At 41.8% G+C, this 57286-nt stretch carries 49 protein-coding genes, 3 tRNA genes and 1 pseudogene; 19 read left to right on the top strand and 34 right to left on the bottom strand.

The window, feature by feature from the left end; genetic code table 11:
- Positions 1-6: 6 nt before the first annotated feature.
- The 9 genes from ENH88_RS10815 to xerD all read right to left on the bottom strand — a co-directional run bounded on the left by ENH88_RS10815 (position 7) and on the right by xerD (position 7284).
- Positions 7-83, bottom strand: a tRNA-Arg gene (locus ENH88_RS10815).
- A gap of 152 nt (positions 84-235) precedes the next feature.
- Positions 236-312, bottom strand: a tRNA-Arg gene (locus ENH88_RS10810).
- A gap of 37 nt (positions 313-349) precedes the next feature.
- Positions 350-442: transfer RNA gene (locus tag ENH88_RS10805), tRNA-Ser, on the bottom strand.
- A gap of 129 nt (positions 443-571) precedes the next feature.
- Positions 572-754 carry a hypothetical protein gene (locus ENH88_RS10800; protein WP_304182250.1) on the bottom strand — a complete coding sequence of 61 codons (183 nt, stop codon included), beginning with the start codon at positions 752-754 and terminating at the stop codon, positions 572-574.
- A 264-nt stretch (positions 755-1018) separates the two neighbouring features.
- On the bottom strand, positions 1019-2554 hold the full coding sequence (gene lysS / locus ENH88_RS10795) for a lysine--tRNA ligase (RefSeq protein ID WP_304182249.1): 1536 nt from the start codon (positions 2552-2554) through the stop codon (positions 1019-1021).
- A 26-nt stretch (positions 2555-2580) separates the two neighbouring features.
- A protein-coding gene (prfB, locus tag ENH88_RS10790) for a peptide chain release factor 2 (RefSeq protein ID WP_283711068.1) occupies positions 2581-3679 on the bottom strand; the annotation gives its coding sequence in 2 pieces (ribosomal slippage) (positions 2581-3603 and positions 3605-3679; 1098 coding nt in all).
- 131 nt (positions 3680-3810) lie between these two features.
- Positions 3811-5532, bottom strand: a complete 1722-nt coding sequence (gene recJ, locus ENH88_RS10785; RefSeq protein WP_304182248.1) for a single-stranded-DNA-specific exonuclease RecJ — start codon at positions 5530-5532, stop codon at positions 3811-3813.
- Positions 5533-5606: 74 nt separating this feature from the next.
- Entirely contained in the window at positions 5607-6335 is a 729-nt protein-coding gene (gene dsbC / locus ENH88_RS10780; protein WP_304182247.1) for a bifunctional protein-disulfide isomerase/oxidoreductase DsbC, read from the bottom strand.
- A 64-nt stretch (positions 6336-6399) separates the two neighbouring features.
- A complete protein-coding gene (gene xerD, locus ENH88_RS10775) occupies positions 6400-7284 on the bottom strand; it encodes a site-specific tyrosine recombinase XerD (protein ID WP_304182254.1) in 885 nt (294 codons plus the stop codon).
- Between the two features lie 149 nt (positions 7285-7433).
- Here xerD and fldB point away from each other — a divergent pair, with 149 nt between their 5' ends.
- Both fldB and ENH88_RS10765 read left to right on the top strand, forming a co-directional pair.
- Complete coding sequence (gene fldB, locus ENH88_RS10770; RefSeq protein ID WP_304182253.1) at positions 7434-7955, top strand: flavodoxin FldB; 522 nt, start codon at positions 7434-7436, stop codon at positions 7953-7955.
- A gap of 26 nt (positions 7956-7981) precedes the next feature.
- Positions 7982-8392: a hypothetical protein gene (locus ENH88_RS10765; protein WP_304182246.1), complete on the top strand. Its 411-nt coding sequence runs from the start codon at positions 7982-7984 to the stop codon at positions 8390-8392.
- A 60-nt stretch (positions 8393-8452) separates the two neighbouring features.
- Here ENH88_RS10765 and ENH88_RS10760 read toward each other — a convergent pair whose 3' ends face one another.
- From ENH88_RS10760 to ENH88_RS10750, 3 genes are read right to left on the bottom strand one after another with little or no spacing between them, the layout of a single operon-like run.
- A complete protein-coding gene (locus ENH88_RS10760) occupies positions 8453-9592 on the bottom strand; it encodes an ABC transporter permease (protein WP_304182245.1) in 1140 nt (379 codons plus the stop codon).
- The gene (locus tag ENH88_RS10755) at positions 9589-10323 is read right to left on the bottom strand and encodes an ATP-binding cassette domain-containing protein (RefSeq protein WP_304182244.1); all 735 of its coding nucleotides are present in this window, start codon (positions 10321-10323) and stop codon (positions 9589-9591) included. The genes ENH88_RS10760 and ENH88_RS10755 overlap by 4 nt, the downstream gene beginning before the upstream one ends.
- A gap of 3 nt (positions 10324-10326) precedes the next feature.
- Positions 10327-11847, bottom strand: a complete 1521-nt coding sequence (locus tag ENH88_RS10750; protein ID WP_304182243.1) for an alpha/beta fold hydrolase — start codon at positions 11845-11847, stop codon at positions 10327-10329.
- 94 nt (positions 11848-11941) lie between these two features.
- Here ENH88_RS10750 and ENH88_RS10745 point away from each other — a divergent pair, with 94 nt between their 5' ends.
- From ENH88_RS10745 to ENH88_RS10730, 4 genes are all read left to right on the top strand, one after another.
- On the top strand, positions 11942-12316 hold the full coding sequence (locus ENH88_RS10745; protein WP_304182242.1) for a GntR family transcriptional regulator: 375 nt from the start codon (positions 11942-11944) through the stop codon (positions 12314-12316).
- Between the two features lie 2 nt (positions 12317-12318).
- Positions 12319-13155 carry an ABC transporter ATP-binding protein gene (locus tag ENH88_RS10740; RefSeq protein WP_304182241.1) on the top strand — a complete coding sequence of 279 codons (837 nt, stop codon included), beginning with the start codon at positions 12319-12321 and terminating at the stop codon, positions 13153-13155.
- Entirely contained in the window at positions 13152-14396 is a 1245-nt protein-coding gene (locus ENH88_RS10735; protein ID WP_304182240.1) for a hypothetical protein, read from the top strand. Before ENH88_RS10740 ends, ENH88_RS10735 begins: the two co-directional genes overlap by 4 nt.
- Positions 14397-14551: 155 nt before the next feature.
- Positions 14552-15367 (top strand): substrate-binding periplasmic protein, encoded by an 816-nt coding sequence (locus tag ENH88_RS10730; RefSeq protein ID WP_304182239.1) that lies wholly within the window; start codon positions 14552-14554, stop codon positions 15365-15367.
- 61 nt (positions 15368-15428) lie between these two features.
- Here the strand turns inward: ENH88_RS10730 and ENH88_RS10725 are convergent, their stop codons facing one another.
- The 5 genes from ENH88_RS10725 to betI form a co-directional block, all read right to left on the bottom strand.
- On the bottom strand, positions 15429-16136 hold the full coding sequence (locus ENH88_RS10725) for a TorF family putative porin (protein WP_304182238.1): 708 nt from the start codon (positions 16134-16136) through the stop codon (positions 15429-15431).
- A 9-nt stretch (positions 16137-16145) separates the two neighbouring features.
- Positions 16146-17363 carry a BCCT family transporter gene (locus ENH88_RS10720; protein WP_304182237.1) on the bottom strand — a complete coding sequence of 406 codons (1218 nt, stop codon included), beginning with the start codon at positions 17361-17363 and terminating at the stop codon, positions 16146-16148.
- 135 nt (positions 17364-17498) lie between these two features.
- A complete protein-coding gene (betA, locus tag ENH88_RS10715; RefSeq protein WP_304182236.1) occupies positions 17499-19169 on the bottom strand; it encodes a choline dehydrogenase in 1671 nt (556 codons plus the stop codon).
- Complete coding sequence (gene betB, locus ENH88_RS10710) at positions 19169-20632, bottom strand: betaine-aldehyde dehydrogenase (protein ID WP_304182235.1); 1464 nt, start codon at positions 20630-20632, stop codon at positions 19169-19171. Before betB ends, betA begins: the two co-directional genes overlap by 1 nt.
- 1 nt (position 20633) lies before the next feature.
- A complete protein-coding gene (gene betI / locus ENH88_RS10705; protein ID WP_304182234.1) occupies positions 20634-21224 on the bottom strand; it encodes a transcriptional regulator BetI in 591 nt (196 codons plus the stop codon).
- A 525-nt stretch (positions 21225-21749) separates the two neighbouring features.
- Between betI and ENH88_RS10700 the strand changes: the two genes are divergently transcribed.
- On the top strand, positions 21750-24113 hold the full coding sequence (locus ENH88_RS10700) for a heavy metal translocating P-type ATPase (RefSeq protein ID WP_304182233.1): 2364 nt from the start codon (positions 21750-21752) through the stop codon (positions 24111-24113).
- A gap of 5 nt (positions 24114-24118) precedes the next feature.
- A complete protein-coding gene (locus ENH88_RS10695) occupies positions 24119-24550 on the top strand; it encodes a MerR family DNA-binding protein (protein WP_304182232.1) in 432 nt (143 codons plus the stop codon).
- 241 nt (positions 24551-24791) lie between these two features.
- On the opposite strand, the gene ENH88_RS10690 is transcribed toward ENH88_RS10695, so the two are convergent.
- Together ENH88_RS10690 and ENH88_RS10685 are read right to left on the bottom strand one after the other, a co-directional pair.
- Complete coding sequence (locus ENH88_RS10690; RefSeq protein ID WP_304182231.1) at positions 24792-25025, bottom strand: hypothetical protein; 234 nt, start codon at positions 25023-25025, stop codon at positions 24792-24794.
- Between the two features lie 37 nt (positions 25026-25062).
- A complete protein-coding gene (locus ENH88_RS10685; RefSeq protein ID WP_304182230.1) occupies positions 25063-25674 on the bottom strand; it encodes a MarC family protein in 612 nt (203 codons plus the stop codon).
- Positions 25675-25978: 304 nt separating this feature from the next.
- Between ENH88_RS10685 and ENH88_RS10680 the strand changes: the two genes are divergently transcribed.
- Positions 25979-26758: a DUF2189 domain-containing protein gene (locus tag ENH88_RS10680; RefSeq protein WP_304182229.1), complete on the top strand. Its 780-nt coding sequence runs from the start codon at positions 25979-25981 to the stop codon at positions 26756-26758.
- 63 nt (positions 26759-26821) lie between these two features.
- Here ENH88_RS10680 and ENH88_RS10675 read toward each other — a convergent pair whose 3' ends face one another.
- The 3 genes from ENH88_RS10675 to ENH88_RS10665 all read right to left on the bottom strand — a co-directional run bounded on the left by ENH88_RS10675 (position 26822) and on the right by ENH88_RS10665 (position 29564).
- Positions 26822-27358 (bottom strand): cytochrome b, encoded by a 537-nt coding sequence (locus ENH88_RS10675; protein ID WP_304182228.1) that lies wholly within the window; start codon positions 27356-27358, stop codon positions 26822-26824.
- A 10-nt stretch (positions 27359-27368) separates the two neighbouring features.
- Positions 27369-28430: a catalase family peroxidase gene (locus ENH88_RS10670; RefSeq protein WP_304182227.1), complete on the bottom strand. Its 1062-nt coding sequence runs from the start codon at positions 28428-28430 to the stop codon at positions 27369-27371.
- Positions 28431-28589: 159 nt separating this feature from the next.
- On the bottom strand, positions 28590-29564 hold the full coding sequence (locus ENH88_RS10665) for a GNAT family N-acetyltransferase (RefSeq protein WP_304182226.1): 975 nt from the start codon (positions 29562-29564) through the stop codon (positions 28590-28592).
- 231 nt (positions 29565-29795) lie between these two features.
- Between ENH88_RS10665 and gss the strand changes: the two genes are divergently transcribed.
- Positions 29796-31679: a bifunctional glutathionylspermidine amidase/synthase gene (gene gss / locus ENH88_RS10660; RefSeq protein WP_304182252.1), complete on the top strand. Its 1884-nt coding sequence runs from the start codon at positions 29796-29798 to the stop codon at positions 31677-31679.
- A 109-nt stretch (positions 31680-31788) separates the two neighbouring features.
- On the opposite strand, the gene ENH88_RS10655 is transcribed toward gss, so the two are convergent.
- Complete coding sequence (locus ENH88_RS10655) at positions 31789-32238, bottom strand: Lrp/AsnC family transcriptional regulator (protein WP_304182225.1); 450 nt, start codon at positions 32236-32238, stop codon at positions 31789-31791.
- A gap of 100 nt (positions 32239-32338) precedes the next feature.
- Between ENH88_RS10655 and ENH88_RS10650 the strand changes: the two genes are divergently transcribed.
- The 3 genes from ENH88_RS10650 (at position 32339) to ENH88_RS10640 (ending at position 35792) form a co-directional block, all read left to right on the top strand.
- Positions 32339-32932, top strand: a complete 594-nt coding sequence (locus ENH88_RS10650) for a LysE family translocator (RefSeq protein ID WP_304182224.1) — start codon at positions 32339-32341, stop codon at positions 32930-32932.
- 221 nt (positions 32933-33153) lie between these two features.
- The gene (locus ENH88_RS10645) at positions 33154-35142 is read left to right on the top strand and encodes an oleate hydratase (RefSeq protein ID WP_304182223.1); all 1989 of its coding nucleotides are present in this window, start codon (positions 33154-33156) and stop codon (positions 35140-35142) included.
- Between the two features lie 230 nt (positions 35143-35372).
- Complete coding sequence (locus tag ENH88_RS10640; RefSeq protein WP_304182222.1) at positions 35373-35792, top strand: HPP family protein; 420 nt, start codon at positions 35373-35375, stop codon at positions 35790-35792.
- A 77-nt stretch (positions 35793-35869) separates the two neighbouring features.
- Here the strand turns inward: ENH88_RS10640 and corA are convergent, their stop codons facing one another.
- Entirely contained in the window at positions 35870-36826 is a 957-nt protein-coding gene (corA, locus tag ENH88_RS10635) for a magnesium/cobalt transporter CorA (protein ID WP_304182221.1), read from the bottom strand.
- Positions 36827-37164: 338 nt separating this feature from the next.
- Here corA and dps point away from each other — a divergent pair, with 338 nt between their 5' ends.
- On the top strand, positions 37165-37689 hold the full coding sequence (gene dps, locus ENH88_RS10630) for a DNA starvation/stationary phase protection protein Dps (RefSeq protein ID WP_192542688.1): 525 nt from the start codon (positions 37165-37167) through the stop codon (positions 37687-37689).
- 122 nt (positions 37690-37811) lie between these two features.
- Here dps and ENH88_RS10625 read toward each other — a convergent pair whose 3' ends face one another.
- Complete coding sequence (locus ENH88_RS10625; protein ID WP_304182220.1) at positions 37812-39479, bottom strand: methyl-accepting chemotaxis protein; 1668 nt, start codon at positions 39477-39479, stop codon at positions 37812-37814.
- Positions 39480-39944: 465 nt separating this feature from the next.
- Between ENH88_RS10625 and ENH88_RS10620 the strand changes: the two genes are divergently transcribed.
- On the top strand, positions 39945-41681 hold the full coding sequence (locus tag ENH88_RS10620) for a SulP family inorganic anion transporter (protein WP_304182219.1): 1737 nt from the start codon (positions 39945-39947) through the stop codon (positions 41679-41681).
- A 3-nt stretch (positions 41682-41684) separates the two neighbouring features.
- Here ENH88_RS10620 and ENH88_RS10615 read toward each other — a convergent pair whose 3' ends face one another.
- On the bottom strand, positions 41685-44369 hold the full coding sequence (locus ENH88_RS10615) for a DEAD/DEAH box helicase (RefSeq protein ID WP_304182218.1): 2685 nt from the start codon (positions 44367-44369) through the stop codon (positions 41685-41687).
- A gap of 73 nt (positions 44370-44442) precedes the next feature.
- Positions 44443-44778, bottom strand: a complete 336-nt coding sequence (locus ENH88_RS10610; protein WP_304182217.1) for a zinc ribbon domain-containing protein YjdM — start codon at positions 44776-44778, stop codon at positions 44443-44445.
- Between the two features lie 156 nt (positions 44779-44934).
- Here ENH88_RS10610 and ENH88_RS10605 point away from each other — a divergent pair, with 156 nt between their 5' ends.
- Positions 44935-46284, top strand: coding sequence for an MFS transporter (locus ENH88_RS10605; protein ID WP_304182216.1), 1350 nt, complete (start codon positions 44935-44937; stop codon positions 46282-46284).
- A gap of 296 nt (positions 46285-46580) precedes the next feature.
- On the opposite strand, the gene ENH88_RS10600 is transcribed toward ENH88_RS10605, so the two are convergent.
- The gene (locus tag ENH88_RS10600; protein ID WP_304182215.1) at positions 46581-46829 is read right to left on the bottom strand and encodes a hypothetical protein; all 249 of its coding nucleotides are present in this window, start codon (positions 46827-46829) and stop codon (positions 46581-46583) included.
- 187 nt (positions 46830-47016) lie between these two features.
- Between ENH88_RS10600 and ENH88_RS10595 the strand changes: the two genes are divergently transcribed.
- Positions 47017-48165 (top strand): hypothetical protein, encoded by a 1149-nt coding sequence (locus tag ENH88_RS10595; RefSeq protein ID WP_304182214.1) that lies wholly within the window; start codon positions 47017-47019, stop codon positions 48163-48165.
- Positions 48166-48276: 111 nt separating this feature from the next.
- Here the strand turns inward: ENH88_RS10595 and ENH88_RS10590 are convergent, their stop codons facing one another.
- Positions 48277-49278, bottom strand: coding sequence for a family 43 glycosylhydrolase (locus ENH88_RS10590; protein ID WP_304182251.1), 1002 nt, complete (start codon positions 49276-49278; stop codon positions 48277-48279).
- A gap of 543 nt (positions 49279-49821) precedes the next feature.
- Here ENH88_RS10590 and ENH88_RS10585 point away from each other — a divergent pair.
- Positions 49822-52416 (top strand): cellulose-binding domain-containing protein, encoded by a 2595-nt coding sequence (locus ENH88_RS10585; protein WP_304182213.1) that lies wholly within the window; start codon positions 49822-49824, stop codon positions 52414-52416.
- A 309-nt stretch (positions 52417-52725) separates the two neighbouring features.
- On the opposite strand, the gene ENH88_RS10580 is transcribed toward ENH88_RS10585, so the two are convergent.
- Positions 52726-53988 (bottom strand): peroxidase, FMP-type, encoded by a 1263-nt coding sequence (locus ENH88_RS10580; protein WP_304182212.1) that lies wholly within the window; start codon positions 53986-53988, stop codon positions 52726-52728.
- 288 nt (positions 53989-54276) lie between these two features.
- On the opposite strand from ENH88_RS10580, the gene ENH88_RS10575 reads away from it, so the two are divergent.
- Positions 54277-54585 carry a hypothetical protein gene (locus ENH88_RS10575; protein ID WP_304182211.1) on the top strand — a complete coding sequence of 103 codons (309 nt, stop codon included), beginning with the start codon at positions 54277-54279 and terminating at the stop codon, positions 54583-54585.
- Positions 54586-54652: 67 nt separating this feature from the next.
- Here the strand turns inward: ENH88_RS10575 and ENH88_RS10570 are convergent, their stop codons facing one another.
- The 4 genes and pseudogenes from ENH88_RS10570 to ENH88_RS10555 form a co-directional block, all read right to left on the bottom strand.
- Entirely contained in the window at positions 54653-55525 is an 873-nt protein-coding gene (locus tag ENH88_RS10570) for a tetratricopeptide repeat protein (protein ID WP_304182210.1), read from the bottom strand.
- Between the two features lie 15 nt (positions 55526-55540).
- On the bottom strand, positions 55541-56257 hold the full coding sequence (locus tag ENH88_RS10565) for a hypothetical protein (RefSeq protein ID WP_304182209.1): 717 nt from the start codon (positions 56255-56257) through the stop codon (positions 55541-55543).
- A 148-nt stretch (positions 56258-56405) separates the two neighbouring features.
- The gene (locus ENH88_RS10560) at positions 56406-57056 is read right to left on the bottom strand and encodes a response regulator (protein ID WP_182757952.1); all 651 of its coding nucleotides are present in this window, start codon (positions 57054-57056) and stop codon (positions 56406-56408) included.
- A pseudogene (locus tag ENH88_RS10555) lies at positions 57053-57286 on the bottom strand (histidine kinase); the annotation flags it as partial. The pseudogene ENH88_RS10555 and the gene ENH88_RS10560, both read right to left, overlap by 4 nt.

The following is a 57286-nucleotide window of genomic DNA, read 5'->3' as shown; positions in this document are numbered from 1 at the left end:
AGAAAGTGGTGGGCGCAGGAGGATTCGAACCTCCGACCGCTCGGTTCGTAGCCGAGTACTCTATCCAGCTGAGCTATGCGCCCACTTTTGATTTACTTATTTATGCTCTAAGCAGAGTGTGTAAAGTATGGTGGGCGCAGGACGTATCTTCAAAGAGTGAACCTCCGACCGCTTGGTTTACTAAACCAATCACTTTTACTTGCTTATTTAAACTCTAAGCAGAGTGTGTAAAGGATGGTGGGCGCAGGAGGATTCGAACCTCCGACCGCTCGGTTCGTAGCCGAGTACTCTATCCAGCTGAGCTATGCGCCCATTCTTTACTTTACAAGATAACCATTTATAAAATAAATGGCGGAGAAGGAGGGATTCGAACCCTCGATAGAGCTACAAACCCTATACTCCCTTAGCAGGGGAGCGCCTTCGGCCACTCGGCCACCTCTCCGTCTTGTGGGGCGTATAATAAAGATTTCAGAAAATATGTCAAACACTTTTCTTGTTTAAAGTAACTGTATGGTTAGAGAACACCCATAACAGCTAAAAAAGAGTCAACTTTGTTTAATCATTAATCAAATTAAGGCGTTTTAATATCAGTAGACACACCGAGCACAGGCACTAATTCGTCAGTTAATTGTTCGAGGTATTGATCTTGATAACCTAATTGCTGGAACTCGGCAATGCATGCTCGATAATAGGTTTCTCTTTGTTGCTCTGTGCTAAATGCGTTATTAGGTAACTCAGGTTTTTTATCTTTCATATAAAATCCGTTTATATAAGTCCTTTAGATTGGCATTTTATGAAAAAACAATGCTTTATTCTACTTTTTAACTCCCCTAGTTTAGCTAAACTTAAAAATAATGCTTGTTGATTTTTTACCTTTTTAGAATTAATTATTTATTAGCCATTAATTCAATAAGTTAATATTCTATCTAGTTATGAGCCGTAATATTGTTAGCGCTACTGCAAATACAAAAACGCCGCTAAAAAGCGGCATTTTAAAAGCTATTTTGTGAAAATAGACTTAGTCAGCTTGTGGGCGCATATGCGGGAACAAGATAACATCTTTAATTGTTGATGAATCAGTAAACAGCATCACTAAACGATCGATACCAATCCCCTCACCCGCTGTTGGCGGTAAGCCATATTCTAGCGCACGAATATAATCTTCGTCGTAATGCATTGCTTCATCGTCCCCTGCGTCTTTTTCTTCCACTTGGCGAGTAAAGCGCTCTGCTTGATCTTGTGCATCGTTAAGCTCAGAGAAACCATTTGCAAGTTCACGGCCGCCAACAAAAAACTCAAAACGGTCAGTAACAAATGGATTTTCGTCGTTACGACGAGCCAGTGGTGATACTTCCCACGGGTAACCGGTAATGAAAGTCGGTTGAATAAGCATATGCTCTGCGGTTTCTTCAAAGATTTCACATAAGAACTTACCTGGGCCCCACACACAGTTTTCAGGAATTTTAACGTGCACTTGTTTAGCGTACGCTTTTAATTGTTCAAAGTGGTTTTCTGGGTCATTGAATACTGCAGCATCAAACTCAGGGTTATATTTTAAGATTGCGTCGCTCATGCTTAAACGAGTGAACGGTTGACCAAAGTCATACTCTACTGAATCAACTACATCACCGTTCTCGTTTTTAGTGGTATTAACAACAATTGGGCTGCCTAGTACATTTGTTGCTACCGTACGTAGCATGTCCTCGGTGATGTTCATCAGGTCGATGTAATCAGCGTAGGCTTGGTAGAATTCGATCATAGTGAATTCTGGGTTGTGACGCGTTGATAACCCTTCGTTACGGAAGTTACGGTTAATTTCAAAGACGCGGTCAAAACCACCTACCACTAAACGTTTTAGGTAAAGCTCTGGTGCAATACGTAAGTACATATCGATATCAAGGGCATTGTGATGAGTCACGAATGGACGCGCAGATGCACCACCAGGGATAACCTGTAGCATCGGCGTTTCAACTTCCATAAAGTCACGTTCTGCTAAGAAGCGACGAATACCTTCCACCACTTGTGAGCGAATACGGAACGTTTCACGGGTTGCTTCGTTAGTGATCAAATCAACATAACGCTGGCGGTACTTGGTTTCTTGGTCAGACAAGCCATGGAATTTTTCAGGTAATGGGCGTAGTGACTTAGTCAGTAATTGGTACTCAGTCATTTCTACGTATAAATCGCCTTTACCTGATTTATTAAGCGCGCCTTTCACACCAATGATGTCGCCGGTGTCTAATTGACCGTACTTTTCTTTCAAATCTTTTTGGGCATCTTTAGACGCATACGCTTGTACGCGGCCTTTCATGTCTTGCACAACAAAGAATGGCCCACGTTTAGCTAAGATACGACCTGCAATAGACACAACATGGTTTAGTTCTACTAATTCTTCTTTACTCTTATCACCAAACTCGGCCTGTAAGTCTGCCGTGTAATGCTCACGACGGAATTGATTTGGATGACCGTTGGCTGGGCAATTGGCGCGGATAGCGTCTAATTTGCCACGACGCTCAGCGATTAACTTATTTTCGTCTTGGATTTGATCAGTCATTTTTTAGCTCTTTTTTAGCTTGGTGGTTATAGGCCAGATTTTAAGCTGGCTTCAATAAATTTATCTAAGTTACCGTCAAGTACCGATTGCGTATTGCGGTTTTCAACACCGGTTCGTAAATCTTTAATACGTGAATCATCAAGTACGTAGGAACGAATTTGACTACCCCAACCAATATCAGATTTCGCGTCTTCTTGCGTTTGCTTTTCAGCATTTTGCTGTTGTAACTCAAGTTCAAATAACTTCGCTTTTAACTGTTTCATCGCTTGTGCTTTATTTTTATGCTGTGAACGTTCGTTCTGGCATTGCACTACGGTATTGGTTGGTACGTGAGTAATACGTACCGCTGATTCGGTGGTGTTAACATGCTGACCACCAGCACCTGATGCACGGTATACGTCAATACGTAAATCAGCCGGATTAATATCGATTTCAATATTATCGTCAATCTCAGGGTATACAAATGCGGAAGCAAACGAGGTATGGCGACGACCACTTGAGTCAAACGGGCTTTTACGTACTAAGCGATGTACGCCTGTTTCTGTGCGTAACCAGCCATACGCGTATTCGCCAACAAAGCGTACCGTTGCACCTTTAATGCCGGCAACATCACCGTCAGTTGCTTCTACCAACTCAACTTTAAAGCCTTTTGCTTCACCCCAGCGTAAATACATGCGTAATAACATGTTACACCAGTCTTGCGCTTCAGTACCGCCAGAGCCTGATTGTAAATCAAGGTAAGCATCATTTGCGTCATGTGCGCCTGAAAACATCCGGCGAAACTCTAAACCTTCAAGTTGCCCATTCAGATCTTCAAGCTCACTTTGTGCCTCGATAAAGGTGTCTTCATCTTCAGCTTCTACGGCGAGTTCAACTAACCCTTCGACATCATCAGTGCCAGTGACTAGGTTGTCGATCGTTTCAACAACCGCCTCTAATGCTGACTTTTCACGCCCAAGCGCTTGCGCACGCTCTGGCTCATTCCATACGGCTGAATCTTCAAGTTCGGCGTTAACTTCTTCTAAACGTTCTTGTTTAAGAGCGTAGTCAAAGGTACCCCCGAAGCAATTCAGTACGTTCGCGAATTTCCTTGATTTGATTAATCACAGGATTCACTTCAAACATGTACCTTACTCCAAAATGGCTGATTACGAGCGTCAAATCGCCCATAAAATTCTTTAAATAGTAAAAACGCCCGATTTTAACAAAAAACCGCGCGTTTTATTAGTATTTTATGCACCGATAATAAATATTTTTTACGGTACTTTTTGCAGCTCTCGGGCAATCAACTGCAAAGAAAACTTACCTCTAAATTCATTGATATCCAGTTGGTAAGCCAGTTTAACAAAACGTGCCTCTGTATCTGGCCACGCCCGCACATCCACACCAAATGCAATGGCATCCACTAATCGTCCAGAGCGGTGCTTAAGTACTAATTTAAGGTGTTTTTCACCGACAATACGTTGTTGCACTAGTTCAAAGGTGTGCTCAAATACCGGCTCAGGAAATTGCTGCCCCCATGGCCCAGCTTGTTTGAGTAGGTTAGCAAACTCCATGCTAAAGCAATCATCGGCAAGCTCCCCATCGGTTAAAATAATACAGCGTTTGTGCTCATCACTTAACTGCGCGCTAACGGCTTGTTCAAACTCGCGCTTAAACTCACTAAAATGCTGCTCATTAATACTCAGCCCTGCTGCCATGGCATGACCGCCAAATTTACTGATCAAATGTGGATGTAAGGTATTTAAGCGCTCGAGCAAGTCACGCATGTGCAAGCCTTCAATCGAGCGGCAAGAGCCTTTTATTTCGCCGTTGTCGCCACCGGCAAAAATAACCGTTGGTCGGTGGTACTTTTCTTTTAAGCGCCCCGCTAAAATACCGATCACCCCTTGATGCCAATCACCTTGATATAAACAAATAGCATCAGGGGTTTGCTCATCGCTAAAAGCGAGCTTATCTAGCACGGCTTGTGCTTCAACTTGCATGCCCTGCTCTATTTCACGGCGCTCATGGTTTAAACTATCTAGTTCACCGGCAATACGCCTTGCTTGATTAATATCGGTGGCCAGTAAGCAAGCTATGCCTAAACTCATATCGTCTAAACGCCCTGCGGCATTTAAGCGTGGTGCAAGCGAAAAACCAAAATCACTGGCGCTTAAACGCGCAGCATTACGATTGGCGACCTCAATCAGCGCGGTAATACCTGGGCGGGTTTTACCGCTACGAATGCGCGCTAAACCTTGGTGAACTAAAGTGCGATTATTAGCATCGAGTGCCACCACATCAGCAACCGTACCTAGTGCTACAATATCAAGTAGATCCGCTAAGTTAGGCGGTGGTTGCTGCTCAAAATGACCGACATCACGCAATGCACTTCTAAGCGCAATCAATAAATAAAATGCCACCCCGACACCCGCGATTGATTTTGATGGAAACTGACAATCATGGCGGTTTGGGTTAACAATCGCATCGGCATTTGGCAGTTGTTCACCTTGCAAGTGATGGTCAGTGACCAACACTTTAATGCCTGCGGCTTTAACAATTGCGATACCAGCGATACAGGAAATGCCATTATCAACGGTGATCACCAAATCTGGCGCCATAGTGACTATTTGCTCCGCCAGTGCTGGGCTTAAGCCATAGCCAAGGCTAAATCTATCTGGCACTAAATAATCTAAATGAGCAAAACCAAACATCGCTAAGCCTTGCATTAAGGTGGCGGTGCTGGTTGCGCCATCGGCATCAAAGTCACCCACGATCAGTACTTTGCTTTGCGCTTGCAGGGCATGTTGTAGTAAAGCGGTGGCTTTATCTATGTCTTTAAATAATTTGAAGTCATGCAAAGTGGCTGCGCTATTGTTTAGCTCATCGGCATGATTAACTTGGCGGCTGGCATAAATTTGTTTAATAACAGGGTGTAAATGATTTGGCAGGTGTGAGTCATCATGATGATCACGGGCAACAATTAATTTTTTCATGCAGACGCGGTACTTTTAATTAAAGAATAAAGACAAAAAAAGGCCTTAACGGCCTTTTTATAAAAAACACACAGTTATGATGATTTATTCGCTTCTAATGCTGCGGCTAATGCGGCCGCAGGCTGATAGCCTGGGATCATCGTACCATCTTCTAAAATAATCGCCGGCGTACCGTTGATACCAAAACTTTGGCCAAGCTGATAATGCTCTGCCACTGGCGCATGACAACCGGCCATGACTTTAGTATCCGCACCTGATTTTGCTGCTGTCATCGCTTCTTGCTGATCTTTAGCACACCAAACATTCATTAAATCTGCATAGCCTGAGCCTTGTAAGCCACCACGCGGAAACGCTAAATACTTAACAGTAATGCCTGCTTCAAGTAAATCATCAAGCTCGCGGTGTAATTTACGGCAATAACCACAGCTAATGTCGGTAAACACAGTAATGCTGTGTTTCTCATTTTTAGCTTTATAGACAATCATTGAATCTTCGTATTGTGCTAAACCTGCTTGACGTACGCCATTGAGCGCTTGCTCGGTCAGATTATTACGATTGTTCAAATCAATTAATGTACCTTGCATTAAGTATTGACCATCTGCGCTTGCATACAGCACGCCTTTGTCGGTGATCAATTCTTTTAAACCGGCCACAGGGCTTGGGCTAATTTGCTTAACAGTAACACCTAGCTCTGCAAACTTAGTTACGATTGGATCGTTGGCATCAGGAATGGCTACTACGCCATTGGCAAACGCACTTATACTGGTGCCTAATATCGCACCGGCTAATACTAACTTTTTCATAATGTTCTCTTATATCCTGATAATTCTTAACTACTCAGACCGCCGAAGTACGAAAAAATTCTCACTAAGCGCGCGGATGATGTTGCTGATGTACCGACTTTAACCTTTCATTAGCAACATGGGTATAAATTTGTGTGGTTGATAAATCACTATGCCCTAACATCATCTGTACGACCCGCAGATCAGCACCATGATTTAGTAAGTGTGTTGCAAACGCATGACGCAACGTATGGGGCGATAAAGGCGATTCAACTGCTGCCAAAATAGCATAGTGTTTAATACGATGCCAAAAAGTTTGTCGGGTCATACCCACTCCACGCTTTGACGGAAACACAAAGTCGGTAGCATGTTTGATCATTTGCGCACGCCCCACCTTTAAAAACTGCTCTAGCCAATACATGGCTTCTTCGCCAAGCGGCACTAAACGCTCTTTGTTACCTTTACCTTTTACGAACACTACCGATTGACGCAAATTAATTTGCTCCATCCGCAGCCCGACTAACTCACTAACTCGCAACCCTGTGGCATATAACAATTCAAGCATGGCTTTATCACGCAGTCCCATTGGCTCTTCAACATTAGGTGCCGCTAAGAGCGCCTCTACTTCGTTTTCAGACAAAGTTTTCGGCAGTGACTGGCCAGCCTTAGGCTGGGCAATATTAACCATTGGCGAATCGGCAATATATTTTTCGCGGACAAAATATTGGTAAAAGCGCTTTAACGCGCTAATACTGCGCGCCGTACTGCGTGGTTTTAAACCTAAATCAACACGATGCGCTAAATAGCTTTCAATATCTTGGCCACTGACAGTGAGCAAATCTTGGCCTGTTAAAAAGTGGCAAAACTTATCTAAATCACTGCGATACGCTGATAAAGTGTTATCGCTTACGTGTTGTTCTAAATAGAGGTTATCTAAAAAAGATTCAAGATAATCACTATTACCGAGCAATTCGTCGTGATCTGTAATGGCTGAGTCTAATGGCTCATGATCAGGTAACGTGGTCACAGTTATTCTCATAGTTATCAAGGTATCAATTAATAATACCTTACGGTAAACTTCAGCCTATCATATCAGGCAAATACACAGTGATAAATACGATGCAAATTGGTTTATTTTATGGTTCTACCACATGCTATACAGAAATAGCAGCCGAAAAAATCCGCGATATTATCGGTCAAGACATTGTCAGCCTGCATAATATCAAAGATGAACCATTAAAAGACGCAGAGAATTACGACTTTATCATCTTTGGTATCTCGACATGGGATTTCGGTGAGTTACAAGAAGATTGGGAATCTATTTGGGATGACATTAAAGATGTTGATCTCAATGGCAAAACCATTGCTTTATTTGGCATGGGTGACCAACAAGGTTACGGCCAATGGTTTCAAGATGCACTTGGCATGTTGCATGATGAAATAAGTAGCCAACAATTTACTTTATTAGGTTTATGGCCAAACGATAGCAGCTATGAGTTTGAAGCCTCCAAAGCACTTACCAACGACGGCAAACACTTTGTTGGTTTAGCCCTTGATGAAGACAGTCAATACGAACACAGTGATGAGCGAATCGCTAACTGGGTTGAACAAATCATGACTGAATACAGCGAGACGCTATAAACCTCGCTGTAACTATAAGGCAACGAATGGCACAATTTACCTTGATCAATGGCGATGTTGTCGAGTTCAGCAATAACATCGTAAAGCCACTAAATTGTACAGGGAGTCAAAGTCGTGACCGGTTTGGGCATATATTCTTTATTCCTGATGCTGCAGTACCATTTATTGATGCTGGTAAACTCGCTAAAGATTTATTTAACTTATCAAAACTCGCTTTAGCAAAATACGATGATAGTGATCCCCAGCTTCCGGTACTTATCAAACACCACGCACCGCTTAGCCAAATTACCGGATTATCTATAAAAAAGTTGTTTAAAATTGCCCCTTTCAGCAGTGCCAATATAGAAAAAGCAAAGGCAACCAGCGTGTTTAAACAGTTACTAGCGAACTCTTCTATTGAACATATTCAGCTCGATGAAATCTACTCGCTCAGTTAATTAGCATGCAAAAGCGACCGCAAGGTCGCTTTACTAATCTATTAATTTGCTAATCCATAATCATAAACCAAACACCACTTTTTCACTTTTCAGCATTCGCGCGCTTAAAAAGCTAAAGGCTGCACATAATACCAGGGTGATCACTGTTGATAACAGTAACTGCGGGACAGGAATGGGATTACCTTTAATAAACTCCATTAATGCAAACTGTTGCGCAGCTATCGGCAACCACTGCACCACATCTGTCGCAATATCGTAAGTGGTTATCATGCTTAACGCCATTGGGATAAATAACACCATAGTGACGTAAGATTGCGCTTCTTTAAACGACTTAGCCATAAACGATACAAACACTTGTAAGCTGGCCGACATCAATGCAATAGGTAGGCATATCGCGATACTAAACAGCATAAACGCAGGGGTAATAGTAATACTAAAGCCCATTTGCTGCCACGGCACCATCGCATATGAAAACTTAGATACAACTAAAATCACCACTAAACCTAACATAGAAAACGTGGTTATCGCGCCAACTTTAGCAAGCACAATATGCAAACTATGTAATGGATGACTTAACAATAACGATAGCGAATTACGCTCTCGCTCACCGGCGCTGGTATCAATTGCCAAATTCATCGCCGCGTAAAATAACGCTAAAATAAGTGTTAATGCCACCAATCCTAAAATCATGCCCCCTTTTGAATCTGGGGTTGCTTGATCATGTACTTCAATCGCGAGTGCACGCATCAAGTTTGGATCCACACCACGAGAAACTAATCGCAGACTGGCTATTTCAGAGCTATACAACACCATTGCCTTTTCAACTTGGTTGATATATTTACGCAACTTATCATCTGATTTATCGGCAATAAGCGTTACCGTTGCTGGGCGCCCTTCGCTCATCTTTTGTTGATAGTCTTCACTGATAGATAAGGTAATGGCTTTACGTTCGTCAGCGTCAGTGCTGGCAACAATATCACGGCTATTTAAGTGAGCAATCAATCCGGGTGCACGTTCGCTATTTTCAATATTAATTTTTAGTGTTTCAGGTGATGCTAATTGTTGTAGCAACACACTCATTAATAAGCACACACCAATTGGCGTACCTATCGCATAATAAAGCCCCGCCATTACCGAACGTTTATCACGGCTGGCATCCATCAGTTCTTTTTTAAATAATACTGTTAATAAATTAATCATGCTGCAATCCCCTCGTCGCTGCCAATCAAGGCGACAAATGCTTCTTCTAATGTCTCTTTACCTGCTTGTTCACATAGCTCGGCCACTGAACCTTGGGCAATCACTTGACCATTGGCCATGATCACTACGTGATCACATAGCGCTGCAACTTCTTGCATAACATGCGATGAAAATAACACGCAGTGCCCTTGCGCTTTCAGTAATAGCAACAGCTCTCTTAATATACGGGTACTCATTACATCGAGGCCACGGGTTGGTTCATCTAAAATAATGTTGGATGGGTTATGAACCACGGCTTGGGCTAAGGCGGTTTTCATCCGTTGGCCTTGCGAAAAACCTTGGCAACGGCGATCGGCAATATCGTTCATCGCTAATTTATTTATTACCTCTATCGTCGCCTGCTTAGCATCACTTGCGCTGAGACCACTTAGTTGGGCAAAAAAACTAATGTATTCCCTTGGTGTTAATCGTTCATACAAGCCACACGGATCTGGGAACAAGCCAAGCTTTTGTTTTGCTGCCATCGGCTCTTTGGCAACATCAATGCCATCAATTTCAGCATACCCGCTATCTGCCTTTAACAATCCAAATATGGTGCGTAAACAGGTGGTTTTACCTGCGCCATTAGGCCCTAGAAGGCCGGTGATCTTGCCGTTCTGTGCAGTAAAACTTAAACCATTTAGCGCATTAACGTCGCCAATTTTCTTACTTAGGTTGGTTACTTTAATCATCACTTACTCCTTGCTAGCTGCATCAGTTGAATGGCTATTGGCAACGGCTACGCCGTTAATATTCATAAAAAACGGTTTCTCATTTGGCTCATTAATACAGGTTGTATCAATGTCTTGCATACTTTGCTGGTCGATAAACTTGGCAATAATTTTCGGCGCACAGGTTTGCGAGCCAATGCCATGGGTGGCTGTTGGTGCGACTAAGTGAGTGGCATTGGTCATCTCAACCATCGCAAGCTCGGCCCAACTTGCAGGTGTTGCAGGGTCTCGTCCACCAGAAAGAAGTAACGTTGCCGTGCTGGTTTTTAGCGGTAGGTAAAATGCCTCGTCAACGGCTTTTACATTTAGAATTGGACAGGCAATATCAAACCCCGCAATCATTGCTTTGCCCATATCAGTTTTACTGTACTGGGCGCGAGTTTGCGTTGTTAAGCGTGGCCAATCTTCACCACAGACAATGGCGTTATGCATGCCCATTGCTAAAGATTGCGTTAAATCAACATTCGCCATCATGCCAGCCAGCGGTGAATAGTCACCACTTAGTGCTTTTTCAATAACCATTGGCACAATCGCGCGTTGTGCATGGCTGTATAGCGCAAAGCGTATCGCACTGTAAAACTTCATTTTAGTGATTGTAAAAGCAATAACGTCATTGGTACGTGGGTGTCTAACCTGTGCTTGTACAGGCTGTTGTTCAAGCTGCGTAAGCAATGAGTTAAAGTTACTTGCTAAGTTAGGGTATTGCGCTGCGCACAAAGTATCAGCTGCACAACGATTGAATAATGCAGCCAGTGAACCATCAACCGCGCCACCTATAGCAGCCAAACTTTGCTGCATTGGCACAACACCATCTAAGGTACTCGTTAACACAGAGTCAGGAAATTGGCGCATGTACTCCTGCGCTATACGTGTGCCATACGACACCCCAAACAAATGAAATCCTTTGTAACCGAGTGCTTTACGTACCGCTTCAAAATCTTTTGCTGCAACGGGTGTAGTGAAGTGGCTTAAATCAATATTGAGTTTTGCTTTACACTTTTGCGTATCTTCTGCCCCCATGGCTTGAAGGTCAGCGATCACATCATTAAAAGCAAACTGAGTTTTTAAATCATCACTTTCACATTGCAATTGATGTGAATAACCTGTGCCGCGCTGATCAACCAGTACGATGTCTCGGGTTTCGCGGGCAAACCGTAAGTTATGATTAAACACTGCGGCTAAATCTATTGCGCCTTGCCCCGGGCCACCAGCAAAACCAAGCACGGCTTGATCAGGATGGCTGGGCTTGATTGCTGGAATAACGGCAAAGTGAATATCAATCTGGCCATCATTAGGATCATCCGATAAAGGTTGAGCAATGCTGCCACACATTAGTCTATCGGCCAGTCCTTCCATATAGCATGGCGTCAGTTTTGCTTGGTTATTTTGATTATTTTCTGCGTATAGCGCAGTTGATGCAACCATTAAAATAGGCATCATCGCTATACCTATCAGTCTATTAGAACAATTTAATATACTTTTCATCACTCTTTCCTTTGTTTGCATTTTACACTCAATGTGATAACTTAAACCTTAGTGTATCGGTGTATTAATGTATTAATACAGTAGAGAAAGAATAATGTTAGAATTTATTAATGTCAACCCCAATAGTGGCGATCCCATCTACAAACAATTGCATGAGCAAATTGTCCGCTTGATTGTGGGTGGTCAAATAGCTGCTGGTGAAGAGTTGCCGTCCGTGCGAAAAATAGCGGATCACTTTGCCGTTAATCCTATGACCGTTTCCAGAGCGATTGGTCAATTAGTCGATCAAGGGTGGTTGGAGCGCCGCCGCGGCCAAGCAACACGAGTCGCACAAAAAACCACGCAACAAACCGACCAACAAGAGAGTTTACTCTTTAAGGCCATCGATCAACTTATTCAACAAGCCAAACAGCTCGATGTGCCGCAAGCAACTTTAACCGAACTAATAAAAAAACGGTGGGAATTATAACAATGACACAACCACTTCTTAGCTATAAAAATGTCTCTAAACAGTACAACCAACGCCTGATATTAAACAACATCAACCTCAATGTTGAGCCTGGCATGGTGATTGGCTTATTAGGTAAAAATGGTGCCGGCAAAACGACCTTGTTACGCAGTGCGCTGGGTTTAATAAGCCCAGATCAGGGCGAGGTTCAGGTATTCGGTGAATTAAGTAATCAATTAACTGCTAGCAGTAAAGCTAAAATTGGTTACGTAGCTCAGCAAACATTTGGTTATGAAGGTTTTAAAATTGCCAACGCATTGGCATTACACCGCCGTTTTTACCCTGATTGGGATATGCAATTAGAAGCAAAGTGGCTCGCGCGCTTTGAATTGAATGGCAATGATGCCATTAATGATCTCTCAATCGGCCAGCGTCAAACTCTGGCACTTATTATGGCCATGGCTTATAGGCCGCAACTGCTTATTTTAGATGAGCCGGTGGCAAGTTTAGACCCAATCGCTCGGCGCGAATTTATGAGCGATCTTTTCGACTTAGCATTAGATTCGGGCTCTGGAATTTTATTTTCATCGCATATCACCTCCGACATAGAACGTGTCGCCAGTCATATTGCACTAATAAAACAAGGCGAATTACTGTTACTTGACGAATTAGATGTCATTCGCGACACGGTTAGAAAAGTCAGCTTTAGAGAACCGACTATCGATCTCAGCGCATACAAGGTACTGAACCGACAGCAAAATTGCGCCATCATTTATGGCTATACGGGTGAAGCCATTGCTGATGCTTTAGCAATCAATACACTGTCTCTTGAACAGCTGTTTGTGGAGTTACATGGATGATGCAAGTCAGTAAACGCGCTTGGTATCAAGGCGCGGTCAGCTTGTGGTTAAAAGATGCTGGGTGTGCCAGCTATTTTATCGCTGCAATTATATCGGCTTTACTGTGCCTTATTAATACTGGTATTGAGGAGCTTCTTGCGTTAATGATCATGTTTGCAATTATCTGTATGTACAGCGCGATAGCTTGGCAAAGCATTCGCATGCAAGCCACTGAATGGCAAAATTTAGTTGTTGGTTACCGTAAGCATGTGATGTTTCAAGGTAAAGTATTCATTGTATTTAGTAACTTAATTTCTCTTTTAAGCATCATTATTGCTGATAATATCAATCTATTAGCAACGCTCACGCTGGCCAATCTTATTGGTCTTATTATCTGGTTTTTAAATCGCTCATTCAGTCATTTATTTACCTCTGTTTGCTATTTCAGCATCTTTATCGCTACGTTAGTGTGTGTGCTAATAGAGCAACTTCCCGTTTGGTTAATACCTGTTAATATCATTGCTTATATTGCTATCGCGTTATTGCATAATCACTTTTCATCTGCCTATGTATGGCGCCCCGACTCGCTGAGCAATTATCGTAATGGTCTGCAATCTGGTTGGTCGCCAATTCCTAGTGGCTTTTTATCAAATTACGGCAGCTCAATTAATAAAGGATTATTTCCTCTTAGCTACTTTGTTGGCTCTGGACTTTCTCAGTATCTTATTTTACTTACACTTTTATGTTTTGTCGGTGTAGTAGCGAACCTATTTTATAGCATCACTGAGCAGGTCATTTTTGTTTTGACACTCTGTATCTTCGCGATTGTGACATTAAGTTTGTGGAGCAAAGTACAAAAGCAAAATTCATGGGAATTGTTATTTACGCTACCAATTTACAACACTAGCTACAGCGCAAAAATCGCACTTAGTCACAGTGTGTTAAAATTAGCAGCGCTCGTAGCTTTACTGTGTTTTAGCACAGCCGCAGCGCTTACTGTTGCTAATAAAGAGTTGTTACTAGTGAATGCTTTAAGTTACTCATTAGCCTGTGCTGCTGGTTTACTACTGAGTTTTGCTATTGGCAATATCTGCAAAAATATAAACTTACTTAGTCTATTTTTATGTTTGTCCTTTGGCCTAAATATGGGCCTAGCAACTTATATGTTTGATCATGGCGACAGCTTAAGCAAACTCACCATGATGGGTATCTATACATTCGTAATGGCTGCGATAAACCGCTTAACCGTTAGATACTTATAACGAATAGCCCTATTATCTAAATAGGGCTTTCACACTCCACCGTAAAACTTCATTTATACGCTGCAACATGAGAATTCGCTTTTATATATTTGCTACGGTAATATCAAACAACAATTAGTTAACAATTGAAACTACCCCCTGAAGAGGAGCACGAAATGTTTAATGCTAGAGTAACATTGTCACTATGCTTTACTTGGTTGTTACTCTGCAGCACGAGCAACGTATTGGCAGTGCCAATGAAGTCAACCCTCGATACAAAAAGCATAGCAATAAGTGCGGGTGAATGGCCGCCATTTTTAAGTGAATCTCTACCCTATCAAGGTGTTGCGGCCCACCTTATCAAGGATATTTTTAAAGAAGCAGGGATCCAAGTTCACTTTACCTTTTTACCATGGGGGCGCGCCTACCATGACACTTACAACGGCAAATATGCGGCAACTGCGGTTTGGATGCATAGCAAAGAAAGGGTAAACAACTACAACTATAGCGATGCGCTGCTCAGTGAAAAGTTTGTGTTTTTTTATAAAAAAGATAACCATTTTGAATGGCACAACTTTAATGATCTACGTGGCCTGATAATAGGTGGAGGATTGAGTTACAGTTATGGCCCAAAATTCGATAAAGCCGTGGCAGAAGGTATATTCGATCTATCACAAGTAAGTAGTACAGAGCAAAACTTTCGTCGTTTATCAGCAGGTAGAATTGATGCTTTTGCTGAAGAAATAAATATTGGTTACCACACTCTTAACAATCAACACCCTGAGCTTGCTGATACGATTACCCACCACCCTAAACCAATACTGCTCAATAACAGTTTTTTGTTGTTTCCTAATAATGCAGAACAAAGTAGCGAGCTTCTGGAAATATTCAACTTACACTTACAGCAGTTTAAACAAGATGGTCGTTATCAAGCTTACTTTAAAGGCTTAGAACAAGGCGATTACCGGCTTAGCAAACCTAACCTGAAGTAATTTGAATAAAAAAAGCGACCATATCCATGGTCGCTTTAGTGCTTAAACAAACGTTTAAAAATTATAGTGAGAAAGTACGGCCTATAGACAGTACAATACGCTCATCGGCAGTATCGATATCTAGGCTCGTGTTCTCGCCCGCTACCTCAATATCAAAACCCGCTAAACTTGTTTGATAAGCAAGGCGATAGTGGTTATACGATTTACCATCGGTATCCCATGCAAACTTATCGCCATCAAGCGAGTTTGAAACATCAAAGCTGGCGCGTAATGCATGATTAGGCGCAAGTTCAATGGTGTGGGCAAGCATAGAGATCACATGCCCTGCCCCCGTTCCAAAGTAATCCCAGCTGTACCAAAAGTTAAGCTCTGTTTGCCCAAACTCACTTACATAACCAAATTTAGTGTAGGCTTCAAAATAGTTGCCATCGCTTGAGTTGCTTTGCCCATGGTAGCTGTAATAAGCAATACCGTAATCAAGGCTGACGGCTTCTGTTAACTGTGCATAGCGACCAAAATACGCATCCCATTCAATATTGGTATCATCACCAAAATCTACATTTGATGCCCACATACCCGCATACATACCTGAGTCAGCGAATGAATAATCTAGGCTACCCTGAATAGCGGGGTCGTTTTGCGTTTGGCTTACACCATTGAAAGTGTAATCAGATACACCGGTGACCGTTGTTGACCAGTCAGCTAATGCAGACGCTGAAAAAAGTGCGAATGGCAGTGCAACTGCAAATAATGTTGTTCGTGTTGTCATGTTAATTCCTTAGCTTACTGATTCAATTTTTGTATAGTCAATTTTGTTATCTTTTGGCGAGCTATCAATGTTGCTCACTGCTTTAAATTTGCTATATCCAATAAATGCAGTACAACCAAAATACAAGCCAATTACCAGTGCCCCAACCCATTGTATTTGTAAAAAGTTTAGCTTAAATAACAAAGTTAACAATGAAAGAGCGATTATATTTAAGGCAATATAGTTAAACCTGCCTAATCGCTTAACCGTGAGGTTCATATTGTCAGTGTATAAACGGATCAGTGAATCAAGTGAATTGATCACAAACACTACGCCAACAAAAACCATGGCGATATTTTTAATTCCCTGTGTTGCAATGCCTGCCTCATGATATTGGTAGAGCACGCTAAACCAAATCGCAATCGGGATTGAAGGGAAAATCAACATAGCGCCCAATACCTGATAGGTTTTTAAGCCGCCGACAAAACGAGAGGTAAACTGACCTATCATAATGCTCCACGCAAACCACCAAAATAAATAAAACTCATGGTAATCGTTCAATGGCAGCACAAACTGATTAATATTGCCAAAGTAGTTCCCAATTGATTCGAGGTTTTTTGTAAAATCAGACACTTCGCCGTTATCGCCCATAAACGCACCAACCCACATAAAGCCAATTAATACGATGAATAGCCAAGTGGTTGAGATACTTAAAAAGCGTACGTATTTAATATCAGTGCTGGAATACACGGCAAAGCAAATAGCTACAAAGACAATTAAATAAAACGAGGGAATAATCGAATCGCCATCACCAAGACTCGGTAAATACCAAGGTAGGTTAGACAACAATAGAAAGGCTGTAAATGCACAAGTGCCTATAATAACTACATTATTAATTAATTTAACCCAAGGAATTTCAAAAAATTTCACTTTAGGTTCTATTACACAGAAATAAAAGCACGTGAGGAAATAAAATCCCCAGATCAAAAAGCCCCAATAACCAAACTCAATGGCCAATGGATTGGCAAATGCATACTCTGGGCTTGCTTTTATGTCTGCATAACCTGCAAACTCAGTCAATGGAAACATGATCAAGCCAACGTCTAAGCCTGATGTAAATAAGATTGCGATAAAGGTAAATGTTCTAACCGGTGTAACGCCTACACACCTCACATTGCCCCATTTTACTAAAATTGCAATAATTGCTAAGAGAGTGAAAATAATGCCAGCACTAAGCCATATGGTCATAATTTGCTCCCCAAAATAAATGATAATACGTCATTCTTTCTCCGTGTTTTTAGCCTCGCATTAACGCATCACAAACAACTCATGATGCGCGCCACTGCAAGCCCCGAGACACAACATATGTCTCAGGTGACTTTATTAGATCTCCGAGCTACGCTGCACAGTTTGCCATTGTGAATCGATGGCAACCGCTGCATGCGATTTACTAAGTGGTGGCTTACCTAAAATCAGATCAGCCGCTTTTTCTGCCACCATAATGGTTGGCGCATTTAAATTACCGTTTGGTACAGTGGGGAAAATTGATGAATCCACCACCCGTAGCCCTTCAATACCATGTACTTGAGTGTTTGAGTTCACTACAGCGAGCTCATCTTCACCCATTTTGCATGAACACGACGGATGGTAAGCACTCTCAACAGCACGGCGCACAAAGGCATCTATTTGCTCATCTGTTTGAATCTCTTTACCTGGTTGGATTTCGCCATCGCGGTAGTCATCAAACGCATTCTGCTCAATGATTTCACGGGTTAAACGCACACACGCTCGAAACCCTTCGATATCATCTTGATGCTGTAAATAGTTAAACTGGATTTTTGGTGCAACCGTTGGATCCGCTGACTTTATCGTCACCGCACCGCGACTTTTCGGTTTGTTATGACCCACATGGACTTGAAAACCATGGCCATCAAAAGCACTTTTACCGTCATAACGAATTGCCGCAGGTAAAAAGTGATACTGAATATCAGGCCACTCAACACCCGGTTTTGAGCGAATAAACGCACATGACTCAAAGTGATTAGTCGCCCCTAAGCCACTGCGGTTTAATAACCAACGTGCGCCAATAAGGCCTTTAGAAATTAACCCCAGCTTGCCGTTTAAGGTAATTGGCTGCTTACACTTATACTGGAAATAAAACTCTAAGTGATCTTGCAGGTTTTGCCCAACCCCGGGTAAATGGTGCTTAACCTCGATACCCGCGGCTTTAAGTATTTTGCTGTCACCAATACCCGAAAGTTGCAGTAAATGCGGCGAGCCAATTGGACCGGCACTTAAAATAACGTCTTTACTGGCCTTCGCTTTAACAGTCTTGCCATTAACTTTGTACTGCACAGCAACGGCTTTTTTGCCTTCAAGCAACACCTTTTCAGCCAACGCGCCAGTAACAATAATTAAGTTTTTACGTGACTTCACTGGGTCTAAATATTCACGACTTGCAGAGCTGCGCACACCGTCTTTAACAGTCATATGCATTGGCCCAAAACCTTCTTGCTGCCCCGCATTGAAATCGTCAGTCGCTGCGTAACCGGCTTGCTGGCCCGCTTTGATAAAGGCTTTATAAAGCGGGTTCGCCATTTCGTTACCGTTGTTCACACCTAAAGGGCCGCTATCACCACGATAGTCGTTTTTACCTAAATAGAATGATTCTGCTTTTTGAAAATACGGCAAGCACGACTGATAATCCCAACCGTTCGCACCATGCTGTTGCCATTCATCAAAGTCTTTAGCATGGCCACGTACATATACCATGCCATTGATAGATGATGAGCCGCCTAACACTTTGCCACGCGGGCAATGCATTTTACGGTTATCTAAAAAAGGCTCTGCTTCGCTATGAAACTGCCAGGCGTATTTATCTGAATTCATCGGAATCGACAACGCAGTAGGCATTTTAATAAAAATGCTTTTATCGCTACCGCCAGTCTCTAATAATAAAACGCGGTTGCTGCTATCTTCGGATAAACGATTAGCCAGTACACAGCCCGCCGACCCTGCACCCACTATGATGTAATCATACGTTAGTGCAGTCATTAAAATGGGCTCTCTATATTAGTCATACCGACATAAATCGATTTAGTTTGGGTGTAATGATCAAGTGTTTCAATGCCATTTTCACGGCCGATACCTGACTGCTTATAACCGCCCACAGGCATTTCGGCTGGTGAGTTACCATAGCTGTTGATCCAACAAATCCCCGCTTGCAACTGATGAATAACACGGTGTGCGCGCTTAATATCTTTAGTAAATACACCAGCGGCTAAGCCTAGGTGGGTATCGTTAGCGCGATGGATAACATCATCTTCGTCATCAAACGTTAATACGCTCATTACCGGACCAAAGATTTCTTCTTTGACTATGGTCATGTCATCGGTGCAATCAGTAAATACAGTAGGTGCAACAAAGTAGCCATTCGGTGCAGAGGCTGGGCTCAGTACTTTACCACCCGTTAATAACGTTGCCCCTTCGCTGATACCTTTATCGATATAGCTCATCACTAAGTCTTGATGCTTTTTGGAAATTAACGCGCCAAAGTTAACTTTAGGATCGAGGGGATCGCCGGCAATAATATTTTGTTCTGTGCGGGTTTTCAGCTCATCAATAAATTGCTGATAAACATTTTTATGTACATAAATACGGGTGCAGTTAGTGCAAATTTCACCTTGAGTATAAAAATTACCTAGCATGGCGGCACTGACTGCTTGTGAAATATCAGCGTCATCAAATACTAGCAGTGGTGATTTACCACCAAGTTCCATGGTGACATCTTTTAATGACCCCGCAGCACTCGCGACTACTTTTTTACCCGTGCCGACTTCGCCGGTAAACGATACTTTATCAATATCAGCTGATTGTGTTAACCACTGGCCGACTTCTGCTGCACCTTGCACCACGTTAAACACGCCCGCAGGTACACCCGCTTCGGTGAATATCTCGGCAAGCTTGATTGCGCCAAGTGGCGTTTCTTCAGAAGGCTTAAAAATAAATGCATTACCCGCAGCCAGTGCTGGGCCGGATTTCCAGCAAGCAATTTGCAGTGGATAATTCCACGCACCAATACCTGCGCAAATCCCTAATGGCTCTTTACGGGTGTAATAAAAGTCTTCGCCAACCATTTGTTGTTGGCCAACTTGCGCAGGTGCTAGCCCTGCAAAATACTCGATTACATCAGCACCGGTTTGCACATCAACACACTCGGCTTCTTGCCATGGTTTGCCGGTGTCGAGCACTTCAATTTTTGCAAGTAAATCATTGCGCGCACGTAACAGCTCAACCGCTTTTAATAAAATACGACTGCGTGCAATAGGCGTCATGGCTGACCACGCAGCAAAACCTTGCTTAGCACTTGCAATAGCTGCATTTTGTACAAACGCATCAGCGACTTCTACATGGTAAATTACTTCATCTGTAGCAGGATTTTTAACTGCGAAAGTTTCGCCACTTTGATTCTTTAAAAAGTGACCGTTGATAAAATTTTGATAAACAGGCGTTGTCACATTAAGCTCCATACTGTTTGATAAGTGAATTTACATAGCCTTTAGCTAACTGCTCGCAATGTTCAAATTGATCTTCGTCTGACTTACTTAACACCGCTCTTAACCACAGCCCATCAATCATCGCTGCACATAATTCGGCTGCAAGTTTGGCATCAACGTCATTCATTAATGCTTTGAATGAACTTGTTAAGTTACTAAAAAGACGGCGGCTATTAACGTTTTGTAAACGATGTAATTGCACGTCATGCATTGATTGCGCCCAAAAGCTTAACCAAGTTTTAGTGGTATCACTTTGCAGCTGTAAGCGTGCAAAGTTCGCTTCAACTATAAACATCAACCGTTGTTCTGGCGTCGTAGTTGCTGTTACACGTTCAATTAATGCACGCTTCAAGTTGGTTAATAAATAACGCACAGTGGCTTCTATCAAGCCCTGTTTACCACCAAAGTAATGACTAATAATGCCCGACGACAAACCCGCCTTGTTACTAATACTGTTAATCGTTGTGCCTTGTAAACCAAGCTCAGCAACCGACTCAATTGTGGCGTCAATTAACTGCTGACGACGGACAGGTTCCATTCCAACTTTAGGCATGATTTTTATTAATTGATCGTTCAGTAAAAATAAAGGTTAAAGTAATAGATTGGGTAATTCAAGGTTGACAAACTGTAAACAAGCTAAAGTGGCGTCAGCAAAGTGACTCTAAGTAACTGTATTAGCGTTTATAAATTGGCTTAGAAAAAATTACGAAAAAAAATAATATAATTGCCATTTTTCAAGTAAATGTTACGAAATGCAGCAAAAAACAGAAAGTATGCAAGAAATTAAAACCTCAATGTTGATAAACGTATCCCAACAATACGAGTATTGCCATGCAGCATAAATAAGTAATATAAGACTATTAATGTATGTATTCTGCACCTATGCTACTAACATCGTATTTTTCAATTGTTAGCTTTAACATTAGCAAAGCCATTTTTGTTAATTAACTTTGCAGCTTCCCTTTAAGGTAAAGCCAATCTTTGTCGCATAATAAAATTAATAATTTATTTTGACCTTCCCCTCATGGGAAGGATTAATCTCTACAACTCAAGATAAATTACAGCAGTGGAGGTTAATGTGGATAAATCAATTCAATTTAGTGTTGCCGGGATGACCTGCGCTTCCTGCGTTGGTAGAGTCGAGAAGGCTTTAGGCAAGGTTACTGGTGTTGTAAATGCAACTGTTAATTTAGCACTAGAAACAGTAACAGTAGAAGGCGCAGCCGAAACTACTGCGCTAATAGATGCGGTAAAAAATGCAGGTTATGAAGTACCAATCACCCATGTTCAATACCAAGTTGCTGGGATGACCTGCGCCTCTTGCGTTACGCGAGTAGAAAAAGCAATGATGCAACTGCAACAAATACTCACCGCAAGCGTAAATCTAGCAACAGAAAAACTTAATCTGACCTTGCTTTCGCCATTATCAATAACTGACATTGCAACCACCTTAAATAATGCCGGCTATCAGCTAGTTGATACATCGTATGATGTGAAAGAAAAGGAAAAACACGCTTTTTATCAAGCGGATTGGTTCCCTGCACTTGCTTCAATACTCTTAACGTTACCTATGGTTTTAGCAATGTTTGCCATGCTCTTTCAACATGATTGGATGCTCCCGGCTTGGACCCAGTGGTTACTCGCAACACCTGTACAGTTTTATTTTGGCGCGCGTTTTTATCGGGCGGGCTGGGCTGCTGTTAAAGCTGGCTCCGGTAATATGGATTTATTAGTCGCTATTGGTACCAGCGCCGCATATGGTCTATCAGTGTACTTATGGTGGACTTTTACTGGGCAGCACGGTTCCCCTCACCTTTACTTTGAAAGCAGTAGCGCCGTGCTCAGCTTAGTACTTTTAGGCAAATACCTTGAGCACAGAGCTAAACGCCAAACAACAAGTGCTCTAAAAGCACTAGAGGGCTTACGGCCAACCACAGCAACCGTGTGGCGCGAAAACAACTGGACTGAAGTCGCTGCTGCGATGATCAAAACAGATGAACGACTATTAATTAAACCCAGTGAACGTGTCCCTGTAGATGGCGTTATCATTAAAGGTCAATCGCAAATTGATGAAGCTTTAATAAGCGGTGAAAGCATGCCAGTATTTAAATCAATCGCAGATAAAGTAACTGGCGGATCCGTTAATTTAGATGGAGTATTAGAGATCAGCGCTACAAGCGTTGGGGCAGAATCAACGCTTGCGAAAATAATACGTTTAGTAGAGCAAGCACAAGGCGCCAAAGCTCCTGTACAAGCATTAGTAGATAAAGTGAGTGCTATCTTTGTACCTATAGTATTGTTGATCGCACTCATTACTTTAGTAAGCTGGGGTTTAGCAACAGGTAATTGGCAACAAAGTATTCTTAATGCTGTTGCTGTGCTTGTCATCGCTTGTCCTTGTGCCCTCGGGTTAGCGACCCCTGCCGCCATAATGGCGGGAACTGGCACGGCTGCGCGATTTGGTATATTAGTCAAAGATGCTCGTGCTTTAGAGCAAGCCACTGCAATTAACATGGTGGTTTTTGATAAAACAGGCACACTCACGGTAGGGAAACCTGAATTAGTGAGTATACATACGCTTTCTGGTGATGAAGATGATTTACTGCAGTTGGCCGCATCATTACAGCAATACAGTGAACACCCATTGGCCAAAGCTGTTTTAAATAAAGCGCATGAGCACAACTTGCAAGCAAACGCTGTTACTGATTTTCAAGTTGTCGCTGGCAGAGGTGTAAAAGCGCACCACCAAAATGCAAGGTTATTATTCGGCAGTGGTTTTTGGATGCAAGAGCTAGGACTCACCTTGCCACAAATAGAAATTGATGTACCAGGTGCTTCGTTATCGTGGTTGGTTAGTCAGCAAAATGAAGAGAGTAATTTTTTAGGGTTATTTTGCTTTACTGATCAGCTAAAACCACATGCGATTGCCGCGATAAAACAACTAAAACAGCAAGGTATTAAAGTGGCAATGTTAACCGGTGACAGCCAAAGTAGTGCCGATTATACAGCCAAACTATTGGCATTAGATGATTACCAAGCGCAAGTGCTGCCTGAATCTAAAGCACAGTATATAAGTAACTCACAGCAAGCTGGTTATCTCGTTGCTATGGTAGGAGATGGTATCAATGATGCCCCGGCGTTGGCGCAAGCAGATTTGGGTATCGCAATGGCCACAGGTACCGAAGTCGCAGTAAGTGCAGCAGCAATAACGCTCATGCGGGGTGAGCCTGCTTTAGTGGCATCTGCGCTATCAATGGCTAAACTGACATACCGAAAAATTAAGCAAAATTTATTTTGGGCATTTATTTTCAATGTCATTGGTATTCCTCTCGCTGCACTTGGTTACCTCAACCCTATACTTGCAGGAGCAGCGATGGCCACCAGTAGTTTGCTGGTGATCAGTAATGCCTTACTACTACAACGCTGGCAACCAAAGGAGTAACAAGCATGGAGAAACTCATCACAATCGGTGAAGCAGCACAATTAACTGGGCTTTCAGCCAAAATGATCCGCCATTACGAAGCCAGTAGTTTATTAAAATGCACTAAACGCAGCGAAGCAGGTTACCGTTTATATAGTGATCAGCAACTGCAATTATTAGGTGTTATTAGACAAGCTAGGAAGCTTGGGTTTCCAATAATCCAAATTCAATCACTATTAACCTTGTGGCAAAACCCAGCTCGCACAAGTAGAGAAGTAAAATCTATTGCTCAGCATCACCTGAGTGAAATTGAAGAAAAAATTAATGAGCTACAGCAAATGCGCCAAGCACTCAAACTGTTATCTGATAATTGTAGCGATGATGAGAATGCCCACTGCGCAATTTTAGACGGTTTATGCCAAAACAGCTTAAATACCACGGCAAAGAAAACCATTTAAAGCAAAAAGCTAGTCATATTACTGACTGGCTTTTTGCTGTTTAAAAATAGCGAGTAACACTGTACTTTAGTGATTCAGCAAACCCCCTTTAAAGAAAGCAGGCATTAAACGGCAAATAAGTCTCGTGGTGCTGATAAAGCGAATAAAGCCACTTTTACCGCTAGGCATCTGCTCAGTGAGGTATCAGAAAATTTGTTCACGCGGTAAACAATGTACGCTCACAAGGGGCTAATTTTTAGTGTTAGCCGCCGGCTTGCTGCCTCCTGCCAGATAAGAGCAAAACAATTGCCGCATCCATACCAGTTGTTAAAGCACCTGCAAATAACATTTGGCAATCCTGTTCAGTATTACAAGCTAATTGATGACAAATAATTAAGATTTTAGTTTTAAATGCACGACCCGTGAGCGTAAACTCCACAAGCAGTGGAATTGCAAAAGGGATCGCCAGATTGCTTTTTACTGATACGCTACTCAACTAACCACGTCGCACGTTCATCCGTGACTCATACTGGTCAGTCTAAGTTAACCCATTGCTTAATTTCTAATGCAGTCATGATCAGCTCAACAGAAAATGCAGCTAAAATCATGCCCATCACGCGGGTTAAAATTGATGCTCCGCCAGTACCAATTAATTTGATTATTTTGCCTGAGAGCAATAACAAAATAAGTGTCAGCCCTAATACCGCTAACATCACCAAGGCGGTACCGATCTGCGTAACAACAGGGTAAATATGGTTATCTGTTAGTAAAATCACGGCTAAGATAGCACCAGGAGTTGCAGTTGCCGGTATTGCCAGTGGAAAAACGGCAATATCATGTCCAGGGTCTTGCTGCGCTTTATTAAAGTCGTTACCAAAAATCATTTGTAAGCCAAATAAAAATAAAATAATCCCACCGCCCAACTGAAACGACACTAACCTTATACCCATTGCATTTAGAATAAGCTGCCCAACTAAAATAGACGCAAGTAATACGCACGCCGCATAAAGCACTGTTTTAAATGCCGTTTTACGTCTTTGTTGCTCTGTTAGGTGTGAAGTCAATGCCGCAAACAGCGCCATAGTACCAATAGGATCAATCGTAGCCCAAATAACGAGGGCATCTTGAGAAAGCTTTTCTAGCATATAAAAATCCTTGTTAAGCGAAAGGTCTAATTAAAATCGGGTAACAAATTCATGTCCTTAGATCACAAGTTAATCTGCTGATATTTTATACATTATTATAACTAAAAGTATTAATTAAGAGCTAATAACTTGGTTTATTAAGTTTTTAGTTAATAAAATTCGACTAAATAAAGACCTGAGTTACGCTATTGCTAGCTATCAACACTTAAGAAAAATAAAAAATAACGTCCTTCCTATATTGATTATTTGTAAATAATTGCGCTTTGTTCTAAACCTAAAGAAGCGCTTTAATTAGGAGCATAATATGCCAACACCTCAAACAATTGATAAACAAACTCCCTTTGCAGCGTGTATTAAATGTAATACGGTTAGTACATTTGCAGCGTTTCACTGGCTGGCACTGGCCTTTAAAGATATGACCAGAGCCCCCATTTTGAGTCTAGTTTACGGGCTAATTTTTACGCTTATTCCGCTGGCAATTATATATTCTGTTGTACTCACAGAAAGCCACTTAGTGGTGTTACCCGCCACAGTTGCATTTGCTTTAATAGGCCCCGTGTTTGCCGTGGGGCTTTATGATGTTGCGTGGGAGCTTGAAAAGGGCCACACGCCTACCCTAGGTCACTCGCTAAAATCCATGTTCAGAAATCCCGTAGGTGAATGGGGGTTTGCAATTTTACTGATGATAATAATGATTATATGGATGCGCCTTGCTGCACTGGTTCATGCCCTCTACCCAAGTTATGCTAACCCTACATTTGAAGAGCTATCCGCATTTTTAACCGTAGGTTCAATCATTGGCGGTGTATTACTGGTGACTGTATTTGCGATTTCAGCCTTCACACCGCAAATTATGATGGAAAGACGGGTTGATATCATGACTGCGGTTGTCTCATCAATGCATGCTGTTAGAGTAAATTTTGCAGCGATGGTGGTATGGGCCATCTGTATTTTTGTCCTTGTTGCTATCGGCTTTATAACCGGCGCCACCGGTTTTATTGTTATTATGCCGCTACTAAGCTACGCCAGCTGGCATGGCTATATTGCAGTAATTAAAACCAAAAAAGCCCGAGAATATGAGTAACCTAGAAGCAAGAAGGCCAGATGTCGCTGGCCTTTTTTTGAAATGAATTAATAACAAAGGAACCTATTTCTTAGCTCTGAGCATGGTACTGATCACGCCATCTTGCTTAATTAAGCCATGGTATAGCGCTGCACTGATGTGCATAAAGATCATCGCTAAAAACAACCAAGCTACAATGCCATGCATTTCTCGAAAAAATGCAAAGTATTTAATATTTGCATCAAGTAAATTAGGCAACGTAAACAGCCCAAACACCTGCACCACGCGCCCATCGGCATTTTGCATCAACCAGCCAGATAACGGCATCAGTATCATCGCAGCATACAGCCCGATATGAGTTACCGACGCCGCTAAGTGCTGAATTGCAGGTAACTCACTGGGTAATTCAGGAGCGACACTAAGTGCTTTATTTATCAGCCTTATTATTACCAGTACAAGTGCTAAAAAGCCGAATGATTTATGCAAGGCTACGGCTTCTAGCTGCCAAACAGCCAAGCTTTGCACCATTGATAAGCCTAAGAACAGCATCGAAATCAAAAGCAATGCCATAACCCAATGTAATAATTGACTGGTCGCTGAGTACCTTTTATTTACTGACATTACGCGCTCCTTATTGATTTGTTGATTGACCATCAAGCAATGTTTCAGTGGCTCTGCGACGATAAGACTGAGCATACGCTGCTCCTCTTGCGCGCAAAATAGGATCCGCTGTCGCACTCATTCCTGCGGGTAAAACTAATGGGTCAAAGTTTTGAGCCCCACACTTTCCTTCATCCTGAGGACGCCAGTCAGTGATCACTAACGTACCAGCATTGATTGTTTTGCGCGTAGTGGGCCAAGGTATTGTCGGATTATTTTCATCGTCACTGCTATGTGCCAAAGTAAACATCAAATCAAATTTAACTGGCTGGTTTTTTAGTTGCTCCGCAAGCTGTTGTTGTAAGGCATCAGCAGAAGTCTGATCAAGCTCAACTAACTCTTTGTAATTATCATCAGGAACTGCTTCGAAGCGCACGGCTTGCTTTTCGCCGTGCGCATTGTGTAAATAAAATGCATTTATGCTGTGGTAGCGCTCTGTAGCAAAACTATTTGTCGGCACGTAACTGGCTTTCCACTCGTTAAATGCTTTGCTTTCTGGGTGCGCTTTAAAAAAGGCTTTAATTTTCTCAGGATCGCGCTGTTTGGTGATTGGATCAGGCGATAATGCCTGCAATTGCTGAAAAAATGCATCGGGCGTAGCGACTGCCATCACAGGCGGGGTATTCATCGCCACTCGCCATTCTTGCGTAGTTGCGCTATTAACAACAAAAGCGAAACTACGCACCGGTGCTTTTAAATCAGGTGCCGTTGGATTATTACCTGCAATTGAAAAACGCCCTAGGAATTCGGTGTCGCCCTCATTAAAGATTGCTGCAGTTGAATAACTGGCTAATGCGCCAGTCGATTCAAAGCGACCTGAAACACACATCCCTTTTGCATGGGCACGCCGAAAGCCGAGGTGAGGCTCATCACCTTGTTGTAAATCAACAAATCGTTGTGCGGTCACTGTGTCGCCATTAAATACACCGGCAAAATACAAAGTAGCAGTTGCAAATGCCGCCATCGAACCAAGTAGCAAACATTTGCGCACGACTGAGGAGCCTGCATTGCTACTGCGTTTATCATTAGTCATATTATAACTTGCCCTTCTATCTCATTATTTATTATCAATACTCCCTTGCAAAGACCGACTAAAGCTGGAAGCTATTTCAATAAATTAAAAAGAATTCACGATTAGGTTCATAACACTTAAATAATAACCGCTTTTATAAACGTGCTGGCAACCTAAAAATCAAATAAATAGCTGAGCTGGCAAGTATAACTCTTGGCGTAGTAGCCTACGCCCTTGCTTAAGAGCATTGTTATAAGATGGCTTGTTGGTCGCATCGATATAACCAAAAAAGAACTCAAAATCTTGCTTATACTGTTGGTAATACAAGCGCTGCATTGGTGACGCAAAACCTTGGCCTCTAAACTGCTTAGCAATAAAAATATCACTCACCAGTAAACCATTTAAGCCTAGTTCTTCACTCGACTCGCCCATGATCATACCTAGCGGCTCGTCTTGATAAAACGCCATGCAGCATAAACCATCTGCAATAGATTCACTTACGTCTTGTTGCTCACTTATTGGTACTATGGTTTTCATTTCTGGGTGTGCCGTTAAAAATTCGCTATATTCTTGTTGATACCAAGCCCAATGTTTGTCGAGTGTAAATGGCTGCATCGTGATATTGCCATGCAGACGTTTATCAATTTCAAGTAGTGGGTTTTCAGCCCCTAACAACGAGTCAACGGCTCGCGCTCCGGGTAAACTTAAAAGCTGTTTGGCTGCATCGGAGTCGGGGGCTGGCCAGAGGCAAATATATTTGGCCGTACACCAGCAAAATACCTTGCTGATGTAACGAATCAGATCGCAAAGCAATGGCAAAGATAACGCGTGCTCACTGAATACTTCAAACATCGTTTCGTCATCATCATTACGACAAACGTTGACTATAAATAAGCTACCATCAGCGGCTTCGACAACTTGCGCATATAAATCATCATCGGGTACAGCGGCACTAATATTACGTCGCTGGCGTAATTCACTAAAATCCGCAGGGCTACAATCCTCATTCAATGCAAGTAAGTCTTCACACTCTTTGGCGATTGCTTTGTCAATATCTAAGCCTTTTATGGCGTCAAGTTTATAGGAGCTTAAAACCCCTTTACCTAAACGACGTAAGCACTCTTGGTTTATTTTATACAGTGGATAATGACGCATAACTTCCCTTTAATGGCTATTTTTAGTTAATATGTGGACAGTAAAGACGTAAATCAACTAAATGATAATGAAGTAATTAATGAGCTCTTTGTCATACGCAATAACGGTTGATTTACGCATCTAATAGCAACATAAAAAATGCCTGAAAGATTATATTTATTATCTTGCTATCAGGCTTATTCACTCCTATAGTCTGCAAATTATCCTCCTTAATTTTGAATCACTTTGTCTATTAAATCCCGCGCTCCTGTCAGTCAGTTTGGTGAGTTATTAGGCTATGCGCCTGGTAATGTTGCTGTTTATTCGTCTGATTACGATACAGCTGACGCAACAATTTATCCTAACCGTAGTGCCTATCGTAGTTACCTCGATGGTATTTACATGGGCTATAAATGGCAATGTGTTGAATTTGCGCGGCGCTGGATGTACCTCAATCATGGCTATATTTTTGATGATGTTGCAATGGCTTACGATATTTTTGAGCTACGCTCAGTGCGTGATATAAACAATCAAACCAGATTGCCGTTACAAGCATTTCGTAATGGTGCAAAACACCACCCAGTGGTAGGAAGTTTACTCATTTGGGAAGAAGGCGGTGAATTTGAAGAAACAGGTCATGTTGCGGTGGTGGTTGAAGTACATCAGGATAAAATTCGCCTTGCTGAACAAAACGTGGCCCATCAGCTATGGCCGCAAGATCAACCGTGGTGTCGCGAACTTAAAGCGAAAGTCACAAAAGAAGGTGACTACTGGATTGAGTGCTCTTACAGTGACGCCACTATTTTAGGCTGGATGACACAAACTGAGCACAGCGAATTTAGTGAACCAACGCCTGAAATAAACACGGATCTGTTTGCCATAAAAGCCCAATATGCAACTGATTATGGGCAAGCCACAAAGTCATGGCTTAACATTGCCAATGACGATGAAGCCGCCTACGTAGAGATGATGCAAGGGCATAAGTTGACCTCAGTCAGTGCAGATCAACATCATTATTTTACAATTTCAAAAACCGCTCAACAAACTATTGAGCATGCTAGCAATGAATTACATGGCTTGTTTATGCATGCAACAGACTATGTACTGCAGCATCCTGAGCTATTGAAAAAGTTTAATTTACCCGATGCGGTGCTCAATAAAATTCGCCAATCATGGGATAATCGCTTAAATCAACTGATCACCAGTCGATTTGATTTTGCATTAACTCCCGCAGGCTTAAAAGTCTATGAATACAACTGCGATTCAGCATCGTGCTACATGGAAAGTGGTAAAGTACAAGGTAAGTGGGGCAAACACTTTGGTGTTAAAACGGGTATTGATGCCGGCCATGATTTATTTAAAGACTTAGTCAGAGCATGGCGAAAAAGTGAAGTAAACGGCCTTGTCCATATATTGCAAGATGATGAGCCAGAAGAACATTACCATGCATTGTTTATGAAAGAAGCTATTGAAGCCGCTGGTTTTGAGTGCAAAGTAATCATTGGTTTGACTGATTTACACTGGGACGCAGCGGGTAATATTGTTGACGCTGATGGCGAAAAACTCAGTTACGTTTGGAAAACATGGTCATGGGAAACCGCTCTTGATCAAATAAGACAAGAGTGTGAGGCAGATCAATCCCAAAGCGATGATTTTGAGCCGCAATGGCAACCTGGTAAAACCCCACGCTTGGTCGATGTATTACTTCGTAAAAATGTGATGGTTTTTGAGCCGCTGTGGACATTAATACCCAGTAATAAAGCAATTTTGCCAGTACTGTGGAGTTTATTTCCAAATCATCCGTTTTTACTCAATACTGCATTTGATTTAAATGATGAGCTATTGCAAACAGGCTATGTTATTAAACCGATTGTTGGTCGATGCGGTGCAAATATTCAACTCGTTGATGAACAACAACACGTAATAGAAAAAACAACCGGTCATTTTGCCTCTCAAGAGCAAATATACCAGCAGTTATTTGCCCTTCCTAAAGTAGCTGATTACTTTGTGCAAATATGTAGTTTTACCGCAGCTGGTAAATACGCAGGTGCTGGCGTGCGCGTTGATAAGAGCATGATCATAAACGGCCACAGCGACTGTATGGCACTGCGTATCAGCGATGATAATTACTTTTAATTAAAGGTGCTTTAACCTCAATATTGGGCGCATATCAAACCCAACAAGTAGCCTGTTTACTGCTACTTGTTGGGTAAATAAAGTGGCAACGCACCGTTAGCGCTAGCATTTACGCCCGCTCATCTTTAGGTGAGTCCATCACTACATGCGATGTAATTGTTCGCACTTGTGGGATTGAACCTAAAACATCAGCGTGAAATGCTTTATAGGATTTTATATCAGCGGTTTCTACGCGTAATAAATATTCAAAAGAACCTGTCACGTTGTGACACTCTTTTACCTCATCTATAAATTCCAGCGCTTGCTCAAACGCACGTTGCGATTTTGTCGAGTGTTCATTTAAGCCCACCCCAACATACGCGACAAAACCCAGTCCAAATGCTTGATTATTTATCACCGCGCGGTAGCCTTTGATCACGCCTGCTTTTTCTAACTCTTGTACACGGCGCAAGCATGCTGATGGGGATAAACCAACCAAATCAGCAAGTTCAGCGTTGGCAATTCGACCACTGCGCTTTAACTCTTGCAATATCCTGTCGTTAATTCGATCTTTTTTCATAATAAGTTGCTAAAGTAAATTTATAATAGATTAATAAGCGCAAAAATTGCGAGCCATACAAAATATAATTGCACAATCATTATCAACTGAGCAACTATAAATGAATATTGAATTGATATCAGCATTAGCATTATTTGCACTGGTTTCTTCCATCACTCCTGGTCCTAACAACCTGATGTTAATGAACTCAGGCGCTAACTTTGGTTTTAAACGTACATTGCCACATTTACTGGGCGTCACAATTGGCTTTGTGATCATGCTCGTATTGGTTGGTTTAGGTGTCATGCAATTATTTGACTTTTTTCCATGGAGTTACCAGCTATTAAAAGTGCTTTGTATTGCTTATTTGCTTTATCTTGCTTATAAAATTGCCAGTAATAAAACCCCTATCGGTGCTAAAAATAGCGATACTAAACCGTTTACTTTTGTACAAGCATCTTTATTTCAATGGGTTAACCCGAAAGCCTGGACCATGGCATTAAGTGCAGTGAGTGTTTATGCTCCATCCAAAGGAATTGGCGCAGTGGTACTTGTAGGCCTTGTTTTCGGTATAGTTAATTTACCCTGTGTCAGCTCATGGACGTTAGTCGGACAACAGCTACAAGTATGGCTAAAAGATCGTAAACGTCTACGAGCATTCAATATTTTTATGGCTGTATTATTAATCGCCTCGGTACTTTTTAGTATGCTGTGAGTAATAAAACAAATAAACGCCTTAACAATGGCAGCTTGGTTAAGTTGCCATTGTTAACCTCAATTTTGGATAATAAATAAATCTCCAGCAGTTAACTTATAAACCACCTCGCGAACTAAAACTTTGATCTACTGCAACATGACCATGCTTGCCTCGTGCAATTATGGGGACACAGGCAAACGCTACTGACACTTATCTATATTCATGAAGAGAGATGGCTAATGACGAATAAAGCAATAGCGAAGTTTAATATTTCTGCAACCGCAGCAAGTAATTTCCAACATGAAGCTGACGCAACGGCTGATTTTTGGGGCAATAAACCACTTAATACCTTGCCCCCTCATGATTTTATTGCCCCCTATGCACGCCATAAAACGCTGCCCACACCCGGTATCGAAAAACGTAATGCTTGGATCATTGGTGGCGGTATTGGTGGCCTAGCAGCGGCATTTTATCTTATTCGCGATGGCCATATGAGCGCTGAAAATATTACCATTTTAGAAGAAATGGATATTGAAGGCGGTTCTATGGATGGCGCGGGTAACCCTGATGACGGCTATATTATTCGTGGTGGCCGCGAAATGAACTGGAATTACGACACCCTGTGGGATCTGTTTCAAGATGTTCCCGCTGTAGAACTGCCCGAAGGCTATTCTGTGCTTGATGAGTACCGTTTAATTAATGATAACGACGCCAATTACTCGCAAGCCCGTTTAATAAATAAATGCGGTGAGATACTTGATGCAAGCGACTTCGGCCTGAATAAGTCTCAGCAATGGGAGTTGATCCGTTTAATGCTCAAACGCAAAGAAGAGCTTGACGATCTCAGTATTGAAGACTATTTCAGCGAAGGTTTTTTACAAAGTAATTTTTGGTTCTTATTTCGCACTATGTTTGCCTTTAAAAATTGTCATAGTCTGTTAGAAACCAAACTGTATTTGCATCGCTTTTTGGATTCTATTGATGGTTTTGGCGACATGTCTGTGTTACTTTTTCCAAAGTATAATCAGTACGATACCTTTATTAAACCGCTTGCTAATTTATTACGAGACAAAGGTGTAACTTTTCAGTTTGCAAGCCGTGTAAACGATCTGGATATAACATTTACCGGTAACAAAAAAACCGTAACGGGGATCCACGCCACGGTAAAAGGTGCAGCACAGCATATTAACGTTGCCCCAGACGATTTAGTTTTTGCACTCACAGGCTCAATGACAGAACATACTGCTTATGGCGATATGCACAGTGTGCCCAAACTCAATTGTGAAAAACACGATCCTGGTGAAGATAGCGGGTGGAATTTATGGAAAAACCTCGCTAAAAAATCTGCGCTGTTTGGGAAACCGGAAAAATTTTATGGCGATATTGATAAATCTATGTGGGAGTCAGCCACACTCACTTGCAAGCCATCGCCACTTATAGACAAGCTAAAGACATTATCAGTAAACGATCCCTACTCTGGTCGCACGGTAACTGGTGGCATTATTACTTTTACAGACTCTAACTGGCTATTGAGTGTAACCTGTAACCGCCAGCCACACTTTCCTGATCAACCTGATGACACCTTAGTACTTTGGGTTTATGGTTTATTAATGGATAAACAAGGTAATCGCATCGCTAAAACAATGCCCCAATGCAGCGGTGAAGAAATCATCACGGAGCTTTGCTACCATTTGGGCATTGAACATCAGCTTGACGAGATCATAGCCAATACCAAAATACGTACAGCACTAATGCCTTATATCACTGCGCAATTTATGACTCGCGCAGCTGGCGACAGACCTACCGCCGTTCCTGAAGGTTGTACAAACTTAGGCTTGATTGGTCAATTTGTCGAAACCCACAACGATATTATCTTCACGATGGAAGCCTCTATTCGTACAGCACGTATTGGCGTATATAAGTTACTTAATATCCCTAAACAAGTGCCCGACATCAGCCCAACCCAATATGACATTCGTAACCTTATTAAAGGAGCAAGAGCGCTCAATAGCGGCAAGCCTTTTATTGGCGAGCGATTATTACATCGCCTGCTTGATAAAACCTACTTTGCGCATATTTTACCGCCGCTACCAGAGCCAAGTAGTAAAAAGCAAAGCCATTTCGAAGCAGAAATGCACGAGCTGCTAGGCAAAGGCAGCTCGGCGATGCATAAATTTTCAAGCTGGGTTGGCACGCTAAGAGATAACTTTTCACATAAAGATAAATAACCTGAGCTGCGGATAATAAATCTATCCTCAGTGGCCATGGACGGCCACGCTAAAATGGCACACTCAAGGTACAACAAACCAAAGCCTTGATCTTGATAAAGTGCAATAAGAAAAAATCAGGCTAGAATAAATAATAATAATTGAGCTCTGGATAATCAATCTGTCTCCAGTAGCTATTTTAGTAAACCTTTTTAACCAAAGTTCTGATTAGTGATTTCACGGGAGCAAAAATGAGCCAAACAGTTGCAGATTTAATGACTTCAGATCCATTTGCCGTAAGTGCAGAAAACACCCTACACGACGCACATAACCTAATGAAAGAAAAAAATATTCGCCATATTCCCGTAATTGATAGCAATGGCAAACTAGTGGGTATGTTGACACAAAAAATCATGATTGCCCAAGTGATGAATATTATGGCTAATTACAGTCCTAGCGCACTTGAACGAAAGGAAAAACAAACCAAGATAGACACTATCATGGCAACCGATTTTGCCACTGTGCTAGCAACGCAACCACTACAAGATGTTGCTCGGTTTTTTGTTGATAACCGCCATGGTTGCATGCCAGTACTCAATGAACAAAACAAACTTGTGGGTATCCTTACCTCGTCCGACTTTGTTCGCCTAGCGGCCGCTTTATTATCTTAATGCAAAGTGATAATAACACCGCTATCCGCCTCAAATAAATATAAACTCGTATATGCCAAGTAGTCCTTGGCATACGGCTACAACCAGCCTTTGTGTTTGAAAAACAAATAAGGTGCAAAGCCCGATAGCAACATAATGCCAATTGCAAATGGGTAACCCCATTCCCATTGCAGCTCTGGCATACTATTGAAATTCATCCCGTACACACTGGCTACTACGGTCGGCGGTAAAAACACCACCGAGGCAATCGAGAAGGTTTTGATAATTTGATTTTGTTCAATATTAATAAAGCCTTGCGTTGAATCCATCAAAAAATTTACCTTATCAAACAAAAACGTACAGTGAGACATAAGAGTATCTATATCAAGTACAATTTCTCGTAGTGATTCGCGATCCTCGTTCTGTACACCTAAACGACGTATTAAAAACGAAATATTGCGCCGTGTATCCATTAAGCATAAACGCACTTTACCATTGGCATCCTCTAAACGCGCGATACGACTAACCGCTTCTTCTAAATCAGAGTCTTCTTCTTCTAGTACATACGCACTGAGTTTCTCTAACTGATGATGCATATCCTCGAGCATATCAGCATGATTTTCGACTTTTTGATCAAATAAGGTAACCAATAACTGTTTTGGTGTGTCACACATTACTTGACCTTTACGTGCTCTTAAGCGTAACAATCGAAAGTCAGCCAGCTCGTCATCGCGAATGGTCAGCAAACAATTATCCTGTAGTAAACAGGCCACTGTTACCGTATTAAAACGCCCTTCATTTGGCGACATAAACAATGCGTGCACATGCAAGCCTTCATTGTCGATAAAGCACCGCGATGAAGCTTCAATCTCTTGCACATCCCCTGACTCAGGAAAAGTTATATTGAGCGTTTTTGCAAGCGTGTTTCGCTCATCTTCCGTTGGATTGATTGTGTCAATCCAGTGTGCATTTCTGATTGATGCTTCAAGGGAGGTATCGGATGAAGGCTCTAACTCTTTGATCACACCCTGCTCGATAGAAAAAAATCTCAACATGCACTGCTCCTTTAATAACAAGATGAGTTGAGTATATGTAACTGATGATTAATCAACAATGACAATACACTCCTGCATCACAGTTATTATCAAGAGTAAGCAATTAGTTAACACGTAACAGCAGCTTTTGTTTTGCAGATTTTACAAAAAAGTGCATATTTTTCAGGGCATTTCAAAGCAAGCGTTCATCACCCACTTTAAAAAAACACATAAACATTTAAATATCAGAAACTTAAAAAATAATTTTTATCGGCACAGCCATTGCTTTATATAAACTAACGCATGTTCATAGACTTTATTAGGCGCTGTGAACATTCCTTATAAAAGCAGGAGGAATAATGAGTAACAATAACGAAGCAAATAAAATCGCCGAATTTACTGCCCCTGGTATGAATGAAGAATCTGCAAAAAATACCATTGCCACACTTGATAACCGCATGGTCGCACTGCTCGATTTACAATTGACTTTAAAACATATTCATTGGAATGTGGTTGGCGCTAATTTTATTGGCGTGCATGAAATGCTCGACCCTCAGGTTGAGGTGATCAGAGCAATGACCGACACCATCGCTGAGCGAATCGCTACGTTGGGCGGAGTCCCAGTTGGTACTCCAAAATCGATAGTTGATCGTCGTTCGTGGCACGATTACTCACTTGGTAAGGGCTTGGTAAAAGATCACTTAGTTGCGCTTGATAAAGTATACAATGGAATTAATGGCGATCACCGAAGTGCGATTGGCAAGCTGTCAGAGCTCGATCCGGTGTCTGAAGATATGCTCATTAGCCAACTTGCCGATTTAGAACAGTTTCAATGGTTTGTGCGTGCACACTTAGAATCGTCAACGGGTAAACTCAGCAGTTAATCTCGCGATTTTCTGTGCAGTTTAAGCTGACTGATTTATATTTAAAGTCAAAGATCAGGCTATTTAAAGCCTGATCTTTATTTATGACTGATCAACAACAATACCGCCACTTTTGGCTTATATTAGATCTTAAACTGACCTACTAAAGCACCTAAGCTCTCCCCTCGACCGGCTAAGTGATGACTAACTGATGAGGTTGTTTTAATGGAACGAGTAAGCTCATTAACTATTTCTTGAATCGCAAAAACGTTACGATTAATTTCCTCAGTTACACTACTTTGCTCGGTAGCAGCAGTGGCTATTTGCGTACTCATATCGTTAATAGTGGTAACCGAGCTGGTAACCGCTCCTAAACTTTCTGAAATAGCGCGAGATGACTCAACTGAGCGATTACAGCTTTGCTGGCTTGCCAACATTGCCTTTACCGCAGCCGTGACTAGCGTATGTAACTCATTAAGCATTTCATTAATCTCTAACGTACTCTCTTGTGTGCGACTGGCTAAACTTCTCACTTCATCTGCAACCACAGCGAAGCCACGACCTTGCTCACCTGCCCTTGCAGCTTCAATAGCGGCATTAAGGGCCAGTAAGTTAGTTTGCTCGGCAATGCCACCGATCACACTTAATACACTGTTAATTTTTTTAGATTGCTCACTTAAAGAATTAACCTGTTCAGCAGCTTGATTGATCTCACTCATTAAATTTGAAACTTCTTCTAAAGAAACATCTACACATTGTTGAGCATTGGCAACATCTTGCGTGGCTGACTGGGTGGATACCGCTACTTGCGTGGTATTTTGCGCGACCTCCTGAGATGTTGCTGACATTTCGGTGATCGCCGTTGCTACCAGCTCAGTTTCATGATTATGGTTTACTAACTGATTTTCAATTAACTGTGTTTGTGTATTGATATCATTTGATGAATCTTTTACATCACGGGTTACATCTGCCACATTGGCGATAATGCTATGTAGTTTACTAACAAACACATTAAATGAATTACCCAATTGACCAATTTCATCGTTACTATGCACCTCTAAGCGCTTAGTCAAATCACCTTCACCTTTTGCAATATCATCCAAGTTTTGCACCATATTTTGAATTGGTTTTACCATATTGTTTGCCGCAATTAAGGCAAAAAACACCGTCAACACCACCCAAAATAATGCAATTAATAACAGGGTCGCTACTTTTTCATTCATGTGTGCTTGGATTGTTGCTTGATACTTGGTTAGCTCAGCTTCAATATCATCCATGTAAGCACCCGTTCCGAGCATCCAATCTGTACCCGGAACCATCGCGGCATAACCCATTTTCTCAACTAAACCCGTTGTATTAGGCTTTTGAAAATCATAATAAAAAGCACCACCACCTTGCCTTGCTTGCTCAAGTAACCCAACGACTATTTTTTTCCCGTTGGGATCGGTCATGGCTATTTTATTTTGCCCTTCAATTGCATCCCCCAACAGTGCATGGAAAATACTAACGCCTTTTGTATCATAGATAAAAAAGTAACCATCTTGACCGAAAGTGAGATCACGCAAGGCATTTTTGGCATCTTCTTTCGTCCCTTTGGCTAGTTCGTAATTAATTATTTGGCGGCCTATCTCAACCTCAGTTGCTAATAAACTTTCTTTATCAGCAATTAATTTTGTTTTAAACGATACAAAATTTTGCTGTTGATTTTGATACTCTAAATAATATGAGCTGGCCATTAAACTAATTAACAGCAGCGTGAGCGGCAAAATAGCTAATAGCAACAGCTTGTTTTTCAGACTTAAATTACTCATTTTTCCTCACATGTAACAATGTAAAAAACTGTAATTATACTGCCAATTACAATTAAGTATTTATTTGAAATCAAAAGCCATATTCACACATAAATAGATTCTGGGTATAAGACAAACGTATAGTAGTTGCTAAGTTGCCATAATAAGTTTGCGCTAGCGTAGTAAACGCAAAAATTGGCAGCCAACAAAAACAGGATCGCACAATAATCATACAAACAACAACTATAAATGAATATTGAACGGGTTTTACCTTAATCACCATCTAGTATGAAATTGGCTTGTGGTAACAGCAACCATCTAATATCGCTCACCTTTAAACTTTTTCATCATACTTAACACTGAACCAAAAGCAGTTATAAGCCTAAGTATCTGCTATTTATTAAAAAATCCTCAGCCCGGGAGCTATACTTGTTAGTATATTAAATTTACTATCCAGATGTGCTTACTATTAACAAGGAAACGAGTGTGCTGTCGCGTTTGTATGATTTTATGCCGGGTCTGAACACGTTATTTCACTACGAACGAAAGTGGTTTGCGGATGATGTAAGAGCCGCGCTATCTGTTGCCGCTGTTGCTTTGCCAGTTGCGATCGCCTACGCACAACTGACCGGCGTAAATGCCGCCGTAGGCTTGTATTCATGCATATTACCAATGATACTTTATGCCCTGTTTGGTAGCTCGAAACAACTCATTGTTGGCCCTGATGCAGCAACCTGCGCCGTTATTGCCGCTGTAGTCACGCCTCTTGCCGCTGGCGACACTGTTAAGCATTGGCAATTGGTTGTCACTATGACCGCCATGACTGGCTTTTGGTGCTTAATTGCCAGCAAATTTAAATTAGGTGTATTGGCCGACTTCTTATCTAAACCAATCTTAATGGGCCTATTGAACGGGGTTGCCATTACTATTATTGTTGGTCAGTTTTCTAAAGTATTTGGCTTTACCTTCGATGATAAATATTTGCTCGAACGATTAGGTGGCGTACCCACCTATTTAGCACAAACCCATATCCCAACCTTATTGATGGCGTTATTTACAGTTGCTGTTTACTTTGCCATGAAACGGCTTAAACCGACTTGGCCGGCATCCATGTTTGCTATCGCATTTGGCGCCGTACTTGTGTGGCTTTTTAATTTAAAGCAGTTTGATATCAACACTATTGGCACTGTAACCGGTGGCCTCCCAGTGTTTAATACGCCTATTTATGATATTGGTGTTATTCGTGAGCTTGTCGTACCGGCACTTAACTTAGCAATCGTCAGCTTTGTTAGTATGATGCTAACCGCTCGCAGCTTTGCCGCTAAAAATGGCTACGACATCGATGCCGACAAAGAATTTAGAGCCTTAGGCATTGCTAACTTTGCCTCGGCCTTATCACAAGGTTTTGCTGTCAGTGGTGCTGATTCTCGTACCGCAGTCAATGATGCCACCGGCGGTAAAACGCAATTAGTATCCATCATTGCAGCGGGGATCATCGCCATCATTGCTTTGTTCTTAACAGCACCGCTTGAGTTTATCCCCAGTGCAGCATTAGGCGTTGTGCTAATTATTGCTTCTGTCCACTTATTAGACTTAAAAGCCGTCTGGCAATTAAAACGTAAAGATAAACATGCCTTTTATCTTGCCTTGGCAACTTTGTTTGCCGTGCTATTTATTGGCGTAATACCAGGTATTACCCTAGCGGTATTACTTGGTTTATTTCAGTTTATTCGCACCGTAATGCGCCCAACAGACAATATATTAGGTGTTGATATTAAAGGTGTTGTAAGAAGCCTTGATGCCACTGATAAAGCAAAAGCAGTACAAGGAGTGTTTATTTATCGTTTTAATTCTCCGTTAACTTACTTTAATGCCGGTTACTTTAAACGTCGTTTGCTAGAGCAATATGCGCGGCAAAAGGACGACATCCACTGCGTTATTATCGATGCCGTGCCCTGCTTCACCCATTTAGATTTAAGCGTGATGGCCATGCTCACCGATTTAGACGTGATCTTTAAAAAGCGTGATATTAGGTTGGAAATAGCAGGCAGAAAACGACAACTCCTGTCATGGTTTGAAATTGCCGGTATGGCATCCGGTAAAGAAGGCATCTACGTACACTCAGATCTGTATATCGCCTTACAGAAAAACAGCGTCAGTCAATCAAGCGCAGCAGTAAACGAGTTCGACACTGCAGAGGTAAAAGAGATCAGTACGCAATAGCGATTAAGGCTTATGGGCGCTCCCCTTCAGCCTAGCAACAATTGCTTGTATACAGGTATCTTTATCGACAACCCATAAACCATAACTTATAGGTAGCATTTCAATATTGGCGCGATTAAATAGTTTGTAAGTATCTAATTCAAAAAAGTCAGCCCAAGGTCCGGGGTAACCAATCAGATCAACTGCTAAATACCGGCCATGATAACGACATAAAATATCAACCTCAGTCCCCGCTACAGCATAACCAGGCCATGTTTCTATCTGTAATTTCATCAGCTCTTGTGTTACATCGCGTTGAAAGTCATCGATATCGGATAGACATGTATGAACGGCTGCAAACTCACTTATCGAACCTAAGTAACGCCTTAATAAATAATGTTCTGGTAACTGTGCTTCATCGATGGATAAAAATAAATGCTGTGTTTGTCTTGCCCGCGTTATGGTCACGTTAAAAACATCTGCTTTATTTAAATATACTGCCGCACGTTTTGCATCATTATCCACCGCAAAAGAGATCAATATAATATCGCGTTCCTCCCCCTGAAATCCAAAAGGGGTGGCGGCTCTTAGCTTATGTCTAATAATTTCGGCTTCACTGAAATGGGCGTCTATTTGCTTAGCAATAAAATCTGCTTGGCTTCGAAATGGCGAAACAACCCCTATACTGTGATACACACCCGTTTCTCGATCAGCACTCATTTGCTGCTTTATGCTCGCGATCACAGCACTCGCTTCGAGCTGATTGACGCCATTTTTATCTCTTTCCCCATTAACACGCTGTATAAATAAATTACCGCTGCTGGTACATGGGCGATGTTGCATTACCTTTAACTTTGCTTGATAAAAATAGCGATTACTAAAATGAATTAACTCAGGTTTACTTCTAAAATGTTCATCTAAAAAGGCTAATTGCTGATCGCTATTGAGCGCATTTAATGTTAAATCTAAAATTGAATTATCACGATAACTAACAACCCCCTCACTAGAGAGTGACAGTTGATTCTTCGCGCGAAGCTGAGCCTCTTTTGATTTTGCTAAAAAAGAGTAATGCCTTAATTGCTTTGTATCGCCAACCACCAACGCTCGTTTTGCACGAAAAAGTGCCGGTAAACAACTGCTAATATTGCACTGTGTTGCTTCATCGATAATAACTAAATCAAACATTTGCGGCTTTAAGGGTAATACCCTATACAGCGAATTCAAACTTACTAACCACACAGGAAACGCCGCTAGCAATGATGAGTATTCTATATTATCAAACAGCTCAAACTGCCTTTTAGAAGTACGACTGCGAATAGCCTGATTAAAAGCCTGCAACGATTTACGCTGAGTTTTAACTAATGTCCGCAAATTAGTATTCTTTAACGCGGTTAAATAGCGACTCGCCAACAACTCTCGACTAGTTTGTTGTGCATTAATTTGCTCTAAAGCAGACCACTGTTTGGCTAGCTTTTTAATGCTGCGCTGAGCCCATTTTAGATATAAATTGCTTAACCATTGCATATCTTTATCTTCAAGCTTTTTAAGCCGTTGCCCGCGGATTATCGCTTTGCGACAAAACTTATCAAAACGTTGTTCTAAGTCAGTGAGTAATGCATTTTGGGCTTTTAATTCTGATTCAAAAATAGCTGGGGCTTTTTGCTGCTCATCTGCTAAATACCCAGACAATAAGTCAGCAATATAATCTTTTAGTTTTTTTAAGAACTCTTTTTGCCCAGCCCGAATTGATACTTCACTTAACGCAAAGTTTTCATTCAGCTTATCGGCAATCACATCAAGTGCAGGGTCATTATTTGCGACAATGAGCACTGATTCTCCACGCGCCATGTGTTCAGCTGCCACCGCGGCAATTGTATAACTTTTCCCTGTACCAGGTGGCCCTGACACACAGCCTAAATGCGCATTAGCAGCGATCGAAATAACTTTCTTTTGCGGTGCAGACAATAAGCCGGGTAAGTAGTCGTACTTTAACGCTTTAGTACTTTTGAGCGGCGCATCACCTGCAATTAAAGCGCTAATTGGGGGTGGAAGCGTTTTTGAGGCCGTTATTTCTTCAAGCTCGTGGAGTACCCCTCGACTGCTGGTTGAGCGCTCCACAAACACCAACATTGACGCAGGTAACAGTGTTGCGGTGCGACTTTTTATGGCTGTTTTTATTTCATCAAAATTGGCAAGTTCTGGGTAGTTTAAAAGCGTTAATACATTTAACGCAACGGGACTTTGTTTTAGTAATGAGGTCCAAAAGTAAGCAGACTGGATATCTGCTGTTTCATCAAGAAGTTCAGCTTCAGGCATTAACAACTGGGTGAGTGATTCATTAATTTCAGGTTGAGAGTCAATAACCGAAAAATAATAATCATCATTGTCTTTTTCTATCGCGGCTTCATTATATAAAATCGGTGAAACAACTTGTTTTATCTCACCTTTTATCTCAAGTTTAGCAACCAGTATAAATCGTACATATAACAAAACACGTTCGCGTTGATAAACCTCAATACGCTTCATCATTGGCTCAGCAAACTGTTGCGGTATTGGCAGCCGGGCTAAAAACCCCGATCCTAAGTCATCTCTTCCTTCTAGTACGAAGCGATCTTGTTTTTTTAATTTACTCAAATCCCATAGATTTAAATCAGCGCTATCTTCTTTGTAGCAATCGCGATAGTAACTCAGTACGTTTTGCTTACTCACATTTAAATTCCATTTCAATTTTCGAGCTATTGTTAAATCATGCCGAGGTCTTTAAATAAGTTATAAAAACTCGTTAGGCCTTTTTCACAAACTTTGCCGTTACCATCATTTCGCCTACGCCATCAACTTTGCAATCAAGTTGGTGATCTTTTGCATCTTTGATCCAGCGGATCACCGCTTTGCTGCCAATCTTTATTACTTGCGAGCTGCCTTTAATTTTTAAATCTTTAACCACAGTGACTTTATCGCCTTCAGCCAATAGCGTGCCGTTTGCATCTTTAACAATAACTGCATGTTCTAATGCATCATTAACGGGGTCCCATTCATGTGAACACTCAGGGCAGATCAGTAACGATTGATCTTGGTAAACGTATTCAGATTGGCAGTTAGGACAAGCAGGTAACGACATAATAACACTCTGTAAAAATCATTCTGCGGCTATGGTAATTGCTCAAGCAAAGTTTGTCTAACTGAATACGCTTACGAATACGGCGGTGTTTATTACTTGGAATATTCCTCTGATTATTCTAGTATCTAGTTGTCCAAGCATATAATTTGTATATAAATGAAATCATTTCCTTCGTTATATTTTGCCAACCTTTTCTTAATTATTGGCACCAGCTTACTTACCACCTATTTAGCCCTTTATTTAGGGCAGCATGGTACTTCAACCTTGTGGATAGGTTTGATGACCTCATGCTACTACCTAGGCTTATTACTGGGGGCTAAGCTTGGCTATCACCTTATAAAATCGGTCGGCCATATTCGAACCTTTGCCGCCAGTACTGCCGCTGTTATAGCGTGTGTGGCGGCACATGGGGTAAGCGATAACATCTATGTCTGGCTTGGCCTGCGACTTTGCGTGGGCCTTGGGATGATGTGTAATTACATGGTACTGGAAAGCTGGCTTAACGAACAAGCGGCCCCTGAGTCACGTGGGCGGGTGTTTTCGTTTTATATGATCACCTCATATTTAGGCACCATCTTAGGCCAGTTTGCCTTAGCTGAATTTCCTGAGCTAGGCTATGCACCACTCTTTTTAGTCTGTATGGCGCTGGCTATTGGTATTATTCCCATTTCAATCACTCGTCGAATTCACCCCAAACCATTAAAGCCGATTCAAGTAAGCGTGTTTGATTACTTTAAAAAAGTGCCGCAATCTATGACTGCGGTGCATTTTGCTGGCATTATTAATGGCAGTTTTTACGGCCTTGCGCCTACCTTTGCCAAGCTCTCAGGTTTTAATTCATCTGAAATCGCCATTTTTATGTCTGCCACTATTTTAGCCGGTTTATTAGCACAATGGCCGATGGGTATGTTATCTGACCGAGTACGTCGTAGTGTGCTATTACGTAGTAATGCAGTCGCCATCTGCGTGGTCAGTCTTGCCTTGTTTTTACTGCCTATTTCGCAAACACTGGCTTTTATACTGACATTTATGTTCGGCTTGTTTGCTTTTACTTTATATCCATTGTCATCGGCTTTAGCCAACTCCCGGGTTGAAGATGAAGAACGCGTTGGCGTATCCTCTGCACTGCTAGTTGCCTTTGGCGCGGGGGCGGCCCTTGGCTCAACCGCTAATGCGCAGATCATGAGTTATTTTGGCCATCAAGCTTTATATGCGTCACTTGCTACATTAACAGTGGTGATGTATTTATTGCTTACCTTCATCAATTCAAAGCAAAAAGTAGAGCAACCAGAGTCGAGTGATTACGTGGTCGGGACGTCTGATGTTACCAATTCGCCACTGGCAGCGACCATGGATCCGCGCATCGAAGAAACCACTGCCCACGACCAAATGTTGGTGGTCGATGACGTGGATGATGAATATGAAGAAGATAACGATGTCTCAGAAGGAGACAATCCGCAAGGGGATCTTTTTAAAGATCTACAAGAGTCAGAGCTGAAGAAATAACGTTTTATTTTCACTCTAATCAAGCAGGTAACATCGTTTATTTACCTGCTTTGCTTTTTATTTTAAATAACTGCCCTCTTTCTCACCTGCAACTTTAGAGTCTGTACTTCTATAAGGTCGATTGCTGAGCAAAGGTTTTCTGGGATGTGTTTAGATAAATGCAGCTAAGTAACCTGAACGCTGGGTAATAAATCTATCTCCAGCGGCTCTTTTCAACGCTAACTGTGTGGAATTTACTTGCCATAGGCCCGTTAAAGATCAGTTAGGCTCAGAATAGCTGCAAATTTAAGTTATCTCTAATGCAATTTTTTTGGCCCTTGGCGGACCAGTTCTTTGCCATTTTCAAACACATATTGCGTTACCCAACGACCTAACAACAACTTATGGTTATCATCAAGCACCGCTACAAACGGGCGGCCATTGCTGTTATTGGTCGCTAAAGCCACCCCCGCTACGTTCTTTAAACCCAAACCGCCATTATCAACCAATCGTAAAAATGCTGCTAACTCTTCAAGGGTGTCGATTATATCGTTATCGTTGATCATAGTGTTTACTCTGTTACTACTTAATAGAGGAAGGATAGCAGTTTATGAAAATAGGCTCTAGAGGCTGATTAAAAGTTAAAGATGAGAGTTAAAGCCCTAATCAACGTATTTATTTGCGCTCGCGCAAGATACATAAGATAGTAGCCTTTGCATCCAGATTGCTATAGCTGACTATAATAGGACCCCCATGATCAAACAACTTTTAACAACGAGTTTAATATTATCTTCCTTCAGTGTCTTAAGCGCTAACTTAACGGTTGAAGAGCAGCGTATTGAAAAAGCCAGCACTGCGATACCGCAAGTTTTAGCTGCATTTTCTGAGGATATAGCTCAATTTGAGCGAAGCTGGAAGAATGTGAAAAGCTATAAGCAGGCAACTGACCTACTCCATGATTATTCAAGCCAACTATGGCTCGCTGCGAAACAGCGCATTATAGCAAGTAAAAGCTATGATGATCGCGAACTTTACTGGGCACGGTTACTGTCAAGCAAAGTGATCCGCACCACCAACCCTGATTTTCCACTTACAACAACAGAGCAGCATGCGCTGTTAACGATGTTAGAAAACGGCAGCCGTGGCCGCACCGATTTAGCCTATTCTAAAAACACCAATAAAAAGATCTTATTAACTGGCTTTGACCCGTTTTTACTGGATAAAAATATCAATCAAAGTAATCCATCCGGTGTTGCTGCATTATTACTCGATGGCCAAGTGATCAGTTACCAAGGTATCACAGCCGAAATCAATACTGTGATGGTACCCGTGCGTTATGAAGATTTTGATCAAGGTATTATTGAACAGCTGCTTGCGCCCTATTACGCACTTAATAATGTAGACATGATAGTGACTGTGAGTATGGGTGGTAAAGAGTTTGACCTTGAACGCTTTCCGGGTAAACGCCGCAGCGTAACCGCTCCCGATAACGCCAATATTGTTTACGGTGGCACACAAACAGCGCCGCTTATTCCAAGCTTAAATGACCGCCTACTGCCGGGCAGTGAGTTTGTGCAGTTCAGCTTGCCCGTTACGCAAATGCAGCAAGCCCAAGGGCAATTTAAGATAAATGATAATCACAACGTAATTACCCTTGAAAAAGCCTTTGCGCCGCAAACTCTCGCAGAGTTAAAAGATGCCATTGCCGTAAAAGGCGGTGGGGGTGGCTACTTATCGAATGAAATATCATACCGCAGTATTCGCCTGCGGAACGAGTTAAACTCGGACATTCCTACAGGGCATATCCACACGCCGCGTATCGCACAGTTTGAACCTGCAACAGAAGCAAAAATAGTGAAGCAAATTAAAGCAATGCTAGAGCAAAGTTTAGTTGCACTTTAAAACTGCAAATCAGCTTTCCCCTGTTATTAACCTACACAACTCGCTTTTAAAAAGAGCTTAAACGATAAGAGTAAAGCCACTAATCAGTGGCTTTACATTCACTAATCGTAATTAATATAGCTCAAATACAGGTTTGCCGTTGTCATCGTATTTCACTGCAAATACACGGGCATGGCGGTTTGGATCATAAAGCGGATCTTTTACGATCTCCTCAAGCGGGCGAGTGTCTGTTTTTGGCACAACACTTGGTTCACCAACGGCATCTTGGTAATCACGTGCATGATAAACACATAACGGTGTTACATCGTCTTCCGCGACAGTAAAACAGTTATGACCTGGACCATAAATCTTCTTATCAACGTCGGTTTCAAGCACTGGCATGCGTGTTTTAGTCCATGAATTGCGATCAAGCAGATCTGCATTTTCATCGGCTTCCATATAACCCATACAATAACATGCACCTGTGGCACTGGCTGAAAATGCAATAAATATTTTGCCATTATGTTTTAATACCGCTGGGCCTTCGTTCACCCAAAAGTCCACACGTTCCCAGTCATAATCAGGGGTTGTGAGCATAAACTGCACTGTTTTTAGTTTAATGGGCGATTCCATCTCTGCTAAATACAAGTTAGATGCAGCAAATTGACCACCGGTTTTTTCAGCCCAACAAAAGTAACGCTTACCGTTATTTTCAAAAATAGTCGCATCCAATGAAAAATCAGTGAATGACTTATCGTCGCCCTCTGCTGCTTGCATCATACCCAGCTCAACCCACTCATCATTTAGTGGATCTTGACCTTTACATTCAAGCACGTACGGGCGCAGTGCCCAAATATCGCCCTCTTCGCTGGCTGCAAAATAGATATACCATTTGCCGTCTAAGTAATGGATCTCAGGTGCCCAAATATGACGACTCATAGGACCGCTCTCGTGCTTAAACCAAACATCAACCGTTTCTGCGTCTTTAAGGCCATCTAATGTTTTTGATTTTCTCAGCTCAATGCGATCATAAGTTGGCACTGAACCTGTAAAATAATAAAAGCCATCATTGTGCTTATGCACAAATGGGTCGGCACGCTGCTCTACTAATGGGCTATTTGTTTGTATTGTCATCATTCAACCTGATTGTTAATTTTGATTTGTATTATTTTATTACTTTTAATGTAAAACACAAATATAACACTATTTTTAACAAACTGTGAAAGCAATTATAAACTAAAACTTTGAGTGACCAGTGAGCAAAAAGCAAGCACTTTGGGGTTAACTGTTGACACAGATAGCTAAGCATTACTATCACCAGCAAAGCCATAAGATTAAACCACCCGAGCTTAGCGATTACACTCTTACTGCTATCCCAACCCCTAATTAAGTTTACATATTTATTAACGCTTACTCAGAAAATAAGTTTTTCGTCATACATGTCGCCCTATCCCAAACACCGATAAATTAATTATTAAATATCAACAAAATAATAGTAAATCATAATGAAAACTTATTCTGTAGCGGTTTTATTTTATTTACCAATGAATTTGACAGCGTTGTCAACTGCGTGCTAACTTCATTGCAATGTTAAAAAAATGATAACCAAAAGTTGCGAAAAGCTGAGTTATCAGCTCGCTAATGCTGCACTAAAATAATAAAGTAAGGAAAGTAAAAATGAAGAGCACCCTGATTGGGTTTAAACCCAGCAAAACGTTTATTGCTGTATCACTTGCTACTAGCGCTGTTATTTCAAGCAACGCTTTTGCCGCAAGTTGTGACGGCATCAATACCTACCCAAGCTTCCCGCAAGTAGACTGGCAGGGCAATCCTAGTCATGCTAATGCTGGTGATTTAATGCAACATGAAGGCAGTGCTTACAAAGCTAAATGGTACACAAATTCAATTCCAGGTAGTGATGGTAGCTGGGGTTTTGAACATGTCTGTGGCAATGAAACAGACCCTACAGATCCAACTGATCCAACAACGCCTACAGAGCCGACAGATCCTAAACTGGGAGTGTTATGCAAAGATTACACGCTTTGGGCGCCGGGAAGCGTAGCAAAAGCAGGGGATATACTCGTTAATGATGAGTATATTGCCTATACGGCAAAGTGGGAAACATCTTCACGCCCTGGTAGCGATGATACGTGGAACTGGACAGTAAACTGTGATGGCACCGAGCAAGGCACAGCACCACTGCTGTCATTACCGAATGCAAAAGATCCTGTCAGCTTAAAAATGCCAGGCTGGCCAAGTGACTTTGTTGTTGCAAGCCCTACCTCAACGGCGCCTGCCCATCTTACTGTTGATCTAATTAACAGTGCTGATTTAACTGATGTCACTAAACTTACCAATGATTTTGTGGCAGCAATTACGCAAGCTGCACAAGCTGGCACTACGTCTATCATGCTACAAAGTGATGTACTTGATAATATAACCTTAGATAAAGGGCTATCTTTAGGCGCGATAAGTGTTAAACAAGCTTTAACTGACGCCTTAGCGACAACAAATAAAAGCAGCAGTATCGACGTTGCGGATATTGACGCCTTAACCGATGACGCCATGGGTTGGGCGCAGGCTCAAAACTTGATTATGACGGCACTCGCACCTAATGCGACCTTTGGTTGGTCATTAAGCATTGGTGACTTTGCTTTTGATAGCCATTCGGGTAAGCGTTCAGTATGGAATGCTGCGTCAAAAGCAACGGCTGATTTACTAGATACACTCTCGCTGTATAAAGGCGCGTCTAAAGCTGACTTTATCGCCTTTACTAAATCAAGTAGTTCAGCGAGCTTAACCAGCGATCAGTGGCACAACGCGCTAGAGTTTGTTAAACAAGTCACTGACTTTGTGCAAGCACCTGCCATACTATCATCAGTGCCTAGCGCGCAAGCGACAGCCTACTTTATGGGTAACACCCTAGGCGAAAGCAATATTCGTAAAGCCGCACACAGTAATCTATTTGCTATCTTATTTGATACTGACAGTGCTGATTTAACAAATAAAATAACCCGTTATCAGAGCAGTCCTGTACCGCTGTACTATGTTGGTACGCCAGCAAATGTGACATCACTGACCAGTATAGCTTCACTAAACAGTGACTTAACTAATGCTGAAACAGTGATGGATAGTGAAGTATTCTTATACGAAACACCTAATTCAACTTGGGTACCGTCAACTATCTATAAGTGGGCTGACTTTTTAACGGGCCTAAACTCAATGCATAACGTGGGTGTAGCTGGCGAAAAGTTCTGGCTAATCGACAGCACTGCTGACGATGCCACCAATGCACTATACGCTAAAGTGGCGATTGCAGCATTTTTATCACAAAGTATGCAAGAAACCATACGTTTCGATGCCTGTGACGAGAACAATTGGTCTGAGGTAAAATACGGCGCAGCAGTCGACTACCCTATGACCGCAAGCTGTGGCCAATTAGGCCAAAAGTATGCTGATTACGGTACTCATCCAGTGTCAGGCAACGACCATCCTTACTCATGCCCTCGTGATGACAAAATGGAACAAACAGCCACCACACACGCTAAATGGTATGGTGCACCAGCCCCAATCTTTGTTGCCCCAGATGCAGTACTTGCCGAGCAAGGCTTGTTAGTTAACGGTAAAGTTGGTCGTTGGACCAATGCCGGTCATTGTAATACTGTGCCAACCGCAATCGATACCTCTAAACAGGTTTACGAACGCGGCGAGTGTAAGCAGTATGTCGGTCAAAAAGCGGGCAACTTTATTTGGGATGGCAGTGATGAAAGTGTGCAAGGCTGTGGTTGGTGGGGTCGTGGTGTAATTCAAACCACAGGTCGCCAAAACTTCGGTACTTTAAACCACTTTGTTGGCCGCTCACATGTTGACCCAGATACCATAGGTACGACTATTGATGGCACAACCGTCGCCCCAGCACCAGAAAGCCCGTTATATGCCGACTTAGATTTATGTTCAAACCCAGGGCTGGTATGTAGCTCAGAAGAGCACAAAGAAATTAAGTGGATTGCCGGTTTATTCTTTTGGGTAAACTCAGTACAAGCATACAGTAATGAAGGTGGCCCATACGCCGATTGGAACTATCACGCCGAGCTGAAAAAGTATGTTGATGGTGGCTTGCAAGGCACCGCGTTTGTTGATGCTGTATCTGGCATAGTAAATCGTGGTTGCCCTGATGATCATTGCCCAGTCAGTGGTGAAGTACATGCGATTGAAGAGCGTCGCGCTAACTTTAAACTTGTACTACAAAAACTAGGTTTAAACCCGCTTTAAATAAGCGGCGTAGCATAAAACAACCTCACAGTACGAGCATAATATACCTGCTGATTAATAATCAGCAGGTATATTTATTTACCCACACCTTATTTTTTAAATATATTAATGACATAAAGCCACTACGAGTTAATATCATAAAAATAAATACGGGTATTAAAGTCTACAGCTTTCAAAACCTTGAGGCGCTACAGTAAACATATAAGCGTAGCATTCAAGCCAAGAGCTACAGCTGCTGCACTAAGCTATTAACGACTAATACAATCGACTCAGCTGCATTAATAATAATCCAGCTGAATTGCACGCCGCTTACTCACGTGTGTGTTTCATATTGCGAACCACTGGCTCAGGGACGCCTTCAGCGCCTTTATCAGCTTCTTCTGGCAGTTTAATTGGTGTTAGCTGTTTATCAATCGGTATATCTTCTAATCGACGCAGCGTATTGACCTGAATATGAGGCCACAACGTTGTTTCACCACTTGAACCAAACATGAACTCAAAGTCGACTATCTGCTCGTATTGCAGCTGCTCTATCACCTTGAGCTTGCCATTTTCATCTTCAACTTCTAGTTCTTCTAACCACATACGATGTCGCATCCGAGCAACTCGACAATAGCGTTCAATCATCACATTATTAACGGTTGCCCCTTGCACGCCAGTGTCGTGTTGTGAGTCTAATTCTATTAAATCAAATTTCTTGAATTTAAGATCTTTATTGGCATCAGTAAGCAGTAGGTTCGGTTGCACTGTATAAGGGTATTTAGCACCAAATTGATCATAATTAAATATACGCTGAAAGTAAGCACGCGCACTATTAAGCCCGCCACCTTCTTGGTCTTCACGCGGGAGCGCTGTCCACTTCGGTTTTTCGCGCGAGCCTGCGATTAAATCTCGTTCAGGATTCATTCCCATTGTCGGTGAGATCGATAAAGACGCTTGCTGCCACAAGTCGCTAATATGTGGAGCAACGCCCTCATTGCTACTGTGTGCAACCTTGCCAGTTAAATGAATGGTAGTACCATGCGGGATCACCCCTGAACGAGAAATAGAGTGTGGAGGTACAAACTGTGGCCCAAGTTCTCCAGCGCCCATAACAGGATCCGCGGCATCAACCTTTACCGATTCTGCGCTTGATGAGTGTTTAAACATAGTCGGTGGGTTTTGCTCGGGGCTATCTGCTTGCCAAGGCATAGTGTTGTCGCCCAACCATAAATACATACCATTTTCAAAATGCTGTAGCACGTTGTCATTATCAATAATCGCCGTTTCATATTTTACAGCACCATTAAACTGCTCGTTAGATCCTCCACGGTTGCGAACAGGCGCATTCACGCAGGTGAACTTAAGTTGTTCTCGGTATTGTTGAGATTTAAAATGGAAAACGCCAAAGATTGTTTCCGAGGAAGTGCCCGGTGATGGCATGCATGTCGTATGTAATCCTCTCGGCCCACCTTGCCAATTTACCCATGTACCATGCAGCTTAGATAAGATCCCGAACTGCGCCCCAGTAGGCTGGCTTTCTTGCCATTCTAGGTATGGTTTTACAGAAGATACTTGTGATCCCTTGGTCATTTTACTCTCCCTCATTTTATAATGTTTCCGTTTAAGCAAAAGCAGCTTTCCTGCCTGTGTATGAGCGATAAAAAGATAAGTCATAAAACAGCGCATATCTATTACAACGCATTACATACACCGAAACCAATAACCATTAGTAGAGTTAGTTAACTGACCACAGAGCATTTAAAATGCGATTTAACCTGATATTAATTTAAGCCACAATCAAAGTTGTTGGCAGTCGACAAGCTCGGTTATAATCGGTTTTTATGGCTATATTTTTAGCCTCTAACTTGGATCACTACGATGAAAAAACTCTCTGCAGTGCAAATAAAACAACAAGCACTGGTACTCAATGTTGCTGATACGATAGAAAAACAAGCCCTTGCTGATATGCCTGGCATGTTGCAATGTTGGTTTGATGTGGAATATCACTTATTTCCGGGCTCTTTGCTAATGTGTTTTCAATTTGCAAATGAGCAAGCATTAGCAGCGGCAGAGCCCGACCTATTAAAGTGGCAAAAGCGTTTAAGCGGGGCAATGTTAAAAAAAGGCGTGATTTTAAAAGATATGCGCAAACATTTAGTTTTCACCCTAAAAGGGCCTGATGATTAAAATGATAAAACAGGACAGGTATATGTTAATACACTTGGCCTGCCCCATTTTATTTTTATGCCACTTTTCAGCGCTTCAATAATTTAATTAATTGCTCATCATCCGTTTTCCTAGCAAGACGTCGGTATTTATTATAACCCTCTGTATTATTAGATAGTTCGTACAATTGCGAGAGCCGGTAGTAAGCCCAATATAAACTGGGCAAAGAGGTATTTAATTCACTTTTACTGTAATTAGTTAACGCCTCAATACCTAATTGAATATTGGTCTTACTAAACACCGCATTGCGACCAAGCTGATATAAAATATTCAATTTTAATGAACTCATAGCATCGCTATTGTTTAGCGCCTTTAAAAACTGCTGATGGGCGTTGTCAAAGTCCTTATTTTGTTGATAGAGCAGCCCTAATTCATAAGCGATTAACGCCACGTTTGCTGGGGTTTGCTCAAAACTAAGAAGCTTTTTTTCCAGCTCTTTGCTACTTTTTGTTTGCTTATAGAAGGCGAGTTCAGCAATAAAGCCTTGTGTTTTATCACGCAACATTATTTCTTCCACTTGCTTAAACGCACGTTCTTCACTGCCACCCGCAATCGCTGGCGCCCCTAGATAAAAGTTAACTAAACCTTTTCTGTAAGTTATATTATCTGGGGCTAATAAAACGGCTTTTTCCATACAGGCCAATGACTTTTCTGCATAACTCAGGGCTTTAAAAAATGCCAGTCCAGCTTGCCTGCCCATAATTCTGCCGCAATAAAATAACGTTAAATGATTATTAGGGTACTCTTGCAGTAGCTTATTAATTAACGACTCGGCTGCATCTAAATCCTCATCAATAAGTGCTATAGCTTGTTGATTCAATTTATCGATTTCTGTAGTCGCTTTTGCCATTGAGCAAAATGTCGTTAACAATAAGGTAAAAATCACCACGTGTTTCATCATGTATTCCCCCTATTGTTAGTTTGCATATTTACGAGAAAGGAAAAAAATAAACAACACACCAATAACTCCGGGCGCTATCCAAAACGCCAATTGCAGATACCCTGATGAGGTAAATATGTGTCTACCGCCAAAGGAAAGAAAAGCTGTAAAGGCTGCGATCCCCGAGCCAATGTAGCCCCCTAAATGCTCAACGAGCCAATCGCGAGGTTTAATCTGACGCTTAAAGGTAAAATGTAAATTTGTCAGCGAAATAAATATGCCTAACGGCCCAAATATCAACATTAAGATATGCTGATCAATCATACCGCGCCAAAAAATAGCAATGCCACTCATTAATAAAACACCGGTTATCAACAACTGAAAAGGGCTTTTGAGGCGTTGCCGATCGACTTTAGCTGTAAGCACCAGTTTACCATAACGCACTGCCACTAAAGTCAAAATAGACAAATGCAAAAGCAATACCGCAAACCGTACAATACTTTCGCGTACTTTACTGTTATCAACATCAGCCGTAAAAGCGGCCGGTTTTACCAGCTCAGGGATCAATATTGACAGTGATGCCATTAAAATACCGGAAATAACAACACCGTACATTGATATAGAATACCAATTGCCAAATTTTTTATGTCGCGGCGAGCCCTTTTTACTAAACGCAGGAAACCAAAATAAAGTTAACGCGCAAATACCTATGGCTATATGCGCTGCTAAAATAATTTTAAATACAACATCCATTATAAATAACCCCTCAATAAAACAGTTATCTATAGTATGTAAAATTACCAACAGGGATGAGAGTGCCAAAAGTCACGTTTTTTATCGCAATGGGTTTTATGCGGCAAGTGAATGGGCTTTTGTGAAGTGGGTGGGGTTAGTCGCGGTTTTATATGAGTCCTATCTCGATAGCTTTTAAGACTGCTCTGGTTCTATCCCTAACGCCAAGTTTTGCCAGTATATTCGACACTTGGTTTTTCACCCTGCCTTCGGATTTATAAATAGCCTCAGCTATTTCGCGATTACTGCAGCCTGCAGCCATAAAACGTAATATTTCGATTTCTTTTACCGTCAGTGCTTCTTGGCTTAAGCTATCAAATTGACTGTCGTTAGTCGTCAAGTGCTGTACTACACGCTGTGAAATCGCAGGTTGAATTAAGGTTTGACCGCTATGCACCACCTCAATTGCGTCAACTAAGGTTTCTAATGACACATCTTTAAGTAAGTAGCCCTTTGCACCCGCCTGCAAGGCCCCAGCAACAAGCTCGTGATCATTAAACGTGGTTAGCATAATAACCGCAGGACAGTGGCTGCGTTGCGTGCTCTGGTGCAATTCATTTAAGGTATCAATGCCTGACTTAACGGGCATTCGAATATCCATAAGCACAACATCTGGCTGCATATCTTTAATCAGCGTTAACGCTTGGTCACCATCCGCGGCCTCACCAATAACATCGATCACGTCAGAGAGCAGCAATAAACTTTTAATGCCTGAGCGCACCAACATTTGATCATCCACCAGCATGACACGAATTTTCATAATGGCTCCGGTAACCTTATGTTTGTAACAAATCCACTCGGTGTGAGTGCAAAATCAACGCTACCACTGAGTTCATTAACCCGTTCTTGAATGCCCTTTAAGCCATTACCATACACGAGTGACTTGGTGGTGTTATGATGCGCATTGTCAAAAATAGTCAAATAAAGAACTTTATCTTTATCAGTAAGGTTAATCGTAAGCTCACTCGCTTGGCTATGTTTGAGTGTATT

It is taken from the genome of Pseudoalteromonas prydzensis (assembly GCF_011050055.1).
Taxonomy (GTDB): Bacteria; Pseudomonadota; Gammaproteobacteria; order Enterobacterales; family Alteromonadaceae; genus Pseudoalteromonas; species Pseudoalteromonas prydzensis_A.
The sequence above is the reverse complement of the archived record's forward strand: the minus strand, read 5'-3'. Positions and strand labels throughout refer to the sequence as shown.

Excerpts from the sequence above, each read along its gene's own strand:
- ENH88_RS10595 (WP_304182214.1), top strand. The coding sequence starts at position 47,017 with ATGATCAAACAACTTTTAACAACGAGTTTAATATTATCTTCCTTCAGT.
- ENH88_RS10685 (WP_304182230.1), bottom strand. The coding sequence starts at position 25,674 with ATGCTAGAAAAGCTTTCTCAAGATGCCCTCGTTATTTGGGCTACGATT.
- fldB (WP_304182253.1), top strand. The coding sequence starts at position 7,434 with ATGCAAATTGGTTTATTTTATGGTTCTACCACATGCTATACAGAAATA.
- dps (WP_192542688.1), top strand. The coding sequence starts at position 37,165 with ATGAGTAACAATAACGAAGCAAATAAAATCGCCGAATTTACTGCCCCT.
- ENH88_RS10730 (WP_304182239.1), top strand. The coding sequence starts at position 14,552 with ATGTTTAATGCTAGAGTAACATTGTCACTATGCTTTACTTGGTTGTTA.
- ENH88_RS10725 (WP_304182238.1), bottom strand. The coding sequence starts at position 16,136 with ATGACAACACGAACAACATTATTTGCAGTTGCACTGCCATTCGCACTT.
- lysS (WP_304182249.1), bottom strand. The coding sequence starts at position 2,554 with ATGACTGATCAAATCCAAGACGAAAATAAGTTAATCGCTGAGCGTCGT.
- ENH88_RS10570 (WP_304182210.1), bottom strand. The coding sequence starts at position 55,525 with ATGATGAAACACGTGGTGATTTTTACCTTATTGTTAACGACATTTTGC.
- ENH88_RS10680 (WP_304182229.1), top strand. The coding sequence starts at position 25,979 with ATGCCAACACCTCAAACAATTGATAAACAAACTCCCTTTGCAGCGTGT.
- recJ (WP_304182248.1), bottom strand. The coding sequence starts at position 5,532 with ATGAAAAAATTAATTGTTGCCCGTGATCATCATGATGACTCACACCTG.
- ENH88_RS10640 (WP_304182222.1), top strand. The coding sequence starts at position 35,373 with ATGAGCCAAACAGTTGCAGATTTAATGACTTCAGATCCATTTGCCGTA.
- ENH88_RS10565 (WP_304182209.1), bottom strand. The coding sequence starts at position 56,257 with ATGGATGTTGTATTTAAAATTATTTTAGCAGCGCATATAGCCATAGGT.
- ENH88_RS10675 (WP_304182228.1), bottom strand. The coding sequence starts at position 27,358 with ATGTCAGTAAATAAAAGGTACTCAGCGACCAGTCAATTATTACATTGG.
- ENH88_RS10670 (WP_304182227.1), bottom strand. The coding sequence starts at position 28,430 with ATGACTAATGATAAACGCAGTAGCAATGCAGGCTCCTCAGTCGTGCGC.
- betA (WP_304182236.1), bottom strand. The coding sequence starts at position 19,169 with ATGACTGCACTAACGTATGATTACATCATAGTGGGTGCAGGGTCGGCG.
- ENH88_RS10590 (WP_304182251.1), bottom strand. The coding sequence starts at position 49,278 with ATGACAATACAAACAAATAGCCCATTAGTAGAGCAGCGTGCCGACCCA.
- ENH88_RS10735 (WP_304182240.1), top strand. The coding sequence starts at position 13,152 with ATGATGCAAGTCAGTAAACGCGCTTGGTATCAAGGCGCGGTCAGCTTG.
- ENH88_RS10720 (WP_304182237.1), bottom strand. The coding sequence starts at position 17,363 with ATGACCATATGGCTTAGTGCTGGCATTATTTTCACTCTCTTAGCAATT.
- ENH88_RS10745 (WP_304182242.1), top strand. The coding sequence starts at position 11,942 with ATGTTAGAATTTATTAATGTCAACCCCAATAGTGGCGATCCCATCTAC.
- ENH88_RS10655 (WP_304182225.1), bottom strand. The coding sequence starts at position 32,238 with ATGAAAAAAGATCGAATTAACGACAGGATATTGCAAGAGTTAAAGCGC.
- ENH88_RS10580 (WP_304182212.1), bottom strand. The coding sequence starts at position 53,988 with ATGACCAAGGGATCACAAGTATCTTCTGTAAAACCATACCTAGAATGG.
- ENH88_RS10575 (WP_304182211.1), top strand. The coding sequence starts at position 54,277 with ATGAAAAAACTCTCTGCAGTGCAAATAAAACAACAAGCACTGGTACTC.
- ENH88_RS10695 (WP_304182232.1), top strand. The coding sequence starts at position 24,119 with ATGGAGAAACTCATCACAATCGGTGAAGCAGCACAATTAACTGGGCTT.
- ENH88_RS10560 (WP_182757952.1), bottom strand. The coding sequence starts at position 57,056 with ATGAAAATTCGTGTCATGCTGGTGGATGATCAAATGTTGGTGCGCTCA.
- ENH88_RS10650 (WP_304182224.1), top strand. The coding sequence starts at position 32,339 with ATGAATATTGAATTGATATCAGCATTAGCATTATTTGCACTGGTTTCT.
- ENH88_RS10800 (WP_304182250.1), bottom strand. The coding sequence starts at position 754 with ATGAAAGATAAAAAACCTGAGTTACCTAATAACGCATTTAGCACAGAG.
- ENH88_RS10665 (WP_304182226.1), bottom strand. The coding sequence starts at position 29,564 with ATGCGTCATTATCCACTGTATAAAATAAACCAAGAGTGCTTACGTCGT.
- ENH88_RS10585 (WP_304182213.1), top strand. The coding sequence starts at position 49,822 with ATGAAGAGCACCCTGATTGGGTTTAAACCCAGCAAAACGTTTATTGCT.
- ENH88_RS10600 (WP_304182215.1), bottom strand. The coding sequence starts at position 46,829 with ATGATCAACGATAACGATATAATCGACACCCTTGAAGAGTTAGCAGCA.
- betI (WP_304182234.1), bottom strand. The coding sequence starts at position 21,224 with ATGCCTAAAGTTGGAATGGAACCTGTCCGTCGTCAGCAGTTAATTGAC.
- ENH88_RS10605 (WP_304182216.1), top strand. The coding sequence starts at position 44,935 with ATGAAATCATTTCCTTCGTTATATTTTGCCAACCTTTTCTTAATTATT.
- ENH88_RS10760 (WP_304182245.1), bottom strand. The coding sequence starts at position 9,592 with ATGATTAATTTATTAACAGTATTATTTAAAAAAGAACTGATGGATGCC.
- ENH88_RS10625 (WP_304182220.1), bottom strand. The coding sequence starts at position 39,479 with ATGAGTAATTTAAGTCTGAAAAACAAGCTGTTGCTATTAGCTATTTTG.
- ENH88_RS10645 (WP_304182223.1), top strand. The coding sequence starts at position 33,154 with ATGACGAATAAAGCAATAGCGAAGTTTAATATTTCTGCAACCGCAGCA.
- ENH88_RS10765 (WP_304182246.1), top strand. The coding sequence starts at position 7,982 with ATGGCACAATTTACCTTGATCAATGGCGATGTTGTCGAGTTCAGCAAT.
- ENH88_RS10610 (WP_304182217.1), bottom strand. The coding sequence starts at position 44,778 with ATGTCGTTACCTGCTTGTCCTAACTGCCAATCTGAATACGTTTACCAA.
- ENH88_RS10740 (WP_304182241.1), top strand. The coding sequence starts at position 12,319 with ATGACACAACCACTTCTTAGCTATAAAAATGTCTCTAAACAGTACAAC.
- corA (WP_304182221.1), bottom strand. The coding sequence starts at position 36,826 with ATGTTGAGATTTTTTTCTATCGAGCAGGGTGTGATCAAAGAGTTAGAG.
- ENH88_RS10750 (WP_304182243.1), bottom strand. The coding sequence starts at position 11,847 with ATGAAAAGTATATTAAATTGTTCTAATAGACTGATAGGTATAGCGATG.
- ENH88_RS10755 (WP_304182244.1), bottom strand. The coding sequence starts at position 10,323 with ATGATTAAAGTAACCAACCTAAGTAAGAAAATTGGCGACGTTAATGCG.
- dsbC (WP_304182247.1), bottom strand. The coding sequence starts at position 6,335 with ATGAAAAAGTTAGTATTAGCCGGTGCGATATTAGGCACCAGTATAAGT.